This window comes from Virgisporangium ochraceum (genome assembly GCF_016863655.1).
GTDB classification, from domain to species: Bacteria; Actinomycetota; Actinomycetes; order Mycobacteriales; family Micromonosporaceae; genus Virgisporangium; species Virgisporangium ochraceum.
Genome location: NZ_BOPH01000143.1, coordinates 57,672 through 109,236, shown reverse-complemented (window position 1 = coordinate 109,236; position 51,565 = coordinate 57,672). Strand labels below are relative to the sequence as shown.

Annotated in this window: 49 protein-coding genes, 17 tRNA genes and 1 pseudogene (1 of these 67 running past the window's edge); 49 read left to right on the top strand and 18 right to left on the bottom strand. The window is 73.1% G+C overall.

Features of this window, described 5'->3' with window-relative positions:
* Positions 1-238 precede the first annotated feature (238 nt).
* Positions 239-1,396 carry an MFS transporter gene (locus Voc01_RS48635; protein ID WP_203934594.1) on the bottom strand — a complete coding sequence of 386 codons (1,158 nt, stop codon included), beginning with the start codon at positions 1,394-1,396 and terminating at the stop codon, positions 239-241.
* Between the two features lie 216 nt (positions 1,397-1,612).
* On the opposite strand from Voc01_RS48635, the gene Voc01_RS48630 reads away from it, so the two are divergent.
* A complete protein-coding gene (locus tag Voc01_RS48630) occupies positions 1,613-2,242 on the top strand; it encodes a LysE family translocator (protein ID WP_203934593.1) in 630 nt (209 codons plus the stop codon).
* A gap of 4 nt (positions 2,243-2,246) precedes the next feature.
* Here Voc01_RS48630 and Voc01_RS48625 read toward each other — a convergent pair whose 3' ends face one another.
* Together Voc01_RS48625 and Voc01_RS48620 are read right to left on the bottom strand one after the other, a co-directional pair.
* Positions 2,247-2,696, bottom strand: a complete 450-nt coding sequence (locus Voc01_RS48625) for a VOC family protein (protein WP_203934592.1) — start codon at positions 2,694-2,696, stop codon at positions 2,247-2,249.
* Positions 2,697-2,726: 30 nt separating this feature from the next.
* A complete protein-coding gene (locus Voc01_RS48620; RefSeq protein ID WP_203934591.1) occupies positions 2,727-3,887 on the bottom strand; it encodes an ROK family protein in 1,161 nt (386 codons plus the stop codon).
* 80 nt (positions 3,888-3,967) lie between these two features.
* Between Voc01_RS48620 and Voc01_RS48615 the strand changes: the two genes are divergently transcribed.
* Genes Voc01_RS48615 through Voc01_RS48580 form a run of 8 tightly spaced genes read left to right on the top strand, consistent with a single transcriptional unit; the run spans position 3,968 to position 11,195 of the window.
* Positions 3,968-5,293, top strand: a complete 1,326-nt coding sequence (locus Voc01_RS48615; protein ID WP_203934590.1) for an ABC transporter substrate-binding protein — start codon at positions 3,968-3,970, stop codon at positions 5,291-5,293.
* The gene (locus tag Voc01_RS48610) at positions 5,294-6,139 is read left to right on the top strand and encodes a carbohydrate ABC transporter permease (protein ID WP_203934589.1); all 846 of its coding nucleotides are present in this window, start codon (positions 5,294-5,296) and stop codon (positions 6,137-6,139) included.
* A complete protein-coding gene (locus Voc01_RS48605) occupies positions 6,136-6,954 on the top strand; it encodes a carbohydrate ABC transporter permease (protein WP_239161038.1) in 819 nt (272 codons plus the stop codon). Before Voc01_RS48610 ends, Voc01_RS48605 begins: the two co-directional genes overlap by 4 nt.
* Positions 6,955-6,967: 13 nt before the next feature.
* The gene (locus Voc01_RS48600) at positions 6,968-8,035 is read left to right on the top strand and encodes an ABC transporter ATP-binding protein (protein WP_203934588.1); all 1,068 of its coding nucleotides are present in this window, start codon (positions 6,968-6,970) and stop codon (positions 8,033-8,035) included.
* Positions 8,036-8,045: 10 nt separating this feature from the next.
* On the top strand, positions 8,046-9,383 hold the full coding sequence (ggh, locus tag Voc01_RS48595; protein ID WP_239161037.1) for a glucosylglycerate hydrolase: 1,338 nt from the start codon (positions 8,046-8,048) through the stop codon (positions 9,381-9,383).
* A 26-nt stretch (positions 9,384-9,409) separates the two neighbouring features.
* On the top strand, positions 9,410-9,568 hold the full coding sequence (locus tag Voc01_RS48590; RefSeq protein ID WP_203934587.1) for an RH3 domain-containing protein: 159 nt from the start codon (positions 9,410-9,412) through the stop codon (positions 9,566-9,568).
* A complete protein-coding gene (locus Voc01_RS48585; protein WP_203934586.1) occupies positions 9,565-9,906 on the top strand; it encodes a VOC family protein in 342 nt (113 codons plus the stop codon). The genes Voc01_RS48590 and Voc01_RS48585 overlap by 4 nt, the downstream gene beginning before the upstream one ends.
* Entirely contained in the window at positions 9,903-11,195 is a 1,293-nt protein-coding gene (locus Voc01_RS48580; protein ID WP_203934585.1) for an MFS transporter, read from the top strand. The genes Voc01_RS48585 and Voc01_RS48580 overlap by 4 nt, the downstream gene beginning before the upstream one ends.
* An 11-nt stretch (positions 11,196-11,206) precedes the next feature.
* Here Voc01_RS48580 and Voc01_RS48575 read toward each other — a convergent pair whose 3' ends face one another.
* The gene (locus Voc01_RS48575; RefSeq protein WP_203934584.1) at positions 11,207-11,797 is read right to left on the bottom strand and encodes a TetR/AcrR family transcriptional regulator; all 591 of its coding nucleotides are present in this window, start codon (positions 11,795-11,797) and stop codon (positions 11,207-11,209) included.
* A 58-nt stretch (positions 11,798-11,855) separates the two neighbouring features.
* Here Voc01_RS48575 and Voc01_RS48570 point away from each other — a divergent pair, with 58 nt between their 5' ends.
* The 27 genes from Voc01_RS48570 (at position 11,856) to Voc01_RS48440 (ending at position 25,320) form a co-directional block, all read left to right on the top strand.
* Positions 11,856-12,971: an FAD-dependent monooxygenase gene (locus Voc01_RS48570; RefSeq protein ID WP_203934583.1), complete on the top strand. Its 1,116-nt coding sequence runs from the start codon at positions 11,856-11,858 to the stop codon at positions 12,969-12,971.
* A gap of 81 nt (positions 12,972-13,052) precedes the next feature.
* The gene (locus Voc01_RS48565; RefSeq protein WP_203934582.1) at positions 13,053-13,628 is read left to right on the top strand and encodes a TerD family protein; all 576 of its coding nucleotides are present in this window, start codon (positions 13,053-13,055) and stop codon (positions 13,626-13,628) included.
* Between the two features lie 114 nt (positions 13,629-13,742).
* Entirely contained in the window at positions 13,743-14,180 is a 438-nt protein-coding gene (locus tag Voc01_RS48560) for a hypothetical protein (RefSeq protein WP_203934581.1), read from the top strand.
* 167 nt (positions 14,181-14,347) lie between these two features.
* Complete coding sequence (locus Voc01_RS48555; RefSeq protein WP_203934580.1) at positions 14,348-15,517, top strand: ABC transporter substrate-binding protein; 1,170 nt, start codon at positions 14,348-14,350, stop codon at positions 15,515-15,517.
* On the top strand, positions 15,514-16,380 hold the full coding sequence (locus tag Voc01_RS48550) for a branched-chain amino acid ABC transporter permease (RefSeq protein ID WP_203934579.1): 867 nt from the start codon (positions 15,514-15,516) through the stop codon (positions 16,378-16,380). Before Voc01_RS48555 ends, Voc01_RS48550 begins: the two co-directional genes overlap by 4 nt.
* Positions 16,380-18,332 carry a branched-chain amino acid ABC transporter ATP-binding protein/permease gene (locus tag Voc01_RS48545; RefSeq protein WP_203934578.1) on the top strand — a complete coding sequence of 651 codons (1,953 nt, stop codon included), beginning with the start codon at positions 16,380-16,382 and terminating at the stop codon, positions 18,330-18,332. Before Voc01_RS48550 ends, Voc01_RS48545 begins: the two co-directional genes overlap by 1 nt.
* Entirely contained in the window at positions 18,332-19,063 is a 732-nt protein-coding gene (locus Voc01_RS48540) for an ABC transporter ATP-binding protein (protein ID WP_203934577.1), read from the top strand. The genes Voc01_RS48545 and Voc01_RS48540 overlap by 1 nt, the downstream gene beginning before the upstream one ends.
* A gap of 135 nt (positions 19,064-19,198) precedes the next feature.
* Complete coding sequence (locus Voc01_RS48535) at positions 19,199-19,387, top strand: hypothetical protein (RefSeq protein ID WP_203934576.1); 189 nt, start codon at positions 19,199-19,201, stop codon at positions 19,385-19,387.
* 106 nt (positions 19,388-19,493) lie between these two features.
* Positions 19,494-19,567: transfer RNA gene (locus Voc01_RS48530), tRNA-Trp, on the top strand.
* A 103-nt stretch (positions 19,568-19,670) separates the two neighbouring features.
* Positions 19,671-19,744 (top strand) — tRNA-Ala (locus Voc01_RS48525).
* A gap of 11 nt (positions 19,745-19,755) precedes the next feature.
* A tRNA-Gly gene (locus Voc01_RS48520) sits at positions 19,756-19,829 on the top strand.
* Positions 19,830-19,875: 46 nt separating this feature from the next.
* Positions 19,876-20,316 carry an HNH endonuclease gene (locus tag Voc01_RS48515; protein ID WP_203934575.1) on the top strand — a complete coding sequence of 147 codons (441 nt, stop codon included), beginning with the start codon at positions 19,876-19,878 and terminating at the stop codon, positions 20,314-20,316.
* A gap of 58 nt (positions 20,317-20,374) precedes the next feature.
* A tRNA-Gln gene (locus Voc01_RS48510) sits at positions 20,375-20,447 on the top strand.
* Positions 20,448-20,460: 13 nt separating this feature from the next.
* A tRNA-Leu gene (locus tag Voc01_RS48505) sits at positions 20,461-20,533 on the top strand.
* Between the two features lie 51 nt (positions 20,534-20,584).
* A tRNA-Asp gene (locus Voc01_RS48500) sits at positions 20,585-20,659 on the top strand.
* A gap of 32 nt (positions 20,660-20,691) precedes the next feature.
* Positions 20,692-20,778, top strand: a tRNA-Ser gene (locus tag Voc01_RS48495).
* 12 nt (positions 20,779-20,790) lie between these two features.
* Positions 20,791-20,864: transfer RNA gene (locus Voc01_RS48490), tRNA-Ile, on the top strand.
* Positions 20,865-20,869: 5 nt separating this feature from the next.
* Positions 20,870-20,941 (top strand) — tRNA-Lys (locus Voc01_RS48485).
* A 134-nt stretch (positions 20,942-21,075) separates the two neighbouring features.
* A tRNA-Val gene (locus Voc01_RS48480) sits at positions 21,076-21,149 on the top strand.
* A 20-nt stretch (positions 21,150-21,169) separates the two neighbouring features.
* Positions 21,170-21,244 (top strand) — tRNA-Glu (locus tag Voc01_RS48475).
* Between the two features lie 10 nt (positions 21,245-21,254).
* A tRNA-Asn gene (locus tag Voc01_RS48470) sits at positions 21,255-21,327 on the top strand.
* A 12-nt stretch (positions 21,328-21,339) separates the two neighbouring features.
* Positions 21,340-21,415 (top strand) — tRNA-His (locus Voc01_RS48465).
* Between the two features lie 93 nt (positions 21,416-21,508).
* Positions 21,509-21,581 (top strand) — tRNA-Cys (locus Voc01_RS48460).
* 59 nt (positions 21,582-21,640) lie between these two features.
* Positions 21,641-22,750: a hypothetical protein gene (locus Voc01_RS48455; protein ID WP_203934574.1), complete on the top strand. Its 1,110-nt coding sequence runs from the start codon at positions 21,641-21,643 to the stop codon at positions 22,748-22,750.
* Between the two features lie 64 nt (positions 22,751-22,814).
* Positions 22,815-23,303: a MarR family winged helix-turn-helix transcriptional regulator gene (locus Voc01_RS48450; RefSeq protein ID WP_203934573.1), complete on the top strand. Its 489-nt coding sequence runs from the start codon at positions 22,815-22,817 to the stop codon at positions 23,301-23,303.
* A 53-nt stretch (positions 23,304-23,356) separates the two neighbouring features.
* Positions 23,357-24,823 (top strand): MFS transporter, encoded by a 1,467-nt coding sequence (locus Voc01_RS48445; RefSeq protein ID WP_203934572.1) that lies wholly within the window; start codon positions 23,357-23,359, stop codon positions 24,821-24,823.
* Complete coding sequence (locus tag Voc01_RS48440; RefSeq protein ID WP_203934571.1) at positions 24,799-25,320, top strand: O-acetyl-ADP-ribose deacetylase; 522 nt, start codon at positions 24,799-24,801, stop codon at positions 25,318-25,320. The genes Voc01_RS48445 and Voc01_RS48440 overlap by 25 nt, the downstream gene beginning before the upstream one ends.
* Here Voc01_RS48440 and Voc01_RS48435 read toward each other — a convergent pair.
* A complete protein-coding gene (locus tag Voc01_RS48435; RefSeq protein WP_203934570.1) occupies positions 25,317-26,885 on the bottom strand; it encodes a cellulose binding domain-containing protein in 1,569 nt (522 codons plus the stop codon). The genes Voc01_RS48440 and Voc01_RS48435 overlap by 4 nt on opposite strands.
* A gap of 132 nt (positions 26,886-27,017) precedes the next feature.
* On the opposite strand from Voc01_RS48435, the gene Voc01_RS48430 reads away from it, so the two are divergent.
* Complete coding sequence (locus Voc01_RS48430; RefSeq protein ID WP_203934569.1) at positions 27,018-27,749, top strand: alpha/beta fold hydrolase; 732 nt, start codon at positions 27,018-27,020, stop codon at positions 27,747-27,749.
* Here Voc01_RS48430 and Voc01_RS48425 read toward each other — a convergent pair.
* On the bottom strand, positions 27,721-28,740 hold the full coding sequence (locus tag Voc01_RS48425; protein ID WP_203934568.1) for an LLM class flavin-dependent oxidoreductase: 1,020 nt from the start codon (positions 28,738-28,740) through the stop codon (positions 27,721-27,723). The two genes, Voc01_RS48430 and Voc01_RS48425, sit on opposite strands and share 29 nt — an antisense overlap.
* Positions 28,741-28,747: 7 nt before the next feature.
* Positions 28,748-29,815 (bottom strand): NAD(P)H-dependent flavin oxidoreductase, encoded by a 1,068-nt coding sequence (locus Voc01_RS48420; protein ID WP_203934567.1) that lies wholly within the window; start codon positions 29,813-29,815, stop codon positions 28,748-28,750.
* 32 nt (positions 29,816-29,847) lie between these two features.
* On the opposite strand from Voc01_RS48420, the gene Voc01_RS48415 reads away from it, so the two are divergent.
* Positions 29,848-31,119: an amidohydrolase family protein gene (locus tag Voc01_RS48415; RefSeq protein ID WP_203934566.1), complete on the top strand. Its 1,272-nt coding sequence runs from the start codon at positions 29,848-29,850 to the stop codon at positions 31,117-31,119.
* Here Voc01_RS48415 and Voc01_RS48410 read toward each other — a convergent pair.
* Positions 31,084-31,689, bottom strand: a complete 606-nt coding sequence (locus Voc01_RS48410; RefSeq protein WP_203934565.1) for a hypothetical protein — start codon at positions 31,687-31,689, stop codon at positions 31,084-31,086. The genes Voc01_RS48415 and Voc01_RS48410 overlap by 36 nt on opposite strands.
* A gap of 312 nt (positions 31,690-32,001) precedes the next feature.
* Here Voc01_RS48410 and Voc01_RS48405 point away from each other — a divergent pair.
* The 3 genes from Voc01_RS48405 to Voc01_RS48395 all read left to right on the top strand — a co-directional run bounded on the left by Voc01_RS48405 (position 32,002) and on the right by Voc01_RS48395 (position 32,274).
* Positions 32,002-32,073: transfer RNA gene (locus Voc01_RS48405), tRNA-Arg, on the top strand.
* A gap of 11 nt (positions 32,074-32,084) precedes the next feature.
* Positions 32,085-32,158: transfer RNA gene (locus Voc01_RS48400), tRNA-Pro, on the top strand.
* Between the two features lie 28 nt (positions 32,159-32,186).
* A tRNA-Ser gene (locus tag Voc01_RS48395) sits at positions 32,187-32,274 on the top strand.
* A gap of 2 nt (positions 32,275-32,276) precedes the next feature.
* Here the strand turns inward: Voc01_RS48395 and Voc01_RS48390 are convergent.
* On the bottom strand, positions 32,277-33,284 hold the full coding sequence (locus tag Voc01_RS48390; protein ID WP_239161035.1) for a 5'-3' exonuclease: 1,008 nt from the start codon (positions 33,282-33,284) through the stop codon (positions 32,277-32,279).
* A gap of 107 nt (positions 33,285-33,391) precedes the next feature.
* Between Voc01_RS48390 and Voc01_RS48385 the strand changes: the two genes are divergently transcribed.
* From Voc01_RS48385 to Voc01_RS53775, 3 genes and pseudogenes are all read left to right on the top strand, one after another.
* Positions 33,392-34,198, top strand: a complete 807-nt coding sequence (locus tag Voc01_RS48385; protein ID WP_203934564.1) for a class I SAM-dependent methyltransferase — start codon at positions 33,392-33,394, stop codon at positions 34,196-34,198.
* 11 nt (positions 34,199-34,209) lie between these two features.
* On the top strand, positions 34,210-36,009 hold the full coding sequence (locus tag Voc01_RS48380) for an AfsR/SARP family transcriptional regulator (RefSeq protein ID WP_203934563.1): 1,800 nt from the start codon (positions 34,210-34,212) through the stop codon (positions 36,007-36,009).
* Between the two features lie 69 nt (positions 36,010-36,078).
* A pseudogene (locus Voc01_RS53775) lies at positions 36,079-36,861 on the top strand (serine/threonine-protein kinase); the annotation flags it as partial.
* Between the two features lie 299 nt (positions 36,862-37,160).
* Here Voc01_RS53775 and Voc01_RS53770 read toward each other — a convergent pair.
* Both Voc01_RS53770 and Voc01_RS48370 read right to left on the bottom strand, forming a co-directional pair.
* Positions 37,161-38,003 carry a TIGR02452 family protein gene (locus Voc01_RS53770; RefSeq protein WP_239161034.1) on the bottom strand — a complete coding sequence of 281 codons (843 nt, stop codon included), beginning with the start codon at positions 38,001-38,003 and terminating at the stop codon, positions 37,161-37,163.
* 312 nt (positions 38,004-38,315) lie between these two features.
* Positions 38,316-38,960, bottom strand: a complete 645-nt coding sequence (locus tag Voc01_RS48370) for an HAD family hydrolase (RefSeq protein WP_203934600.1) — start codon at positions 38,958-38,960, stop codon at positions 38,316-38,318.
* A gap of 85 nt (positions 38,961-39,045) precedes the next feature.
* Here Voc01_RS48370 and Voc01_RS48365 point away from each other — a divergent pair, with 85 nt between their 5' ends.
* Positions 39,046-39,480: a VOC family protein gene (locus tag Voc01_RS48365; RefSeq protein WP_203934562.1), complete on the top strand. Its 435-nt coding sequence runs from the start codon at positions 39,046-39,048 to the stop codon at positions 39,478-39,480.
* Here the strand turns inward: Voc01_RS48365 and Voc01_RS48360 are convergent.
* The 5 genes from Voc01_RS48360 to Voc01_RS48340 are packed head-to-tail and all read right to left on the bottom strand — an operon-like array spanning position 39,443 to position 42,216.
* On the bottom strand, positions 39,443-39,973 hold the full coding sequence (locus Voc01_RS48360; protein WP_203934561.1) for a phage tail protein: 531 nt from the start codon (positions 39,971-39,973) through the stop codon (positions 39,443-39,445). The two genes, Voc01_RS48365 and Voc01_RS48360, sit on opposite strands and share 38 nt — an antisense overlap.
* 3 nt (positions 39,974-39,976) lie before the next feature.
* The gene (locus Voc01_RS48355; protein ID WP_203934560.1) at positions 39,977-40,468 is read right to left on the bottom strand and encodes a phage tail protein; all 492 of its coding nucleotides are present in this window, start codon (positions 40,466-40,468) and stop codon (positions 39,977-39,979) included.
* A 25-nt stretch (positions 40,469-40,493) separates the two neighbouring features.
* Positions 40,494-41,012 (bottom strand): phage tail protein, encoded by a 519-nt coding sequence (locus tag Voc01_RS48350; RefSeq protein WP_203934559.1) that lies wholly within the window; start codon positions 41,010-41,012, stop codon positions 40,494-40,496.
* Positions 41,009-41,854: a GNAT family N-acetyltransferase gene (locus Voc01_RS48345; protein ID WP_203934558.1), complete on the bottom strand. Its 846-nt coding sequence runs from the start codon at positions 41,852-41,854 to the stop codon at positions 41,009-41,011. The genes Voc01_RS48350 and Voc01_RS48345 overlap by 4 nt, the downstream gene beginning before the upstream one ends.
* Positions 41,851-42,216 carry a DUF6916 family protein gene (locus Voc01_RS48340; protein WP_203934557.1) on the bottom strand — a complete coding sequence of 122 codons (366 nt, stop codon included), beginning with the start codon at positions 42,214-42,216 and terminating at the stop codon, positions 41,851-41,853. The genes Voc01_RS48345 and Voc01_RS48340 overlap by 4 nt, the downstream gene beginning before the upstream one ends.
* 120 nt (positions 42,217-42,336) lie before the next feature.
* On the opposite strand from Voc01_RS48340, the gene Voc01_RS48335 reads away from it, so the two are divergent.
* The 4 genes from Voc01_RS48335 to Voc01_RS48320 all read left to right on the top strand — a co-directional run bounded on the left by Voc01_RS48335 (position 42,337) and on the right by Voc01_RS48320 (position 47,846).
* On the top strand, positions 42,337-45,651 hold the full coding sequence (locus Voc01_RS48335) for a fibronectin type III domain-containing protein (protein ID WP_203934556.1): 3,315 nt from the start codon (positions 42,337-42,339) through the stop codon (positions 45,649-45,651).
* Positions 45,652-45,692: 41 nt separating this feature from the next.
* Positions 45,693-45,854: a hypothetical protein gene (locus tag Voc01_RS48330; protein ID WP_203934555.1), complete on the top strand. Its 162-nt coding sequence runs from the start codon at positions 45,693-45,695 to the stop codon at positions 45,852-45,854.
* 254 nt (positions 45,855-46,108) lie between these two features.
* Positions 46,109-46,897, top strand: a complete 789-nt coding sequence (locus tag Voc01_RS48325; RefSeq protein ID WP_239161033.1) for an SAM-dependent methyltransferase — start codon at positions 46,109-46,111, stop codon at positions 46,895-46,897.
* A 76-nt stretch (positions 46,898-46,973) separates the two neighbouring features.
* Entirely contained in the window at positions 46,974-47,846 is an 873-nt protein-coding gene (locus Voc01_RS48320; protein WP_373873971.1) for a Sco1979 family transcriptional regulator, read from the top strand.
* On the opposite strand, the gene Voc01_RS48315 is transcribed toward Voc01_RS48320, so the two are convergent.
* A complete protein-coding gene (locus tag Voc01_RS48315) occupies positions 47,827-49,068 on the bottom strand; it encodes an MFS transporter (protein ID WP_203934552.1) in 1,242 nt (413 codons plus the stop codon). The genes Voc01_RS48320 and Voc01_RS48315 overlap by 20 nt on opposite strands.
* A gap of 72 nt (positions 49,069-49,140) precedes the next feature.
* Positions 49,141-51,565: the 3' portion of an ABC transporter permease gene (locus Voc01_RS48310; protein WP_203934551.1), read on the bottom strand. Its footprint extends 116 nt past the window's final position; 2,425 of the gene's 2,541 nt are visible here — the last part of the coding sequence; its start codon lies beyond the right edge, outside the window; the stop codon is at positions 49,141-49,143.

Sequence of the window (51,565 nt, the reverse complement as noted above, 5' to 3'; positions counted from 1 at the left end):
CCGTCGTGTGCTCGCCGTGGCCTCCTTCTGGCCGTCGCGTCCTCGCCCTGGCCCTCGCCCCTCCTCGCCCCCGGCTCGCATGCGCCCGGGGCGGCGCGATTCGTGGGCAGGGCGCCCATGATCTGCCGCGATCTTGGACGTTTGTGCGTGCCTGGGCGTGTACCGGCGTCCAAGATCGAGGACGCGTTCGTTCGTCGGGGCTCCACGATCAGCGTTCGCGTCCGGCGCGGGTGTGCGGTCAGGCCGGTTCGGGTACCCGGGTCACCAGGATGCGGTAGAGCACCGCGCCCGCCGCGATCGTCAGCGGGGCCAGCGCGAAGCCGACCGCCACCGCCGTGGTCCGGTCGAGGATCGCCCCGTCGACGGCGGCGCCCAGGGCCGCACCGGTGGTGAAGGCCGTGGAGACCCAGGCGAACGCCTCGGCCGCGGTGCCGGCCGGCGCGGTGCGGTCGACGGTGAGGAACGTGCCGGCCAGCAGCGGCGGCAGGCACAGGCCGCTGACCACGGCCAGGGCCAGCATCGGTGCGATCGGCGGCACCAGCAGCAGCGGCACGTAACCGGCGGCGAGGCCCGCGGCGATCCACGGCAGGTAGCGGTCGGGCAGTGTGAGGCGGGTGTTGACCAGGCCGCCGACCAGGGCGCCGGTGGCGTTGGCGGCCAGCAGCCAACCGGTCCAGGAGCGGTCGCCGATCGCCTCGGCGTAGCGGGTCACGGCCACCGGCAGGGTGCCGACGCCGGCACCGACCAGCACCACCGCGGCGAGCAGGATCCGCAGGGGCACCGACCGCAGCGGGCCGGCCCAGTGCCGCTCGGCCTCCTCGCCGCGCCAGCGGCGCACCGCCGGCGTCGTGGTGAACCAGACCGTGCCGGCCAACTGCAGGGCGGCGGTCGTCCACAGGCCGGCCTCGGGACCGCCCACCGCCACCGCGGTCACCGCGACCAGCGGACCGAAAATGAAGATCAGCTCCTGGACCGCGATGTCGAGCGTGTACGCCGTGTGCACCTGCTCCTCGGGTAGCAGGCCGCGCCACAGCACCCGCAGGCCGGCCTCGAACGGGGGAGCGCCGGCCCCGGCCAGCAGCGCGGCGACCACGGCCAGCCCGAGGGGCGGGTCCAGGCCCGCGAGGATGGCGAAGCCGACCGTCGACAGCGCGATCGCCGACCACATGACGGGCGGCTGCCGCCAGCGGTCGGCGACGCGGGCGAGCACCGGCGCACCGGCGGCCAGCCCGACGGTGTAGACACCGACGAGCAGCCCGGCGGCGCCGATCGACCAGGTCTCGCGGGCGAACAGCAGCAACGCGACCGGCGCGGCGCCGAGCGGGACCCGCCCGACGAGGCTCGCGCCCAGCAGGCGCGCCACCTGGGCGGCACGCAGCACGGTGGAGATGGACATGACGGATCGCTCCCACAGCGGACGGGGACAGGGACGGGAAGGGACCCGGCCCTAGGGAGCGAAGTCGCCGCGCTCGTGATCGTTGCCGTACAGCGGCAACGGCGGCGTGATCCACCGCAGGAAGGCGCGCAGCGAGATCACGTACGCACCGTACCGCATCCCGCGCCCTGGGAAACTCCGTCGGGCCGCACCCGTGCCGGCCGGTAGGTTCGCGGCATGGAGCCCGCTCTCGTCGCCGCGTTCGTGGTCGCCGCGTTCCTGCTGAGCGTCGCGCCCGGGCCCGACATGCTGTTCATCGTCGCCAATGCCGCCGCGGGCGGGCGGCGGGCCGGGCTCGTGTCGGCGGTGGGGATGTCGACCGGCCTGGCGGTGCACACCGTCGCCGCCGCGCTCGGGCTCAGCGCGCTCATCGCCGCGGCGCCCGAGGCGCTCGTCGTGGTCCGGGCCGTCGGCGCGGTGTTCCTCGTCTACCTCGCGGTGACCTCGTGGCGCGACAGCACCAGCGGGCACGAGGCCACCCCGGCCAGGAAACGGTCGCTGCGCCGGCTCTACGCGATGGCGACGCTCACGAACCTCGCCAACCCGAAGGTCGTGCTGTTCTACCTCGCGTTCCTGCCGCAGTTCCTCAGCCACGGCCCGCACGCGTGGCCGGTGCCGGCGCAGCTGCTGGCGCTGGGGGCGGTGTTCATCGTGGTGGGGCTGTCGGTCGACGGCACGGTCGGCGTCACCGCCGGCAGCCTTGCCGACAAGGTGCTCGGCCGACGCGCCGTACGCCGTCGGCTCCAACGTGCGTCATCCATGGTTTTCGGCGGCCTGGCCGTGCGACTGGCGCTCGACACGCGATGAGCCCTCACACGACGCAGAACTCGTTGCCTTCGGGGTCGTTCATCAGCACGAAGTAGTGGTCCATCTCGGGCGTGTAGTCGCTGTGCACCGCCGTGGCGCCGGCGGCGACGAGCGCGGCGACCTTCGCGTCGACGCGTTCGCGGCGGGTGGCGGTCGGCACCGCGCGGCCGCCGCCGACGAACAGGTCGAGGTGCAGCCGGTTCTTGACGACCTTGCCCTCGGGCACGGGCTGGAACCAGATGCCCGGCCCCCTACCGGTGGGGTCGACGAGGCGGTCGGAGCAGTCGCCCTCGCCGAGCTCGTCTTCGGGGACGTGGATGCTGAGGTAGAACTCGCGCCAGGTGGCGAACGGCTCGGGCGGCGGCTTCGGGACGTAGCCGAGCGCGGTGGCCCAGAACGCGACCTGGCGGGACGGGTCGGCGCAGTCGATGGTGAGCTGGTAATCGGTGACCATGGCCGCAAGCTACCGGCCCGGTACGACAATTCAGCGGGTCGGCACCCCGAGCGGGCCGGCGTCGAGGGCGAGCGCGGCGTCGATCGCCTCGGCGGCCAGCACCCGTTGCACGATGAGGTTCACCAGGCCCACGGTCGCGGCCCGCTCGCCCAGTGCGCTCGGCACGATCCGCAGCCCGGCGGTGCTGCGCAGCAGCGTGATGTCGCGGACCCGCTCGCCGACGGCGTCGACGACACCCGGTAGCGCGCCGATGATGCCGCCCAGCACGAGCGTGCGCGGGTTGGCCATCGCGATCAGGGCGGCGAGCACTGTGCCGAGGCGCCGTCCGGCCGACGCGAGCGCCCGCGCGACGTCGGGCTCACCGGCCCGCGACGCGATGTCGGTGAGGCTCGACACGCCGAGCTGCGAGATCAGCGCGTGCCCCGACGCGTACGCGGCGAGGCAGCCGCGCCGCCCGCACCGGCACAGCGGCCCGGTGCGGGCCAGCTTGATGTGCCCGATGTCGCCGGCGGTGCCGTCGTCGCCGGTGAGGTTCATGCCGCCGGTGATGAGCCCGGCGCCGATGCCCGTGGCCCACTTGACGCCGAGCACGGTCTCGCCGGGGCACAGGCTCGCCTCGCCGAAGGCGAGGGCCCGCGCGTCGTTCTCGAACACCATCGGCACGTCCCAGTGGGCGCGCAGCAGGTCGGGCAGCGGGTAGCCGTCCCAGCCGGGCAGGATCGTGGTCGGCTTGGGCAGTCCGGTGCCGGGCTCGATGGGACCGGGAAGCCCGACGCCGAGGCCGACCAGGCGTTGGGACGGGCAGGCGCCCAGCACCTCGTGGCCCAGCGTCACCAGGTCGGTGAGCATCGCGTCCGGCGCGGTGTGGCTGACGTCGATGCGGCGCGACACCGAGTGCAGTTCGCCACCGTGCACGCCGGTGAGGCTGACCCGCGCGTGGGTGTGCCCGACATCGAAGGTGAGCACGGTCAGTAGCCGGTCGTCGAAGCTGATGAGCTGCGCCGGCCGGCCGCCGACCGAGGCCGTGCTGCCGGCCTCGCGCACCAGGCCGGCGGCGAAGAGCGGCGAGATGCGCTCGAGCAGCGTCGGCCGGGACATGCCTGTGGCGTCGATCAGCTGCTGGCGGGTCCAGGCGGTGCGGGACCGGATCAGGGCCAGCAGGTGACCGGGCGTCGCCCCGGAAGCATCCATCGACCACCTCTTGACAGATGTGTTTCGACTCTGGGAACTTACGTCATCTGATTTTACAAAAGTCACCCCGGGGAGTGACGATGCCCAGTATCTCTTCCGGACCCATCCTCAGCCGCCGCACCCTGCTCGGAGCCGCCGCGGCGGCGACCCTGACCGCCTGCAGCGGCGTGTCCACCAGCGGCGCCGACGGCGGCGAGGGCGCGGTCAACTTCCTGTCCACCCAGTTCACGCCCGTCGAGGAGCGGCTGCGCTTCGAGACGATCCTCAAGAACCGGGTGAAGGGCGCCGAGGTCGCGTTCAACCCCGTCGACAACGCCAACTTCACCACCACCGTCCAGTCACAGGTCGACGCAAAGAAGGTCGAGATCAGCCTCGTCGGCGGCCTGCACGGCGACCTCGCCCCGCAGGCCGCGCGCCTGGCCGACCTCGACGACGTCGCGGACGCGTTGAAGAGCAGGGGAATCGACGAGGAGCTGCTCGAGCTCGGCAAGCTCGGCGGCTCGACCACCAAGTACATCCCGTGGATGCAGGCCACCTACCTGCTCGCGGTCAACAAGAAGGCGTTGCAGTGGCTGCCCTCCGGCGCGAACCCGGAGACGCTCACCTACGACCAGCTGCTGCAGTGGGCCGTCGCGGGCCGCGCCGGTAACGGGGGCAAGCCGATCTTCGGCCTGCCGGCCGGCCCGAAGGGCCTGTACCACCGCTTCTTCCAGGGTTACCTGCTGCCGAGCTTCACCGGCGCGCAGGTCACCCGGTTCCGCAGCGCCGACGCGGTGACCGGGTGGAACTGGATGAAGGAGCTGTGGGCCAACACCAACACCGCCTCCACCAACTACGACTTCATGCAGGAGCCGCTGGAGCGCGGCGAGGTCCTCATCGCCTGGGACCACGTCGCCCGGCTGGTCAACGCGCCGAAGGCCAAGCCGGACGACTGGCTGATGGTGCCGGCGCCACGCGGTCCCAAGGGGCTGGGCTACATGCTCGTCGTCGCCGGGCTCGGCATCCCGAACGGCGCGCCCGAGGCGGGTAAGGCCAAGGACGTCATCAAGGCCCTCGCCGAGGGTGACACGCAGGTGGAGGTGCTGCGGCAGAACGCGTTCTTCCCGGTGGTCGACGCGTCGCTGCCGTCGGACCTGCCCGGCGGCGTCGGCCTCGAGGCCCCGGCGGTGAAGAAGCAACAGGACGCCGACAGCGCGATCGTGTCGCTGCCGCCCGTCGGTCTCGGTGCGAAGGACGGCGAGGTCTCGCAGATCTTCAAGAACACGTTCAAGGAGATCTGCATCGACAGGAAGCCGGTGCAGCAGGTGCTCGACACGCAGGCCGGCCTGCTCGACGGCATCCTCGCCCAGCTGCGGGTGCCGTGCTGGAAGCCCGACCCGGCGGGTTCCGTCTGCAAGGTCGGATAGATGAGGCGCGGGAGGCTGTCGCCGGCGCTGCTGCTGATCGCCCCGTCGCTGGTCTTCATGACCCTGCTGTTCGCCTGGCCGATGCTCGTCGGCATCGGTCAGGCGTTCAGCGGTGGTGACGGGCCGACGCTGGAGTACCTGCGCCGCATGGTCGACGACCCCTACTTCTGGCCGGCCGTGCGCAACACGTTCCTGCTGATCGTGGTGCTGATCCCGCTGCAGTTCGCGCTCGCGCTCGGGATGGCGCTGCTGCTGCGCACGAAGCCGCGGTTCCAGGGCTTCTACTTCTACATCTGGGTCATCCCGCTGGCGATCAGCGACCTCGCCGCCGGCCTGGTGTGGCTGTCGATCTTCACCGACCGGGGCTACCTCAACTCGGTGCTCGAACTCGTCGGCATCGGCGGCTACTCGTGGCTGTCGTACGAGAACCCGACGACCATGTACCTGGCGGTGCTCGTCGCCGAGCTGTGGCGGGCCACGTCGCTGGTGTTCGTCATCCTCGTCGCGGGTCTGCAGGGCATCCCGAAGGACTACGACGAGGCGGCCGAGGTGTTCGGCGCCAGCTACTGGAAGCGCCTGCGGTACGTGATCCTGCCGCAGCTGCGTCCGAGCATCCAGGTCGCGGTGATCCTGCGGACGATCCTGGCGCTGCAGACGTTCGCGGTGGCGCAGGCCCTCGCCGGACGCGAGTTCCCGCTGCTCGTCGGCGAGACCTACCAGTGGTACACCGCGCTGCAGAACCCGAACGTGGCCGCGGCGATCGCGCTCGTCGTGCTGGCGATCTCGATGGCGACGTCGGTGGCCTACCTGCGGATGCTGCGCGACAAGCCGGGGGTTGCCGGATGACGCAACACAGCATGGGGCGCAACCGGGTCTGGGTGCAGGTCGCCTGCGTCGCGGTGACGCTGTTCATGGGCGTGCCCATCTACCTCATCACGCTGGCCGCGTTGTCGAGCCGCGAGTCGCTCAACGAGTTCCCGCTGTCGCTGCTGCCGACCGACGTGTCGACCGAGACGCTCACGACGTTCCTCAACTCGACGGGCGTCTACGGCGGCTTCCTCAACTCGCTCAACGTCGGCCTGTCGACGCTGGCGCTGTCGCTGCTGATCGGCGTGCCGGCCGGCTACGCGCTGGCCCGCTACGTCTTCGGCGGCCGCGGCTCCTACCAGCTGTTCCTGCTGCTGACACGCGCGCTGCCCATCGTGGTGCTGTCGGTGCCACTGGCCCGGGTGTTCCTCAGCTCCGGCCTGTACGACACGACGTACGCGGTGACGCTGCTGCACACCGCGCTGGCGCTGCCCACCACCGTGCTCATCACCGCCGCCATCTTCGTGGCGGTACCGCGCGACCACGAGGAGGCGGCGCAGATCTTCGGCGCCTCGCCGCTGCGGGCGTTCGTCCAGGTGACGATGCCGCAGGCGTTGCCCGGCATCGCGGCCGCGGCGATGTTCACCTTCGTCATGTCGTGGAACGAGGTGCTGGGCGCGGCGATCCTCACGCTCAACCAGCGCACGCTGCCCGCCCAGGTGCTCTCCACGCTCGGCGACTCGCCGTTGGCGTTCCGGTACGCCGGAGGCTTCGCGCTGGTGCTGCCGGCGCTGCTGTTCGTCGCGGTCATGCGCCGCTACCTGCTGAACATGTGGGGCACCACGCTCCGCTAGCGAAGGACCGTGAATGGCAGAGATCGAGATCAGGGACCTCGTCAAGACCTACGCGGGGGCGAGCTACCGCGCGACCGACGCGGTGTCGCTCACCGTCGCCGACGGCGAGTTCGTGGTGCTGGTCGGCCCCAGCGGGTGCGGCAAGACCACGCTGCTGCGGATGGTGGCGGGGCTGGAACAGCCCGACAGCGGCAGCATCGCGATCGGCGGGAAGGACGTGACCGGCCTGCCGGCCCGTCACCGCAACGTGTCGATGGTGTTCCAGTCCTACGCGATCTTCCCGCACATGAAGGTGCGCACGAACATCGGCTTCGGGCTGGCGATGCGCAACACCCCGAAGGCCGAGATCGCGGAGCGGGTCGCGCGCGCCGCCGAGGTCCTCGAGCTGACCGACTACCTCGACCGCTACCCGGCGCAGCTGTCCGGCGGCCAGCGCCAGCGCGTCGCGGTGGCGCGGGCCATCGTGGTCGACGCCGAGGTGCTGCTGATGGACGAACCACTGTCCAATTTGGACGCGCTGCTGCGCCTGCAGTTCCGGGCCGAGCTCAAGCGCATCGTGGCGCGGCTGGGCACCACCACCGTGTACGTGACGCACGACCAGGCCGAGGCGATGTCGCTGGGGGACCGGGTCGCGGTGATGCGCTCCGGGCGCATCGCGCAGATCGGCCCGCCGGTCGACGTGTACGACCGGCCGAGCGAGCGGTTCGTCGGCGGGTTCCTCGGCGCGCCGCCGATGAACTTCCTGCCCGCGACCGTCGCCGACGACGGCACGCTCGCGATCGGCGCGCAGACGCTGCCCGCGTCGGACCACGTGGCGTCGTTCGCCGGCAGGGACATCCTGCTCGGGGTGCGGGCGGAGAACATCACCGTCGGCGGCGAGGGCCGCCTCGCCGCGACCGTCGACGTCGTCGAGCCGACCGGCGCCGCGGTGCTGCTGACCGTGCGGGTCGACGGGCACGAGCTGAAGGTGCAGGCGCCCGCGACGTTCCGCACCGAGCCCGACAGCGTGGTACGGCTGGACTGTCCACCGGAGAGCCTGCGGTACTACGACCCCGAAACCGGAACGGCCCTGCTGAAATGACACTGGTGAAGTGACGGTCGTGGAGACCGGGACCGCACCGCCCGCGTTGGCCGCGAACGCCGCGTACATCCTGCGCGGCAACGACATCGGCACGTTGACCACCGCCGCTCCCCGGCTGTACCCGCACCTGTGGAGCTGGGACGCGGCTTTCGTCGCGATCGGGCTGGCGACGGTGTCGGTGCCGCGGGCCGTCGCCGAGCTGACCACGCTCCTCGGCGCCCAGTGGGCCAGCGGGATGCTGCCGCACATCGTGTTCGGGCCCGACGAGGGCTACTTCCCGGGCCCGGACGTGTGGGGCGCGACGGCGCCGTCGGGTGCGCGCACGTCCGGGATCTGCCAGCCGCCGGTCCACGCGATCGCGGTCCGCCGGGTCCTGGACGCCGGACGCCGCAACGGCGGCGCGGACCGCGACCTGGCCGAACGCTTCGCCGCCGACACGTTCGACCGGTGGCTCGCCTGGCACCGCTGGCTCGCCACCGCCCGCGACCCCGACGGGCGCGGCCTGCTGGAGATCCACCACGGCTGGGAGTCCGGGATGGACAACTCGCCGCGGTGGGACCTCGCGTACGCCGGCGTGCGGCCCGGCCTCGACCTGCTCACCGGCCGGGAACGGCGCGACCTGCAGCACGTCACGGACGCGCGGCAGCGCCCGACCGACGGGGAGTACCGCCGCTACCTGTGGCTCGTGCACCAGATGAAGGAGGCCCGCTACGACGACGTGGCCGTGCGGGAGACTGTCGACTTCCGGATGACCGACGTGTTCATGTCGGCCGTCGCGGCGCTGGCCAGCGACGTGCTCGCCGAGCTCGGCGACGAGTTCGGACGCCGCTCCGAGGCCGACGAGCTGCGGACGCTCGCCGACCGGTTCCGCGCCGGGGTGCTGTCGACCGTGTCGCCGTCGACGGGACTGGCGCGCGACGTCGACCTGCGCACCGGCGCCGTCGTCGACGTGCCGACGATCGGCGGGTTCGCGCCGCTGCTCAGCGGGGGTGACGCCGCCCTCGTGCGCCGGCAGCTCGACCTGTTCACCGGGCCGCACTGGTGCGGCCACCCGGACCTGCGGTACGCCCTGCCGCCGTCGACCGCGCCCGGCTACGCGGGCTACTCGCCCCGCACGTACTGGCGCGGACCGCAGTGGCCGTTCATGAACTGGCTCCTCTACTGGACCCTGTACCGCGCGGGGCACCGGGACGAGGCGTTGTCGCTGCGCTCGGAGGGCCTGCGCCAGCTGGGCGACCTCGCGTTCGGCGAGTACTACGAGCCGCACACGGGTGAGGCGCTGGGCAGCGCGCACCAGAGCTGGACCGCGGCCGTGGCCCTCGACTGGCTGATCGTGCCACCTCGCTAGATTGCTAGCATGCTAGCATTGCCGGCGTGGCCGTCCCGCCGAAGCAGCAGTTCAACGTCTACCTGCCCGCCGACCTGATCCGGCGGGTGAAGCACGCGTCGGTCGACGCCAACGAGTCGCTGTCGGCGTTCGTGGAGCGGGCCCTCGAGGCGTACCTGCGGGCCGACCGGGACGAGCGGTCATGAGGGTCGTGCCGATCCGCTACAGCGCCGACGTGGAGGCCTCGGTGCGGTTCTACCGGGCGCTCGGCCTCGAGGTCGGCGCGCGGTCGCGGCCCGGCGCCTGGGTCGAGCTACCGGCTGCCGGTGGGACGCTCGCGATCCACGGCGACGACGACGGCGGCCGGTGCGAGCTCGCCTTCGAGGCCGACGAGCCGCTCGCCGACGTCGCCGACCGGCTGCGCCGGGCCGGCTTCGACCCCGGTCCGGTGATGGACGAGAACCACGGCGAGTCCCTGCGCGTGCGCGACCCCGACGGCGCCTGGGTGCAGGTCAACCGGTTCGACCGGGAGCTGTATACATGACCACCGCGACGCGGCCGCCCGGCGCTCTCGCGCTGGCTGTCGGGATCGTCGCCCTGGAGTTCGCCGCGGCCGTCACCACGTTCGTGGCCTCGACCCTGCTACCCGTGATCGCCCGCGACCTCGACGCCCGCGGCGACCTCGGGCTGCTGCTGGCCGGCTCGACCCTGGGCCTGTTCGTCGCGCTGCCGCTGGCCGGCCGCGTGGTGCGGCGGCTGGGCGGGCGGCGCACCCTGACCGTCGGGCTGGCCGGCTACCTCGGCGGGCTCGCGGTCACCGCCACCGCCGCGCACGCCTGGGTGTTCGCGCTGGGCCAGTTCTGCGGCGGCGCCGCCGGCGGCCTGCTGGCCGTCTTCGGGTTCAGCTCCGCGATCCGCAACTTCGACGACGCGCTGCGGATGCGGGTGGTGGCGGCGTCGTCGGCGATGTGGATCGTGCCGGCGCTGGTCGGACCCGCGGCGACGCTCGGGCTGGAGCACCTCGTCGGCTGGCGGTGGACCCTGCTCGCACCGGTGCCGATCGTGCTCGCCGGCCGGCTGCTCGTGGTGCGGGCGGCCCGTCCCGACGGGCGGGAGCGCGGCGGCGACCGGCCGCTCGGCCTGCTGGTGCCGCTGGGCGTCGCGGCGCTGGTGCTGGGCCGCTGGTGGCCGCTGCAGGTCGCCGGCGCCGCGGTCGCGCTGGTCGGGGTCGCCGCGATCCTGCCCCGCGGCACCCCGGTGCTGCGGCGCGGCACCCCCGCCGCCCTCGGCGCGCTGCTGCTGTTCGGCGTCGGCTACTTCGGCGCCGACAGCCTCATCACGCTGCTGCTCACCGACGGGTACCGCACCAGCCTCGCCCGCGCCGCGGTCGTGCTCGGCGCCGCGCCGCTGGCGTGGGCCCTGACCAGCCTCGTCGTGCCGCGCCTCACCTCGCGGACCCGCTACCTGCCGCCGCTGGGCCTGACCCTGACCGCGGTCGGCGTCGCCACCATGGCGGCGACGCTGGTGCTGTCGCGGTCGTTCGGGGTCGCGCTGGTCGCGTGGACGGCCACGGGCATCGGCGTCGGGCTGGCCTACCCCGGTCTCTACATCCGCGCGACGACCGCGGGCGCCACCGGCCTCACCGCCACGCAGCTGGCGACGGCGGCGATCACCGCCGAGACGTTCGGCAGCCTGCTCGGACGCGCCGCCGGCGGTGCGATCGGCTCGCTGGGCGCGCCGCGCGGGCTGGTGGTGTCGTACGGGGTGTTCGCCGTCGTGCTGGCGGCCGCCGCGGTGGCCGCGACCCGCTCGCGCGCGCCGGAGCGGCCGTGACCCGCTCGCGCTCAGCCGGGGAACGCTGACCGCACGATCGCCTCGGCCAGCCCTCGCACCGCCGCGGGCGTCACCTCGCCCGGGGGCGCGCTCACCAGGGTGAACAACGCGCCGCCGTACAGGGCGACCATCGTGGCCACCCCCGCGGGCGGGATGCCGAGGTCGAGGTCGGCGTGGTGGCGCCGGGTGAACGCGACCGTCGCGTCGGACAGGGCCTCCAGCGCGGCCGCGAGCGCGGGACGGCGCAGGCTCTCCAGCCGCAGCTCGAAGATCGCCAGGTACCTGGCGCGGTAGGTGGTGGCCGCCGCCAGCAGGGAGCCGGCGATGAGATCGACCGCCGTCGCGGCGCCGGCGGTGTCGTCGCGTGCCGCCGTGTGGCCGGCGGCCGCGTTCATGTCGGCGTGGTGCAGCGCGATGATCCGTTCCGCTGTCGCCACGAGAAGGGCCTCGCGGCTGCGGAAGTAGTTCGACGCGGTGCCCGCGGGCAGGTCGGCCCGGCGCTCCACCGAGCGGTGCGTCACGCCGTGCACCCCGGACTCGGCGAGCAGGGCGATCGCGGCGTCGGTGAGCTGGGCCCGGCGCAGATCGTTGGGTGGCGGCACCAGTGCATTCTATGCCAGTATCCGTAGTACAACGTACGTAGTGAACGGAGAGCGGGACATGGACGTGATCGTCGTCGGGGCGGGTGTCGGCGGGCTCGCGTTGGCGAACGGGCTGGTCTCCGCCGGTCACCGCGTCCGGATCCTGGAACGGGCCGACGGGCCGCGCGACGGCGGCGCGGCCGTCACCCTCTTCAGCAACGGCAAGGCCGCCGCCGCCGGACTGGGCGCGCCCCTCGACGGCCTCGGCGGCCGCATCGACGAGCTGGAGATCCGCGGCGCCGACGACCGCCGCTACGGCCGCACCGACCTGCGCCTCATGGCCCGCCGCACGGGTTTCGCCGTGGAGACGGTCCCGCGCGCGGCGCTGCTGCGCCGCCTGTCCGAGGGGGTGCCGGTGGTCTACGGCGCCGTCGTGGTCGGGGCCGTCGCCGAGGGCGCGGTGGTCACCGCCGACGGCGTCGAGCATCGGGCCGACGTAGTGGTCGGCGCCGACGGGTACCGCTCGGCCGTGCGTCGTTCGGTGCTGCGGGACCGGGACGCGCGGCGCAACGGCTGGTCGAGCTGGCAGGGTCTCACCCCGGTCCTCCCGGAGCTGGCGGGTGGGACCCACGCCCGCTGCTACGTGGGCCCGGCCGGCCTGTGCGGGCTGATGCCGGCCGGCGGCGGCCTCCTGCAGTGGTGGTTCGACACGCAGGGCTCCCCGGGCTCGGTGCCGCCGCTGGACTGGTTGCGCGACCGCTTCGCCGCGTACCCGGCTCCGGTGACCGGGCTGCTCGCCACCGTCGCGGCCGCGGAGCTCCAGGAGTATCCGCACGTGCTGCACGACGTCCCCGACCGGTGGGGCGCCGGTGCGGTGACCCTGCTCGGTGACGCCGCGCACGCGTTCCCACCCTCGCAGGCGCAGGGCGCCAACCAGGCGCTCGAGGACGCGTGGCTGCTCGCGCGGGCGCTCGACGGCGCGGGTCCGGTGGAGGCGCTGCTGCGTCGCTACGAGAAGGTGCGGGCGCGCCGGGTGCGGCGGGTGTCGCGGCTCGCCGCGACGGAGGTCACCAACAAGGTGCCGAACACCGTCGGCCGGCTTGCTGGGAGAGTTCTCAGCCCCGCGATGGCCGGACGCGCCCATCTCGCCCTGATCCGACGTTTCAGCAGCGTGCTGAACACCGACCGGATATGACTTTGCCAGGGTGTGTTCGAAAGCGCGTGTTACTGTCGCGACCTTGGGCACCGCAGCTCAGGACCTACAGGAGGAAACCGAATGGGAGTCAGTCTCAGCAAGGGCGGCAACGTCAGCCTCACCAAGGCTGCGCCGAACCTCGCCGCCGTCAACGTCGGGCTCGGCTGGGACGTCCGCACCACCACCGGCGCCGACTTCGACCTCGACGCCAGCGCTTTGATCTGCGGCCCGGAGGGCAAGGTTCTCTCGGACTCGCACTTCGTGTTCTTCAACAACCTCAAGTCGCCCGACGGCACCGTCGAGCACACCGGCGACAACCTCACCGGTGAGGGCGAGGGCGACGACGAGCTGATCAAGGTCAACGTCGCCGGCGTCGGCGCCGACGTCGACAAGATCGCGTTCATCGTGTCCATCCACGACGCCGACGCCCGCAACCAGTCCTTCGGGCAGGTGAGCAACGCCTTCATCCGCGTGGTCGACCAGGCCGACAACAACGAGCTCGCCCGCTACGACCTGAGCGAGGACTACTCGACCGAGACCGCGCTGGTCTTCGGCGAGCTGTACCGCAACGGCGCCGAGTGGAAGTTCCGCGCCGTCGGCCAGGGCTACGCCTCCGGCCTGGCGGGCATCGCCCGCGACTTCGGTGTGAACGTCTAAGGCTTCAACCCTTTCGCTGTACGACGGCCGGTCCAGCCTCGCGCTGGCCGGCCGTCGTGCGTGCGGCCTTTTCCGGGGACGTATGCGCGGATCCTTCGGTATGGTGCGGGGTTCATGGGGTACTTCTGCGACTACTTCCGCGCGCCCGACACGGCCGCCGCACTCGAGGCCGCGGCGCTGACGGCCCGCGGGACCTCGCCGGCCGACGCGATCGAGGCCAAGGGCCTCGATCCCGCGGTCATCTTCGGCCAGCTGGTCGCGTTCGTGCGCGGCGTCGAGTGGACGCCCGACATCCCGGACCTCGACTTCGTCTCCTCCGACGGCGACGGGACGCCCGGCACCACCGTGCGTATCGACGACGTGTCCCGCGACGCGCTGGCCGACCTCGATCCCGCCCGCGTCGGCGAGGTCGCCGGGCTGTGGGCCGGCATCGAGGAGCTCGACGGCGACCTCGAGCCCGACGAGCTCGCCCCGCTGGTCGTCGAGTTCTCCGCGCTCGCCCGCCGGGCCCGCACCGCGGGCGACCACCTCTACTGCTGGATCAGCATCTGAGTCGGCTCCGGGTCCGCCCCGGGTCCGGCGCTGAGTCACGCCCCCATGACGAAACGGTGACGGGGCCTTGTCGGGTGTGTTGACCACGGGTTAGCGTGCGGCTCTCTATATGAATCGATATTTCGATATGGGAATCGAAGTGTCGGTCCTGAGCCGGAGGTCGGGCGATGGGTCAGTTCCGCAAGCTCGGCGTCGTCGCGACGGTCATGGCTCTCCTGGTCGCCGCCGGTGCCTGTGCCGAGGAGAACAACGGGGGTGGTACCGACACCGGCGGGCCGATCCGGATCGGCGCGATCCTCGACATCACCGGCGCGGGCGCGAGCCTCGGCGTACCCGAACGCAAGACGCTGGAGCTGCTCACCAGGAAGGCCAACGACTCCGGCGGCATCGGCGGCCGGAAGATCGAGCTCACCGTCGAGGACAACCAGTCCACTGAGGACGGTGCGGCGAAGGCGATGAACGAGATGGTGTCGAAGAACGTCGACATCGTCCTCGGCGCCAGCCGCACCGGCACGAGCCTCGCGATGCGCGCGATCGCCGAGTCGGCCAAGGTGCCGATGATCTCGCTGGCCGCCAACGTGAAGATCGTCGACGGGTCGACGTGGGTGTTCAAGACCGCCCAGAACGACCGGGCCGTGCTGGAGAACGTCGTCGACTACGCGAAGTCGAAGAACTGGAAGAAGATCGGGATCGCGCGCGACTCGTCGGCGTTCGGTGAGGGCGTGCCCGAGATGCTCGCCGAGCTCGGCAAGGCCGACGGCATCACGGTCGTCGCCACCGAGAAGTTCGCCCCCGACGCCACCGAGTTCACCGCGCAGATGCTGAACCTGCGCAACGCCCGCGCCGACATGAACCTCATCTGGGGCATCCCGCCGGCGGCGGCCCTGGCCCAGAAGTCCTACAAGCAGCTGGGCATCACCGCGCCGGTCATGCAGAGCCACGGCATCGGTAACCAGGTGTTCCTCGACACCGCCGGGCCCGCCGCCGACGGACTGGTCGCGCCGGTCGGCCGGCTCGTCGTCGCCGACCAGCTTCCGGCGAACGACCCGCAGAAGCAGGTCCTCACGACGTTCGTCAGCGACTACAGGGCCGCCTACAACGAGAACCCGTCGACGTTCGCCGGCCACGCGTGGGACGCCTTCCAGCTCGCCGTCGACGCGTTCAAGGCCGTCGGCACCGACAAGCAGAAGGTGCGCGACAAGCTGGAGCAGGTCTCCGGCTTCGTCGGGATCACCGGCGTGTACCGGATGAGCGCGAAGGACCATTCGGGGCTGGGCAAGGACGCGCTGGTGATGGTCACCGTGCAGGGCTCGAAGTGGGCGCTCGCGCCTCAATGACCGACCTGCTGCAACTGCTCCTCGCCGGCGTCTCCGTCGGCGCCGTGTACGCGCTCGTCGCCATGGGGTTCACCGTCATCTTCGCGGTGAGCGAGATCATCAACCTGACGCAGGGCGAGTTCGCCGCGCTGGCCGGCCTGATCGCGATCAGCGCGACCGCCGCGGGACTGCCGATGCCGCTCGCCCTGCTCATCGCGATCGTCACCGTCGTCGCGACGGCGCTGCTGATCCGGCTGGTGATCGCGCCGGTGAAGCGGATGACCACGCTGCTGTCGATCATCCTGACGCTCGGCCTGTCGACCGCGTTGAAGGCGGCGATGCTGCTGGTCTGGGGCCCCGAGGGCCGCGGCCTGGATCCGTTGCCCGGCCCCAACTACGTCGCCTGGGGCGTCTCGGTCCCGTCGCAGTACCTGTGGATCATCGGGGTCACCGCGGTCGTGTCGGTCGCGGTCGCGTGGTTCTACGAGCGGACCCTCACCGGCAAGGCCCTGCGCGCCTGCGCCGAACAGCCGACCGCGGCCCGGCTGGTGGGCATCTCGGTGGGTGGGGCCACGCTGCTGTCGTTCGGGATCGCCGGGTTCCTCGGCGCGGTCGCCGGGGTGCTCGCGTCGCCGGTGTACTTCAGCGCGTGGGACTCGGGTCTCGCGTTGGGCCTCAAGGGTTTCGTCGCCGCCACGCTCGGCGGGCTGACCTCGATCCGGGGTGCCATCGCCGGCGGGCTGGTCCTCGGTGTGCTGGAGTCGCTCGTCGCCGGGTACATCGACTCCGGGTTCCGTGACGCGGTGGCGTTCGTGGTGCTGATCGTCGTGCTCGTCGCGCGTCCCGACGGGATCTTCCGCCCGCACAGCGTGGCGAGGGTCTGATGCGGGGTCCACTGTGGAGCTTCGGCCTGTTCGCCGTGTTCCTGGCCGTGTTCCCGCTCGTCGCGCCCGACCCGGTGGTCAACGTCGGCGTGTACGCGCTCATCTACTCGCTGGCGGCGATCGGGCTGTCGCTGCTGATGGGACTCGCCGGGCAGGTCAATCTCGGCCAGGCCGCGTTCTTCGCCGTCGGCGCCTACACGCAGGCCGTGCTCGTGACCCGCTACGAGGTGCCGATGGTGCCCGCGTCGGTCGGTGCGGTCGGCATGGCGATGCTCGTCGGCCTGCTGGTGGGCCTGCCGCTGCTGCGCCTGCGCGGGCACTACCTGGCCCTGGCGACCCTGGGCCTGGGCATCATCGTGACGGTCGCCGCCACCGAGTCGGAGTACCTGGGCGCGACGTCGGGCATCTACGGCGTGCCGAAGCCGGAGTTCGGCGGCCGCCGCTACGACAGCGCCGCCGAGTACTTCTGGCTTCTCGCCCCGGTGGTGCTGGTCGCCCTGCTGCTGGCCCGCAACATCGTCGTCGGACGCATCGGCCGCGCCCTCGGCGCCATCAACGACTCCGAGGTGGCCGCCGAGTGCCTCGGCGCCGACACGTACCGCCTGCGGCTGCAGGTGTTCGTGCTCTCCGCCGGGTACGCGGGCCTGGCCGGCGTGGCCTACGTCCACTGGATCACCGTGGTGAACCCGGGCGCGGCCAACTTCCCCCTGTCGGTGGAGTTCCTGCTGATGGCCGTGCTGGGCGGCACCGGCAGCGTGTGGGGCGCCGTGCTGGGCGCCTTCACCGTCGAGTTCCTCGACGAGGGCCTGCGCGACCTGATCCCGCAGATCGTCCCCGACGCGGTGGGGGAGGTGCAGCTCATCGGGTTCGGCATCGTGTTGACCGTGGTGATCCTGTTCCTGCCGGGCGGCATCTACGGCCTGTTCCGCCGCGTGTCCGCGCGTGTCTCGGCGCGCCTTTCCGCGCGCGCCTCCGCTCCGGCCTCCGACCGCCCACCGGGCCGCCCGGCCCCCGGGGACGGCACTGACCGGGGCGCCGCGGCTGGCTCCGACACGCGGAGCTCCGACACGCCGGCCGGTGGGTCCACAGTGGACACAGCGGACCTGCCGCCGCTGCTGACCCGTGACGGCCGGCCGGCACCCGGGGAGGTGCTGCTCGAGGTCGACCACCTCGTGCGGCGCTTCGGTGGGGTCACGGCCGTGGACGACGTGTCGTTCGAGGTGCGTGCAGGGGAGATCTTCGGGTTGATCGGGCCGAACGGGGCCGGGAAGACGACGTGCTTCAACATCGTCAGTGGGGTGCTCGCCCCGTCGTCCGGGAGCGTGCGGCTGCACGGCGCGCGCATCGACGGACGCAAGCCGCACGTGTTCGCGCGTGCCCGTGCGACGCGCACCTTCCAGAACCTGCAGATCTTCCGGTCCACGACCGTGCGCGGCAACGTGGCCGTCGGCCGGCACCTGCGCGGGACGGCAGGCCTGGCCCGCGGCGCGATGGTGCTGCCGGCGCGGGCGGAGGAGCGCGCGATTCACCGGTCGACCGACGACTTCCTCTCTCTCGTGGGGCTTTCCGGGGTTGCCGACAGGCCCGCGGCCGACCTGCCGTTCGGGCAGCAGCGGCTGCTGGAGATCGCCCGCGCGCTCGCGCTGGAACCCGACCTCCTGCTGCTCGACGAGCCGCTGGCCGGCCTCTCCGGCGGCGAACGGCTGGACCTGGCCCGCCTGCTGCGACGGCTGCGCGCCGGCGGCATGGCGATCGTGCTCGTGGAGCACGACGTGGAGGCCGTGCTCGCCCTGGCCGACCGCGTCGCCGTGCTGGACGACGGCCGCCTCATCGCCCTCGCCGGGCCGGCCGAGGTGCGCCACGACCCCGCCGTCGTGGCCGCGTACCTGGGCATCGAGGAGGAGCAGGCGGCGGCGGACCCGATCGCGCGTTCCGTGGTGCAGGGGGAGTAATGCTTCACGTGGAGAGCCTGCACGCCGGGTACGACAATTTGCGGGTCCTGCACGGGATCGACCTCGACGTGCCCGCGGGTGACCTGCTCGCGGTCATCGGCGCGAACGGCGCCGGCAAGACCACCGTGCTGCGCGCGGTGTCGGGCCTCATCCGGCCGTCGTCGGGCCGGGTGACCGTGGACGGACGTGCGGTCACCGGCCTGCGGGCGGAGAAGGTGGCCGCGGCCGGGCTGGCGCACGTCCCCGAGAACCGCCTGGTGTTCCCGAGCCTGACGGTCGCCGACAACCTCGCCCTCGGCGGCTGGACGCGGCGTTCCTCGCGCCTCACCGACGACCGCGACCGGGTGCTGGACCTGTTCCCGCGCCTGCGTTCCCGGCTGGCGCAGCCGGCCGGGACGCTGTCGGGCGGCGAGCAGCAGATGGTGGTGATCGGCCGCGGCCTGATGGCCGGACCGAAGGTGCTGGTGCTCGACGAGCCCAGCGTCGGCCTGGCGCCCCGCCTCGTCGCCGAGATCTTCGCCGCGCTCGCGCGGCTGCGTGACGAGGCGGGCCTCGCGATCCTGCTGGTGGAGCAGAACGCGCGGGCCGCGTTCCGGGTGGCCGACCGGGTGGCGGTGATGGACCGCGGCCGCATCGCCACGAAGGGAACTCCGGCCGAGCTCGCGGGCGACGACCGCGTGCAGCGGGCATATCTCGGCGGCGGCTACTCCGAATCCTCCACTGTGGACTGACGGGCGCATTCATCGCGATTTCGTGCCATCGATCAAAAAGGCTTGCCTTGAGTGTGGGTGGCGCCCTACCTTAGAACGGCACCAAGCGAGACGAAGAGATTCAGGCGAGAACTTCTGTAGAGAATGGAGTTGGCTATGTTCGGGCATCGCGCCTCGACCGAACCGCAGCGGCTATGGCCGTGCGGCGACGTCGCCTGGGCGAATGCCGGTCCGGCCGCCATCACCATCGAACTGGACGGCCTCGCACTGAACGGCCTCGCACTGAACGGCATCGACCTCAACAGCAGTGGCAAGTACCTCGGCACGGGCCGGAGGTGCCCGTAGACGCATACCAGCGCTCTACGCACCGCCCGCCCCGCACAGGGACCGGGCGGTTTTTCTTTGCACGTGAACGGCCCTACGAACAGCCATCTGAACAGCACGCATACATACGGGTGTAGCTCAACTCGGTAGAGCAGCGGCCTCCAAAGCCGTCGGTTGTGGGTTCAATTCCTGCCGCCCGTGCGATTCATCCTGCTCAAATGCAGGAATTGATAATTGACAACTCCACAGTGGATGGTCTTTCAGAATTCTTTGCGGGCCCCGGAATACCAGCCGGGGCTCCGATGGGCTTGTGGCGCAGCCTGGTAGCGCACCGGTTCGGCAGACCGGGGGTCGACGGTTCGAATCCGTCCAGGTCCACGCAGTTCCATGCGGTTGTAGCTCAGTTGGCCAGAGCGTGACGTTGCCATCGTCGAGGTCCCGGGTTCGAGTCCCGGCTGCCGCTCCTGAAGTCCAGTCCCACCGATCACACGACGTGGAAGGAGGATCCGGTGGACGTGCTCGTTCTCAACGCCGACCTCGGCCCACTGCACCGGGTCAGTGTCCGCCACGCCGTGCGGATGCTGGTACGGCGGGTCGCCGAGATTCACGAGTCGAAGCCCGACCGGCTCATCGGCGTCTACCCGGTGCCGACGGTCGTCCGGCTGGTGTCGTACGTCGTCACGCGCTGGCGGCACAGCCGCGGCCCGGCGTGGTCGCGGGCCGGTGTCCTGGTCCGTGACCGGCGCACGTGCGCCTACTGCGGCCGGGCGGCATCGACGATCGACCACGTGCTACCGCGCTCGCGCGGTGGCGCCAACAGCTGGCTCAACACGGTGGCCGCCTGCGGCGGCTGCAACCAGCGCAAGGGTGACCGGACTCCGTCCGAGGCACGCATGCCCCTGCGGACCGTTCCGACGGTCCCCACCTGGGTGGCGATGTACCTGCGCTGAGGTCCGGCCGGCGGGTTCCACGGGGGGACCTGCCGGCCGGGCGGCCAGACACAGTCATTGCGAGCTGGTGCAACTGGCGGCACGTCCGGCTCTGAACCGGAAGGTTGGAGGTTCGAGTCCTCCGCTCGCAGCGTGGCAAGGCAAGCCCGGGTGGCCCAACGGCAGAGGCGCACCGCTCAGAACGGTGAGGTTGCGCGTTCGAATCGCGCTCCGGGTACGTACGACGGCCGCGGCGCAGGTTGCGGCCGGAGCAAGCCCTGTTGGCCCAGCCCTGTTAGCTCAGTGGGAGAGCAAGCGCCTGTCGAGCGCGAGGTCGCCGGTTCAATCCCGGTACGGGGCGCCAACTCCTGCCCGTCGGGGGGCGGGCAGGAGCGGGGAGGTTTGGCCGAGTGGTAAGGCAGCGGACTGCTAATCCGTAACAGGAGACATCTTCTGTCGGGAGTTCGAATCTCCCAGCCTCCGCAACAGGATCCACCCGTCGTGGCCCGAGTGGTAAGGGCGCCGTGCTGATGACACGGAAGCAGCAGGTTCGACTCCTGCCGACGGGACTCATGCGCCGCTAGCTCAACGGCAGAGCGACTGCCTCTTAAGCAGTGGGTTCGGGGTTCAAGTCCCCGGCGGCGTACTCGCCCTCCGACGGAACCGTCCGTGGAGGGCCGAAGCGGGATGCTTGTAACGGTAACTGGCCGGTCTCATAAGCCGCGCGGCTGTGGGTTCGACTCCCTCTCCCGCCACGACAGCAGAAGCACGACAGCAGGGGTTCCGGTAGCTCAGCCTGGTAGAGCGCCGCTCCGACACAGCGGAGGCCGCGCGTTCGAACCGCGCCCGGAGCACGCACGCACCAGCACCACCCGGCGCGGTGGACGAATAGGAAGAGTCACCTGGCTTTCACCCAGGAACGTTGCGGGTTCGAGGCCCGTCCGCGCTACGCACGTCATTCCGGTGTCGCCCAATTGGCAGGGCACGCGGCTGTTAACCGCGCAGGTCCCGGTTCGAGCCCGGGCACCGGAGCGTCAGTACATGGTGTCCGTGGCCCAACTGGTAGGGCGCCGGTTTGTGATGCCGGAAGGTGCCGGTTCGAGTCCGGTCGGACACCCCACGCGCGTCGTGGACGTCGGCACGTCCAGCGGCCTGTAAAGCCGTCGCCCCCGGGCACACCTGGATCGACACCAGGGACGCGCACGCGTGTCACAGCCGTATGCCCGAGTGGTCAAGGGCTCCGCCTGCAAAGCGGATGGCTGTCGGTTCGATTCCGACTACGGCTTCTGGCGCCCGGAACCGCCGCCGGCGCGGACCATCCACTGTGGAGTTGCCCGGTAGGCTGATGCGCGTCATGGTCCTGGGTGTGCGGTGGCGACGCGACGGGTGGCTGGTCGGCTCGCTCGTGCTCGCCGTGCTGATCGTGGTCGTCGCCGCGAGGTACCCGTCGCGCGACGGCGAACAGGTGGCCACGCCGCCCGACTCCGTACCGTCGGTCGCCCCCCTGCCCGACGGCGTCCTCAGCCGGGCCGAGCTCGTGTACGCGTGCGTGCAGGGCTGCCGCCCCGTGGTCCTGTTCCTCGACGGCCGCGAGTTCGAGGTACCCACCGACGCTTCCTCGACGCGTGAGGTCACGCTGTCGCCGGACGGGCGTTGGCTCGGCTACCCGCTGGGAACCGGCTTCGTCGTCCGCGACCTCCTCGGCCACGCCGAGCACCGCAGCGGCAGCGACGCGGTGGACCGCCGCCTGCAGGCCTGGGCCTGGACGCCGGACTCGTCGCAGCTGCTGCTCGCCGAGGTCCGCGACGGGCGGCCGGAGGCGTTCGTCCTGCTCCGCGTCGGCGGCCCGCCCGATGGCGCCGCATGGCCCGGTACCGGGCCGCCCGGCGGCGGATCGACCGGCGCACCCGCCAACGGCGGCCCGGACGTCGGGGGCGGGACGACCGAGGTCGCCGCCTGGCCCGGTCACGACATCGTCGGCGTGCGGTCGCCCGCGGAGCTGCTGACGATCCGCCCCGACCTCCCGTCCGGGACCCGGGTCGAGGCGGGCCTGTCGAACCCGGCGGGCACGATCGAGCGGTGGTTCACCGTCGAGGCCGCGGCCCACCTGCGCCCGGGGGAGCGGATCGAACCGACGAGCCTGCGCTTCAGCGGCTCCGGCTACGACATCGTGGTGCTGGACGCGTCGAACGGGCCGGTCGCCGTCCTGCGGTTCCCGGGACCTGACAGCAGCTCCGGGGCCGGCTCGCCGGGTGGCGTCAGCCGGTTCGACCTCGCCGGGCCCGGCACGGGACGCTGGTCCGTGCTCGGCGTCGGTGCCGACGGCCGGGCCTTCGTCCGCAACGGACCGGGCGGCACCGAGGTGTGGTACCTGGTCGGCGACGGCTCGCTGCGTCCCGGCCGCGCCCTGGCCGGTGACGCGGTCGTCGTCACCCCGGGCACGGCCCGCAACTGACGGCCGTCCCGCGCGGCCGCGCCACCACCTGACCGATCGTCTACCACGGAACTATTCTCGGACCATGACCGCCATGGCCCCGTCCCGCGAAGAGCCCGACCTGTCGTACCTGTTCGACCGCGCCAGCCACGTCCTGCGCACCCGGATGGCCGCGGCGCTGGCCGAGCTCGGGTTGACCGCGCGCATGCACTGCGTGCTCGTCCACGCGCTGGAGGAGGAGCGCACGCAGATCCAGCTCGCGGAGCTCGGCGACATGGACAAGACCACGATGGTCGTCACCGTCGACGCGTTGGAGAAGGCCGGCCTCGCCGAGCGGCGCCCGTCGTCGCAGGACCGGAGGGCGCGCATCATCGCCGTGACCCCCGAGGGGGCGAAGATGGCCCGCCGCAGCCAGGCGATCGTCGACCGCGTTCACCACGACGCGCTGGACGACCTGCCCGCCCCCGACCGCGCGACGCTCGTCCGCCTCATGACCGCCCTGGTCACGGGGCCGCTGGCCGAAGCCGTCGAGCAGCCCCAGGGCGGCGCCCGGAGAGCCCGCCAGTCCGGCTGAGACGCGTCACTGGCGGATAGTCTGCAACGAAACTATCTGCTAGTGTCCCGCTCATGACGACAAGACAGGGTCGGACAGCGCTCGCGGTCCTTGCCTCGGCCACCCTCATGATCATTCTGGACGGCAGCATCGTCACCGTCGCGATGCCGGCCATCCAGGCCGACCTCGGCTTCTCCGACGCCGGGCTGAGCTGGGTGGTCAACGCCTACCTGGTCGCGTTCGGCAGCCTGCTGCTGCTCGCCGGCCGCCTCGGTGACCTGCTCGGCCGCCGCACCCTCTTCCTCGCCGGCACCGCCGTGTTCACCGCCGCGAGCGCGCTGGCGGGCGTCGCCACGTCCGGCCCGGTCCTGCTCGCCGCCCGGTTCCTGCAGGGCGTCGGCAGCGCGATGGCCGTCGCCGTCAGCCTCGGGATCCTGGTCATGATGTTCACCGAACCGGGGGAGCGGGGCCGCGCGATCGCGGTGTTCAGCTTCACCGGCGCGGCCGGCGCGTCGATCGGCCAGGTGCTCGGCGGCGTGCTCACCGACGCCCTGAGCTGGCACTGGATCTTCGTCATCAACGTGCCGATCGGCCTCGCCGTGCTCGCCGCCGCGACCAGGGTCCTGCCGGACGACCCCGGCCTCGGCCTGCGCGCCGGCGCCGACGTCATCGGCGCGGCGCTCGTCACCGCCGGCCTCGTCGTGGGCCTCGTCGGCGTCGTCGGCGGCAACACCTGGGCCCTGGCCGGCTCGGTCGCCCTGATAGCGGCCTTCGTCGCCCGCCAGGCCACGGCGAAAACCCCGTTGGTCCCCTTGCGGATCTTCCGGTCGCGCACCGTCTCCGGCGCCAACGTCGTGCAGATCCTCATGGTCGCCGCCTGCTTCGCGTTCCAGATCCTGCTCGCCCTGTACCTGCAGAAGGTCCAGCACTACGGCGCCGCCGGCACCGGCCTCGCCATGCTGCCGGCCGCCGTCGTCATCGGCGCCGTGTCGCTCGGCATGTCGGCGCGCCTGATCGCCCGGTTCGGCGAGCGTCCGGTCCTCGTCACCGGCCTCGCCCTGCTGCTCCTGCTGTTCCTGGCCCTCAGCCGCCTGCCGGTCGACGCGTCCTACCCGAGGCACCTGCTCCCGGTCCTGCTGCTCACGTCCGGCTTCGGCCTGGCGCTGCCGGCGCTCACCGCGCTCGGCATGTCGGGCGCGCGCCCCGACGACGCCGGCCTCGCGTCCGGACTCTTCAACACCACCCAGCAGCTCGGCATGGCCCTCGGCGCCGCCACCCTCGCCACGCTCGCCGCCGCCCGCACCGACAGCGTCGCGAGCGGCGCCGACAGCGCGGGCAGCGTCGTGAACAGCGCCGCCGCGCTCACCGCCGGCTACCGGCTCGCGTTCACGGTGGCCGCCGGGCTCGTCGTGGTCGCGCTGGTCGTGGCCGTCACCGTCCTGCGTCCCCGGATCGGGGGAGACGGGCACCGCACACGCCGGGTACGGGCAGCTGACGCGCACAAGCCGAGGGAAGAATGGGCGGGGTGCGCATCACGCTGAGGACCGGTGACATCACCACCGAGCACGTCGACGCCATCGTCAACGCCGCCAACTCGTCGCTGCTCGGCGGTGGCGGCGTCGACGGGGCGATCCACCGCCGCGGTGGCCCGGAGATCCTGGCCGAGTGCCAGGCGCTGCGGGCCAGCCGCTACGGCCGGGGCCTCCCCACCGGCCGGGCGGTCGCCACCACCGCCGGCCGGCTGCCCGCCCGCTGGGTCATCCACACGGTCGGTCCCGTGTGGAGTGCGGAGGAGGACCGCTCGGCCCTCCTCCGCGACTGCTACACCAACTCGCTCGCCGTCGCCGCCGACCTGGGCGCCACCACGGTGGCGTTCCCGCTGATCTCCTCGGGCATCTACCGCTGGCCCCGGGAGGACGCCGTGAGGCAGGCCGTCGCCGGCATCCGGGCCGCTCCACCGTCCACAGTGGACGAGGTGCGGCTGGTGCTGTTCGACGAGGAGACCCGCGACGTCGCCGAGCGTGTACTCACGGGCTAGAAGCCCGCCGTGATGCGGGTGAACTCCAGGTCGCCCTGGACGATGCCGCTGCAGTCGGCCTGCACGTTGGCGGCGTTGCCCGGGCACGACCGGTCGCGGTTGACCGACCAGTACGCCAGCCGCGCCAGCCCCCGGGCCTTGGCCCAGTCACGGATGGCGGTCCACTGCGCCGGGGTGGTGACCTCACGCTGGTCGCTGAGGCCGTTCATCCCGGACAGGCCCATGTGCTGGTAGGCCTGCGCGTCGGACCAGCCGAACTGCGCCTTCAGCGCGTTCTTCAGGCCCTCGGCGGCGTTGATCGTGTCGGTCTGCATGTTCGACCCACCGAAGTCGAACGGCATGATCGTGAACACGTCGATGTTCGAGTTCAGCTCGCGTGCCCGGCGGATGAGCTCGGTGCCGTTCCAGTTCGGGCCGGTGGTCGAGGTGCCGAACGTGACGATCGTCTGGAGCCCCGGGTTGTTCTGCTTGACGATGCGCAGCGCGGTGAGGATGCGGTCGCGCACCGTCGCGTTCTCGAACTCGTCGGAGTTCTCGATGTCGATGTCGATCGCCTTCAGGTTGTAGGCGTTGATCACCTGCTGGTAGGCACCGGCGAGCGCCTCCGGCGTGGCGCAGTTCGGGCCGAGCTTGTTGCCGCTCCACCCGCCGAACGACGGCACCACGTCGCCGCCGGCCGCCCGGATCGCGTTGATCGTCTGCTGGTCGACGCCGCCGAGCAGCGGACGCTGGCTGTCCCACGCCGGCACGCAGCCGCCGCCGGACAGCACGAACGCCAACGTGAACCACTTGACGCCGGTGGTGCTCATGACCTGCGTCGCGCTCTGCGGGTTGCCCCAGCCCAGGTACAGGTAGGGCGCACCCTTGCCGCCGGTGGGCTGCGGGCAGCCCGTGGTGGTACCGCTGGCCTCGCCGCTGCGCGGCGACTCGCCGTTGCCGTTGTAGGCGGCGACGGTGTAGGTCCTCGAGGTGCAGGTGCCCAGCCCGGAGATCGTGGCGCTGGTGCCGGTGACGGTGGCGCGCACCGTGCCGCCCTCGTAGACCCGGTACCCGGTGACCGTTCCCGACGACGCGTTCCACGCCAACGAGATCGACGAGTTGTTCGTGCCGGTGACCCGGACGTTCCCCGGCGTGCCGGGCGCGCCCGGGTTGCTGGGACCGCCGGAGCACGAGCCGCCGTTCAGGGTGCAGTTCGACGGGTCGCCGGAGCCGGTGCCGATGAAGCCGAAGCTCACCGACGCGCCACCGGCGATCGTCCCGTTCCAGCCGACGTTGGTGAACGTGAACCGCTGCCCGCTCTGCGTGCGGTTCGCGTCCCATGAAGAACTGATGCCGGTGCCGGCCGGCAGGTCGAACGCGACCGACCAGCCGTTCACCGCGGCGCCGGGCCCGTTGGTGATGGTGACCCGGGCCTCGAAGCCGGTGCTCCACGAGGACGTCTTCACGATGGTGGCGGTCGGGTTCGCCGCGTAGGCGGGTGCGCTCGTCGCGACGACACCGACGACCGCCCCGAGGATCGCGACGGCGGCACCGGACAGCAGTCGGCGCCGGATGGCAGGAGTCATGGGCGTACCTCCCCAGAGGAGTGGTGGAACCAGGTACGCGACCCCGCCCGGTCGTGCGGATACACGGTAGTCGATGACACTGCGTATGGTCTAGACCGGCCTAGACGGGATCTCGCCCGGAAGGCTGGCGGCGTGGGCGAATACGTACAGCTCGGTGACGTCCGTACCTACTACGAGGTCGACGGGGCGGGTGACCCGCTCGTGCTCCTGCACCCCGGCGGCTGCGACTCCCGCACGGTCGAGGCCGTCGTGCCCGGTCTCGCGGCCCGCTTCCGCGTGTACCGGCCCGACCGGCGCGGCCACGGCCGCACCCCCGACGTCCCCGGCCCCATCACCTACGAGCTGATGGCCCGCGACACGATCGCGTTCCTGGAGACCGTCGTCGGGGGACCGGCGCACCTCGTCGGCCACAGCGACGGCGCGCCGACCGCGCTGACCGCCGCGATCCTGCGCCCCGACCTCGTCAGCGGGCTGGTGCTGGCGGCCGGCGTGTTCCACCACACCGGCTGGGCGCCGGGGGCGATCGACCTGCCGCCCGACGTCGTCGAGTGGTTCACCGGCTACCACGGCGACGTCTCCCCGGACGGCCCGGACCGGTTCCCGGCCCTGTACGCGAAGCTGCACCGGATGCAGTCCGAGGAGCCGACGTTCGCGGAGAAGGACCTCGCCGGCTACCCCGGCCCGACCCTGGTGATGGTCGGCGACGACGAGGACGAGATCCCGATCGAACACACGCTCGCGATGCGCGGCGCGCTTCCCCGGTCGCAGCTCGCGGTCGTGCCCGGCACCGGGCACGGCCTCATCAGCGACAAGCCCGACCTGTGCGCCTACCTGATCACGGACTTTCTCGGGTCACCAGCTTAGGAGCGACCTGCTCGGCGATCAGCTCGAAGGAGCGGATCCGGTCCTCGACGTCGAACACGAGCGTCGTCAGCATCAGCTCGTCGGCCTTCGTGCGGCGCAGCAACGCGTTCAGCTGCTCGGTGACCGTCTCGGGCGACCCGAGCGCCTGACCCTCGCGGCGCGCCCTGATGAACTCCAGCTCCAGCGGCGAGAACGGGTACGCCGCCGCGTCCGCCGGCGACGGCATGCGGCCCGGCCGGCCCTGGCGCAACCGCAGGAACGACAGGCCCGACGGCAGGCTCAGGTACTCGGCCCGCTCGTCGGTGTCGGCGCAGACGGCGCTGACCGCCACCATGGCGTACGGCTCGGCGAGCCACTTCGACGGGCGGAACTCCGCCCGGTACAGGTCCAGCGCCAGGTCGGTGTTGGCCGCGCTGAAGTGGTGGGCGAACGAGAACGGCAGCCCGAGCCGGCCGGCCAGCCGCGCGGAGAAGTCGCTGGACCCGAGCAGCCACACCGCTGGCGCGTCCCCGCGTCCCGGAACGGCCGTGACTCGCGGTTGCCCCGAGCCGGCCTCGAAGTAGCCGATGAGCCGGGCCAGCTCCTGCGGGAAGTCCTCGGCCGACAGCCCCTCGACGCTGCGCCGCAGCGCCAGCGCGGTGATCTGGTCGGTGCCCGGCGCCCGTCCGATGCCCAGGTCGATGCGGTCGGGGTGCAGCGCGACCAGCGTGCCGAACTGCTCGGCCACCACGAGCGGCGCGTGGTTGGGCAGCATCACCCCGCCGGAGCCCAGCCGGATGGTGCTGGTCTGCGCGGCCAGGTGCGCGAGCAGTACCGCCGGCGCCGAGCTGGCGATCCCGGGCATGTTGTGGTGCTCGGCCACCCACAGCCGGTGGTACCCGAGCTCCTCGACCCGCTTCGCGAGCGCGGTGGTGTGGGCGAGGGCGGTGCCGTTGTCGCTACCCTCGGCCACCGGCGCGAGGTCGAGAACGGACAGGGGAACGGACGTCACCTTGGCCCTAACCGCGAAGCAGCGCCTGGGCTTCCCGGACCAGCCGTGTGAGGTACTCCACTGCCGTGGTCTCGCGGGTGAGCGGAGCGGCCTGGCCGCTCCACAGGTTGAGGTGGTCGGGGTCGTCGCGGTCGGCGGCGGCGCGCCGGATCGGCATCATCAGGGCGTTCTGGACCGGGTACGCCGGCACCTCGCGCTCCGCGCCGGCCAGGTCGCGGGTGACGCGGTTGGCGATGCCGCGCGCCAGCCGGCCGGAGAACACCCTCGTCAGGACGGTGCGGCGCGCGTCGGTGCTGTTGAGCGCGCGCCGGTGCGGCTTGCTGGCGTTGGAGTCCACCGTGTTGAGGAACCCGGTGCCGATCTGCACGCCGTGCGCGCCCAGGGCGAACGCCGCCGCGACGCCGCGCCCGTCGGCGATCCCGCCGGCCGCGACCACCGGCACGTCGACGGCGTCGACGACCTGCGGCACCAACGAGAACGTCCCGACGAGCGACTCCTCCACGGGACGCAGGAACGCGCCCCGGTGACCGCCCGCGTCACTGCCCGAGGCGACCACGACATCGAGCCCCGCGGCGGCCAGCGCCTCGGCCTCCTCGACCGTGCTGGCGGTCCCGACGGTCCGGATCCCCTTGCGCCGCGCGGTGTCCAGCGCCGCGGCCGGCGGCACGCCCATGACGAAGCTCAGCACCGGCGGCGCCGCGTCGAGCGCCGCCGCGAGCTGGTCGTCGAAGCTCTGCACCGTGACGCCCGAGGGCGGCGCGGACCCGGTGCGCTCGTACAACGGCCGCAGCCGCTCGACGTGCGGCGCCAGGTCGACGTCGGTGACCTCGGACGGCTGCGGCACCCACAGGTTCACGGCGAACGGCCGGTCGGTGGCCGCGCGCAACGCGGTCACCAGGTCGGTGATCTCGTCGGGACGCAGCGCGTGCGCGCCGAACGAGCCGAGACCGCCGGCGTTCGACACCGCCGTGGCGAGCGCGACCGACGACGCGCCGCCGCCGAACGGGCCCTGCACCACCGGATGCTCGATCCCGAGCAGCGAGACGAGTCGATCGGTGGGCCACGTCGTCGTCATGCGCCCACCGTACGCCCGCTAGGGTGCTGGGCGTGCTGAAGCTGATCCGGGCCGCGACCGTCCTCACCGGACGGTCGGGTGAGTCCATCCGCGACGGTGAGGTGCTCGTCGACGGCGCGCGCATCGCCGGTGTCGGAGAGCGCGGCAGCCTGCCCGTTCCACCGCAGGCGCTCGTGCTGGAGCTGCCCGGTCGCACCGTGCTGCCCGGGCTCGTCGACGCGCACGTGCACCTCGGCTTCGACGACCGCGTCGACCCGGTCACCGGGCAGACCGCCGAGTCCGACCCGCGGCTGCTGCTGCGCATGGCGGAGAACGCGCGCAAGCTCGTCTCCGCGGGGGTCACCCTGGCGCGGGACCTCGGCGGCCGCAACTTCCTCGACGTGGCCCTGCGCGACTCGATCGCCGCTGGCCTCACGGTCGGGCCGAACCTGCTCGTCGCGACCCGCCCGATCACCCCGACCGGCGGCCACTGCTGGTACATGGGCGGCGAGGCCGACGACGTGGCCGGGGTCCGCCGGGTCGCGCGGGAGAACCTGCGCGCCGGCGCCGACGTGCTGAAGGTGATGGCCTCCGGCGGTCAGATGACCGCCGTCGCGCCGCCGGCGTGGCGCGCCCAGTTCGACGTGACCGAGCTGCGCGCGATCGTCGAGGAGGCGGAGCTGCGCGGCAAGGGGGTGGCCGCGCACGCCCACGCGCCGGAGTCGATCCGCGACGTGCTCGACGCGGGCGTCACCACCATCGAGCACTGCACGTTCCTGACACCCACCGGCTACGCCTACGACCCGGCGCTGGTCGACCGCATCGCCGCCGCGGGCGTGTACGTGTGCCCGACGGTGCACGGCCAGTTCCAGGCGATCCGCGAACGGCTCGGCGCCGCACCGCTGGACGACTGGCTGCAGATGCTCGTGAAGATGCGCGACGCCGGCGTGAAGCTGGTCGCCGGCGACGACTGCGGGTTCCACCTCGGCGACCTCGACAAGGCCGCCGACGACTACGTCGGTGGCCTGGAGGTGTTCGAGCTGGCCGGGTTCAGCCTCGCCGAGATCGTCGAACTCGCCACGGTGACCGCCGCGGCGGCGTGCGGCGTCGGCGACGTCACCGGCAGCCTCGACGTCGGCAAGCGGGCCGACCTCATCGCCGTGCACGGCGACCCGCTGGTCGACCTGGCCGCGCTGCGCGAGGTCGACCTCGTGCTCGTCGCCGGGCGGGCGGTCACCCAGTCCGGTGTGGACACCGTGGCCGGCTCCAGCGGCGGCGGACCCGACTCGCTACGGTCCGACCCCGGTGGCGGGCCGGGGCGCTGACAGCAGCGCCCGGAACTCGCCCTCCAACCGCTCGCCCGCCCCGTCGCGGGCCTCGTAGGCGACCGGCCGGCCGTCGACCAGCACGGTCACGGTCACCCGGCGGCCGGTGCGGTCCACCGACACCGGTTCCAGGTCGCAGACGGGAATCAACCGGTCGAGGTTCAGCGGCCCCGTCGGCTCCTTCTTCCACCACCGCCGCGCCCGCCGGCGCACGCCGGGGAACAGGAGCAGCGGCGAGAACAGCACCGCGCCGAGGAACATCACCAGCAGCACGGCGTGCCCCACCACCTCGACCACGACGCGCGTGAGCACCACGAGCGCGAACGGAGCCGCGACCAGGCCCAGCATCGCCGCGATCTCGAACTGGTCGTTCTCGGCCTGGTGGGCGGCGAACCCACCGGCGACAACCGCCACCGCAAGCGACACGGCGCAGGCCGCGTCGCCGAGTGCCACGTCGAGAAACCGTCCCCAGGCACCCTGCGGACGCGGCACGGCGCGGAACCCCGCGTCGGTGAACCGCAGTGTCACCGGGCCACCCGGCCTGGCGCGAACCCCCGTAACGTCACCCATGGATGTGACGGTAGCGGGTGGCACGAAATGGGTTGTGCCCGCTCGCGTGGCGCCCGTACTCTCGTAGAGACAGCAGCTACACGGCAGGGGAGTTCTACGATGAACCGGCGCTCACGATCCGCACGACGGGTTTCCCCGTCGGTGTCGGTGTCGGTGCGTTCGCGCCGACCGTCCTGCCGGTGGCGACCGTAAGCGTGTAGCCAGCACGCCTACGCCGCCCACCCGCTTCCAGGGTCCGGGCGGCTTTCTCTTTCACCCGCACGCTCTTTCACCCGCACGTCGACCGTCCTGTGTGGACGGTGGTGGTCGCACGCCTACGTGGTCCAAAGGAGAAGACACGGGTCTACGAAACCCGGGATCGAGGTTCAATTCCTCGCGTGGGCACGCAGTTGCAACGGGTTGTGGCGCAGCTTGGTAGCGCGCTGCTTTCGGGAAGCAGAGGCCGTCGGTTCGAATCCGGCCAACCCGACTGTGCTCCAGAGCTGTGCAAGAAGAAGGGAGAGGCCAGCCGACAGTCGGCGCCGGCCGCGGTCTCGAAAACCGTTGGGGGTAACACCCGTAGGAGTTCGACCCTCCTCCTCTCCGCATCAGAACAGGGCCAGCTGCCCCTCGCCGGGCGCGCGCCGCGACTGGGGCGTGCGCGCGCCCTCGCGGGGCCGCACGAACGGCACCGCCTCCTCGGGCACCGGTGGACTCCCACCCGTCAGCGCCCACAGCGACGGACCCAGGATGATGCCCCGCCGCGCCAGCGCCCGGCGCATCGTCAGGTAGTCCAGGGGCAGGCGCCCCTCGTCCAGCGACGGGAGCGGCAGGTCCGAGCGCATGCGCATCAGGCGGCGGTTGCGGTCCACCGCCTCCCGGGTCCCGTCGGCCGCGAGGCTGCGGGCGGCGGCCTCGCCGACGGCGGCGCGCAGGTCGTCGTGGCGGCCCTCGTCGACGGCCTTGAGCGCCGCGTCGACGCTGCCGAACGCGGCCAGCAGCCGTGCCGCGGTGGTGGACCCGAACCCGCGCACCCCGGGCAGGTTGTCCGACGGGTCGCCGCGCAGCGCGGCGAGGTCCGGGTACTGCCACGCCTCGACGCCGGCGACCTCGGGCATCGACACGGCCGTCACCAGCGTCGCGTTCTCCAGGCCGCCGTTGCGCACCCGCAGCACCGAGGTGGTGGCGTCGACCAGCGCGAACGAGTCGCGGTCGCTGGTGACCACGACGCAGTCCCACGAACTGGCGCGGGCCAGCGCGACGGAGCTGGCGAGCACGTCGTCGGCCTCGTAGCCGGGGGGACACACCACCTGGAAGGCGGCGGCGCGCAGCACGTCGGGCGCGGCCAGCAGCTGCGAGGTGAGGTCGGCCGCCTTGTCGGGACGGTGCGCCTTGTACCCGGGGTAGTCGGCCTTGCGCGCGGAGCTGTCCGGGCAGTCGAAGCCGACGATCACCGCGTCGGGACGCAGCTGGGCCGCGGCCCGCGCGATGTAACCGACCAGCCCCTTGATCGCCCACACGGGGCTGCCCCAGTCGTCGACGTGCCGGCCCGTCGCCGCCGCGTGGTAGGCGCGGTGCATGAGGCTGTTGCCGTCGAACGCGACAAGCAGAGGCACCGACCCACCATAGACGTGACGGGCAGCCGACACCCGGCTCACACGCCCCCTCACACGGTCGGCCCCGAACCTTGATCTCGAAAGCAACGAGATCAAGGAGCACGACAGTGACAGACTTCGAGGCCATCAAGAAGAACCAGCGGGCCGCATGGGAGACCGGGGACTACCCCCGCGTGGGCAACACCCTGCAGATCATCGCCGAGCTGCTGGTCGAGGCCGCGGACGTGCGGGCCGGCCAGCGGGTGCTCGACGTGGCCTGCGGCCAGGGCAACGCCGCGATGGCCGCCGCCCGCCGGTTCGCCGTGGCCACCGGCGTCGACTACGCCCGCAACCTGCTGGAGCAGGGACGCGAGCGGGCGAAGGCCGAGCACCTCGACGTCACCTTCACCGAGGGCGACGCCGAGAACCTGCCGGCACCCGACGCCGCGTTCGACCTGACCTGCAGCACCGTCGGCGTGATGTTCGCGCCGGACCACCAGAAGGCCGCCGACGAGCTCGTGCGCGTCACGAAGCCCGGAGGAAAGATTGCGATCGCCAACTGGACCCCGAGCGGCATGGTCGGGCAGATGTTCAAGACCGTCGGCGGCTGGGCGCCGCCGCCCGCGGGCGTGCGTCCGGGCGTGCTGTGGGGGACCCCGGGTCACCTGACCGAGCTGTTCGGTGACCGCGTCGAGTGGACCAGCCTCACGGTGCGTACGTACGCGTTCCGCTACCTGTCGCCGGAGCACTTCTCGGAGTGGTTCCGGGACTTCTACGGTCCGATCACGAAGCTGTCGGGCACGCTCAGCGACGACGACCTGAAGAAGTTCGCCGCCGAGCTCGCCGACGTGCCGCGCAAGTTCAACGTCGCCGACGACGACACCCTGGTCGCGCCGAGCGAGTACCTGGAAGCCGTCGGCGTCCGGCGCGCATAATCCGCGTCAGGATGTCTCAGTTCACAGCCACGATCAGGCTCCTCGGACCGCCGGCCGTCGAACGCGACGGCCGGCCGGTCCCGGCGCCCCGCGGACGCAAGGCGTGGGCGCTCCTGTGCTACCTGCTGCTCGCCGACCGGCCGCCGAGCCGCCGCCAGCTCGCCGAGCTGCTGTTCGCCGACGCCGCCGACCCGCTCGGCGCGCTGCGGTGGTCGCTGGCCGAGCTGCGCCGCGTCGTGGGTCCGGATCTGTTCACGGGTGACCCCGTCGACCGGACCCTGCCGGAGGGCTACACCGTCGACGTCCGGTCAGACGATCTGCTCGCTCTCGACGGTGAGCTGCTCGACGGCATCCACGTCGCCGGCGCGGCCGCGTTCGAGGCGTGGCTGCTGGTCGAGCGGCACCGGGTCGCCGCCGCGATCGAGGCCCGGCTGCGGGCCGCCGCGGTCGCGGCACTCGCCGCCGGCCGGCCCGGCGACGCCGTGCCGTACGCCGCCCGCGCGGTCGCCCGCAACCCGCTGGAGGAGGGCAACCACGAGCTGCTGGTCCGCGGCCTGGCGATGACCGGCGACCGGTCCGCCGCCGAGCGGCAGGTCGCCGCGTGCACCGACCTGCTGCGCCGGGAGCTGGGCACCGAGCCGTCCCCGGCACTGCGGGAGGCGGCGGCGACCAGCTCGGCGTCCGCCAGCACCCTGCCGCTGCGCGGACGCGCGGCGGCGCTGAGCCAGCTCGACGCCGGCCGCGCCGCGATCGCCGCCGGCGCCGTCGACGCGGGCCTGGAGTGCCTGCGCCGGGCCGTCTCCGAAGCCGCCTCGTTCGGTGACGCGGCACTGCGCGGCCGGGCACTCGCGGCGCTCGGCGGCGCGCTCGTACACGCCGTCCGCGGCCGCGACGAGGAGGGCGCGGTCGTGCTGCACGAGGCGATCGCGCAGGCCGACCGGGCCGGTGACCGCGCCACGGCGGTGACCGCGTACCGCGAGCTGGGCTTCGTCGAGGTGCAGGCGGGCCGGCGGACCACCGCCGAGAGCTGGCTGGCCAGGGCCGCCGAGCACGCCGAGACCGACGAGGAGCTGGCCGCGATCCTCGGCGTGCGGGGGATGAACGCCTCCGACGCCGGCGACTATGCCGCGGCGTTCGAGCACCTCGACGGGTCGGTGACCCGCGCCGCCCGGTGCGGCGACCACCGCCAGCACGCCTGGTCGCTGTCGATCCTCGGCCGGGCGCACCTGCTGCGCGGCGAGGAGGCCTCGGCCCGGCACGCCGTCGACGAGTCGCTGCGGCTGACCCAGGACCAGCGGTGGATCGCGTTCCAACCGTGGCCGCAGGCCCTGCGGGCCGAGCTCGACCTCGCGGCCGGCGACCTCGCCACCGCCGCCGACGGGCTGGAGCACGCCTGGGTGCTGGCCTGCCAGCTCGGCGACCCGTGCTGGGAGGGCATGGCCGCCCGCGGCCTCGGGCTGCTCAACGCGCGCCGGGGTGAGGTGGCCGAGGCCGGCCGGTGGCACGACACCGCCGCGAGCCGCTGCTCCCGGGTCACCGACCGGTACCAGTGGGTGCACGGGCACGTCCTCGACACCGCCGTCGGCGCGGCCCTCGACCGCGACGAGCCCGACCGGGCCGCCACGATGCTCGGCGCGCTCGGCGCGCTCGCCGCCCGGTGCGACCTCCGCGAGCTGGTCGTGCGCGCGCATGTCCACCGGCACCGCCTCGGCGACCCCGCCGCGCTGTCGGCGGCCCGACTCCTCGCGGCCGACATTGACAATCCCGCACTGGTACCGTTGCTGTCCGTGTCCTCCGACCGGTCGGAATGAGTCGACTTTCCGATATTTAGTCGGGTTTCGTCTTGATATGCCGTCGCCGGTAGGGGAAGGATCTCTCCCGTGGGGGAGGCGCGAGTCCTCGGTGGCCGCTACCGGCTGGTCGAGCCGCTCGGCAGCGGCGGCATGTCGGTGGTCTGGAAGGGCTACGACGAGGTGCTGGGCCGGGCGGTGGCGGTCAAGGTGCTGCATCCCGGGCACGCCGTCGACCCCGACGCCCGCGACCGCATCCGGGCCGAGGCCCAGCGCGCGGCGAGACTCGCCCACCCGTACATCACCGCCGTCCACGACTTCGGCGAGTCCGGCAGCGGCGTCCCGTACGTCGTCATGGAACTGGTGACCGGGCCGACGCTCGCCGACCGCATCGACGCCGGCCCGGTTCCGGCCGCCGACACGCTGCGCATCTGTGCGCAGATCGCGGCCGCGCTCACCGCGGCACACGCCCGCGGCGTGGTGCACCGCGACATCAAGCCGGTGAACGTGATGCTGCCCGCCTCCGGGGTCAAGGTGCTCGACTTCGGCATCTCGGCCGTGGCGGGCGAGCACGAGCCGGCCCCCGACGGCCGGTCGGTGTGGGGGACGCCCGCCTACCTGGCCCCCGAACGCATCGACGGCGGAGCGGTGACCCCGGCGTCCGACGTGTACGCGCTCGGGCTGCTGCTGTACCGGCTGCTCGCGGGCGCGCCGCCGTGGCACACGGAGTCCATCGCCGACCTGTTCGACGCGCACCGGTTCGTCGCGCCGGCGCCGCTGCCGGCCGACCTGCCCGGCGTGCCCGACGCCGTGCGCAGGCTCTGCCTGGCCTGCCTGGCGAAGGACCCGCGTGACCGGCCGGCCACCGCCGAGGTGGCGAAGGTCCTGGCGACGGCCGCGGGTCGGCCACCCGCTCCGGCCCGTGCCCCGGCCGGCCCGCGCGCCGCGGTCGCACCCGCGGCCGTCCCGCGCGCCACGGACGGGGTCGCGCAGGCCGGGCGGCCCACCGGGGCGGAGCCGCGGACCGCGGTGCGCGCTGTGCCGGTCCCCTCGGGTCTGACCGCACGGCGGACCCGGCGCGGGCGGGCGCCGGCCGGGCTGGCGACGGCCGTGGCCGCGACGCTGGCGCTCGGGTTCCTGTCCGCAGCGGCACCGGCGCCGCCGCCGGCCGGTCAGTCGTCGTCGGGGGACACGACCCAGTCGTCGAGCACACTGCCCGACGACGACGCGAAGGCCGACTCGAACGCCCGGTACACCGGCGTACCCGACCTGTCGTCGCGGATCGCGAAGATCACCCGGTCGAACTGACCGACCTCCCGCAGCGCGTCGGCGAACGCCGACGCCACGGTGGCCGGGTCGTTGCGGAACACGCCGCACCCCCAGGCGCCCAGCACCAGCGTCCGGTGCCCGTGCGCCGCGGCGACCCGCAGCACCCGTCGCGCCCGGCGGGCCAGCACCGCCGGCACGTCACCGGCGTCGCCGGGCCGGTTGCGGGCGATCGCCCCGAGGTTCGGCGCGGCGGCGGTGAGGAACGCCACGCGGTACGGCTCCTCGAGAAGCGCACCCTTGTCGTCGCGGAACACCGGCACCGCGGGGGAGTAGATCACCCGGTCGCTGTAGCGCAGGTCGCGCTGCTCGCGGTGGTAGGCGTAGAAGTCGGACGCGCTGAGCAGGCACGGGTACAGCGCCGACGAGCGGGCGAGGTCCTCCTCCTGCGCCTTCGCGCCACCGAGGAAACCGCCGCCGGGGTTCTTCGCCGAGGCGAACACCAGCGCGGCCGGGTTCTCGTCGGCGACCCGCCGCGCGGCCACGAGGGTCGACTCGTAGGTGACCTCGACGTCGGTCCTCTCCGCCGGCCGGCCGGCGGGAAGCGCCTCGTCGGGCAGGTGCAGCCGGGTACCGGCGACCGCGGCCGCGACGTCGATGGTCACGGCCCGCCCGGACGGCGCCCGGTACGCCTGCGCCTCGGCAATGGCGACCGTGGCGCGGGCGACCTCCCGGAGCCGACCACTCATGCGCAGGACGGTACGAGGCACCGGCCCCGATGATCAACCGTATTCGCGCCGCCGGAGAGCCCGTGCGGGCCCGCGCGACATCGCCGGCCTCGACGGCGCGAAGGAGTTCGTCTTGCGGGGCTCTCCACGCTCACACTCCAGCCGACCGGGCACGTACGAACATCATCTTGCCAAAATGATGTTCGTACGCGCCCGGTCGGCTGTGGCGGAGCCAGCGGGGCGCAGACCCTGCGGCAGCGTCCCAGGTGTTGGCCGACGGGTCGGCGCCGGCCAGCAGCCGGCGGGCCCGCGACATCGCCGGTCACGCGGGACTCACGCCGCCCGTGCGGCGACGAGGTCGCGGAGGCTGCCGACGCTGAGGTCGGCGAGGCTGTCGACCAGGTGCACGCCGGACAGGTGACCGAGCCCGACCTCGCACGGCACCCCCACCACGACGCACCCCGCCGCGAGGGCACTGGCGATGCCGTTGGGGGAGTCCTCGACGGCCACGCACCGGGCCGGGTCGGCGCGCAGCAGCTCGGCGGCGGTGCGGTACGGCGCCGGGTGGGGCTTGGTCTCGTCGAGGTCGTCGCCGGCGACGACGGCGTCGAAGTTGTGCGGGCCGAGCGTGATCAGCGCGACCTCCACCAGGTGCCGGCGGGTCGCGGTCACCAGCGCGGTCGGTATGCCGGCCGAGCGCACAGCGGCGAGCAGCTCGGGGGCGCCCGGCCGCCAGATAAGCCCGTCGGCGAACATCACCGACACGCGCTCCTCCAGGTAGCGCACGCTCTCGGCCTCGTCGGCGTCGACGCCGAGGTCGTCGTGCAGGATCCGCATCGACTGGCCCATGCTGGTGCCGACCATCGCGTGCCGCGCGGTGTCGGACAGCCGCCCGCCGAGGTGCGCGGCCAGCTGGTCGAGGCCGACCGACCACACCTTCTCGCTGTCGACCAGCGTGCCGTCCATGTCGAAGAGGATCCCGTCCACGGCCGCCACGCTAACCGGAGACCGCCGGCCGACCGGTGTCGACGCCGGATTCCGTGACCGGGCTAACGTCTGCGGCATGAACCTGGATCTTGTATCCATCATCGTCGACGACTACGACGACGCGGTCGCGTTCTTCACCGGCGTCCTGGGGTTCGACCTCGTCGAGGACTCGCCGTCGACGACCAACGACGGCCGGCCGAAGCGGTGGGTGGTCGTCCGCCCGCCCGGCGGCCGCACGGGGCTCCTGCTGGCACAGGCCGACGGCGACGAGCAGCGGGCCGCCGTCGGCCGCCAGTTCGCCGGCCGGGTCGGGCTGTTCCTGCGGGTCGACGACTTCGACGCGGCGTACGGGCGGATGACCGCCGCCGGGGTCGAGTTCGTCACCGCGCCGCGGTCGGAGCCGTACGGCCGCGTCGCGGTCTTCGTCGACATCGCCGGCAACAGGTGGGACCTGCTGGGACCGCCCGGGCAGCTCAGTCCCGCGGCGGGAACAGGCCCTGCAGAGCGATGACGAACGTGACCGTCAGGTACGGCGGCAGGTTGGGGTGCGGCTGGCCGTTCCCGGCCGGGGTCAGCGCGTCGGGTGCCATGAGCGTCGCGTCCGGCGCGGCGGCGTAGGTCGTGTCGCGCACCCGGCCGAGCATCGCCCGGGCCCAGGTGGCGTCGGCCGGGCTGTTGGTGGTGCCGCGCACGTCGGCGCCCATCGCGACGTGCGTGTGCGCCGGCAGGTGGGCCGACGTCAGCGTGACCGTCGCGGCGCCGCCCCTCGCCCCGATCTCGTAGCCGGTCAGCCCGGGACCCTGCTGGAACCCGATCGGGCCGGCGCCCCGCAGGTCGGGCAGGCCGAACGTGCTGATGCCGTTGCCGCCGTAGTACGTGCCGAGCAGCGAGAACAGCGCCGTGTTCTGGGCGATCGGCAGCAGCTGGCCGTTGCACAGCGCCCAGTGGTTCGGGGCGTAGTCGAAGGCGTTCAGGCGGATCTCGCCCAGGAAGGGCTCGGACATCGGTCAGCTCCGTGACGGGTAGATCCCGACCAGCGCGATCAGGAACGAGACGACGAGGAACGGCGGGAGGTTGTCGTGCGGCTGGCCGCCGCCGGCGGTCGACACGCAGCCCGACGCGAGCACCGCGCCCGCCGTGGACCCGAAGCCGCGCGGCGCCGGTGCCCACACCGCGTTCGCGGGCCCGGTGACCGCGCCGGACGCGGCCGCCCGCACCTGGTGGGTGTGCGCGGGCAGCTCGGTGGCGGTGAGGGTGTGCGTCTCGGTGCCGCCGGCCTGCCCGGCGACGAACGAGGGCCCCGCGTGCACCGGCCGGCGCCCGCGCAGGTCGGGCAGGCCGAACGTGGACTGGCCGTCGCCGCCGTAGATCGTCCCGAGCACCGAGAACAGCGCCTCGTTCCCGGAGATCGGCAGCAGCTGGCCGTCGCACCGCGCCCAGCCGTCGGGCACCCGGGAGAACCCGACCATCCGGATCTCACCGATGTACGGATCGCTCATCGCCACGTTCCTGCTCTCGGGGTGCTCAGCTGGTGGTCGGGAAGATCCCGGACAACGCGATCACGAAGTTCAGCGCCAGGTACGGCGAGCGGTTCTCGTGCGGCTGCCCGCTGCCGGCCGGGACGACCGCGGCCTGGTTCATCGGGACCCGGGCGACCGGCCCGCCCACGTACGGCGTGTCCGACCACGGCGCCCAGTACGCGCCCGACGGGCTGTCCAGGGTCCCGTCGACGGTCGACGCGCGGGCCTGGTGGGTGTGCGTCGGCAGTTCGGTGCCGATGAGCGTGACCGCCTCGACGCCGCCCTGCTCGCCGAGGGTCCGCGGGGTCAGGCCCGCGCCGGTGCCCTGGTGCACCGGTGCCCGCCCGCGCAGGTCGGGCAGCCCGAACGTGGTGGTGCCGTTGCCGCCGTAGGTGACCCCGAGCAGCGCGAACAGCGCGGTGTTCTGCTGGATGTTCATGAGCTGCCCGTGGCAGAACGCCCACTGGGACGGCGCGAAGTTCCAGCCGACGATGCGGATCTCGCCGATGAACGGTTCGCTCACGGCGACCCGGCCTCCGGCGCGAGCGTGGCAGGCTCGCCCACGATCGTGCCGGCCCCGCGCACGAACGTGGCGGTGAGCACGAGCCCGTCGCCGGTGTGCGCGGTCGGCACCACGAACACGTCGACCGCGCCGACGGCCGGGTGCTCGACGCGGTACGTGCCCTGGCCGAGCGCCGCGTCGGCGGGCACCAGGAAGTGGACCCCGTACCGCTCGTACGGCCCCTGTACGAGCGGTACGGAGCAGTCGACCACCAGCGCCGGCAGGCCGGCGAGCCGCCCCGGGGTGCCGGCGGCGGCGGTCCACTCCGCCGGTCCGGGCGGCATCCACCGCAGGGCGAGGCGCTGCTGGTCGTCGTGTGCGTCGGCGGCCGGCACCGGGCGGAAGCCGAGCCGCTCGTACAGGTGCCGGGCGCGGCTGGTCCGCAGCACCCGCAGCCGCACCGGCACGCCCCGGGCGGCGGCGTCGGCCTGCAGGTCGCGCAGCAGCCGCCCGCCGGTGCCGGCGCCGCGGTGCGCGGTCAGCAGGGCGAGGTCGATGACGGTGACCGCGCCGGCGCCGCGGTCGACCCACAGCCGGCCGGCCGGAACCCCGTCTACGACGACGATCGCGTCGACCGAGGCGGGGTACGCGGCGCGCAGGTGGCGGCGCTGGGCGTCGAACTGGATGGTGAGGAACGCGTGCACCTCGGCCGGCGGCCAGCCGAACGCGGCGACCTCCTCGGCGCGGGCCTGCGCGTACACGGCCCGCAGGAACGGTTCGTCGGCATCGGTCGCCGCGCGCAGGTCCAGCAGCGCCGTCGCGCCGGTCGCGGGCGTCGGGACCGGTGGGTGGACCGCGGTCACGCCCGGCTCCGGTTGACGACGGCCTCGACCCGGTCCGGGGCGGGACCGGTCGGGGTGAGGAACAGGTCCACGGGTGCCAGGTCGGGGTGACCCACGCGGTAGATGCCCTCGGGCACCCGGTCGGACGTGGCGAACCGCAGCGAGAACACGTCGTCGGACCCGGGCGCCGCGACGAGGGTCACCTCGTACCGCCCAGCGGAGCCGGACAGCGTGAGGGCGGCACCGACCAGCGGCGCGAACGCGGACCGGCGCAGCGGGTTCACGGCGGCGCCGGCCGGACCGGCGACGCCGAGGACCGCGCCCAGGGCCACTCCGGCGCCCAGACCGGCACCCGTGGCAAGCGTCTGTCGACGGGACACCATGCGCGCAACCCCCCGAAACGGTGCCGCTCTCGGCAATTACCAATTGTGAGCACGTTAGCACCGAAAGTAGTCAAGATCGGTTAGATTCGGGCGGCCGAGCGGGGGGAGCCGGGGTTGTCCATGGGTAGGAACACCGTCACGGCGCGGGTGCTGCGCTCCGGCGCCGCGACCGTGCTCGCCGCCCTCACGGGTCCCGCGTTCGCGGTCCTGGCCGTCGCCACGCCCGCGCGGGCCGCCGCTCACGCGGTCACCACGACCGCCGACACCGACGACCTCGGCGCCTGCGCGAACGGCGCGATCACCGCCGGCGCCGGCGCCGACAACCAGCTCTCGCTGCGCGAGGCGGTCTGCCGGGCCCGCAACGCCGGCACCGGGACGGTCTCCGTGCCGGCCGGCACCTACACGCTCACCCAGGGCGCGCTCGCCATCCGGGGCGGCAACGGCACGGTCGACCTCACCATCGGCGGCGCCGGACCCGCCGCGACCGTCATCGACGGCAATGCCACCGACCGCGTGATCGACGTCGACCCGACCGGGGCCGGCGACGTCCACCTGGCGCTGACCGGCGTGACCGTCCGCAACGGCCGTCCCTCCGACGGGTACGGCGGCGGCGGGATCCTCGCCGGAGCGCCGACCGCACCGGTCGGGAACACCGTGGCGCTGTCGGACTGCCGGATCACCGGCAACGTCAACGACGCCGCCACCGTCCGCACGAACGCACCGGGCGGCGGCGTGGCCATGGCCGGCGGCGACCTGTCCATCACCGGGTGCGTGATCAGCGGCAACACGTCGGGCAGCAGCGCCGGCGGCGGCGTCTGGTTCTCCGCCCAAAGGGCCACCGACGACCTGCTCGTCGACGGGACCACCTTCCACGCCAACACCATGGCCAACACCAGCGGACCGGGCACGACCTTCAACGGCGGCGCCGCCCTCGCCCTGCGCGCCGACGCGGCCGGCGGGTCGATGGTCGTGACCGGCTCCCGGTTCACCGACAACGCCGCCACCGGCAGCGGCACCCACGCCGACGCGCGCGGCGGCGCGGTGTACGTGCACTCCGGCTCACCGACGTTCGACCGCACCGTGTTCACCGGCAACACCGCGACCGGCACCGGCGGCGCCGAGGGCCGGGGCGGCGCCCTCTACGCCGCGGACACGACGACGCTGTCCCTCAGCCGGGTCGTCGGCAACACCTCCAGCCACGGCGGCGCCGTCCACCGCGACGGCGGCACGCTGACCGCCGCCCGCACCTGGTGGGGCTGCAACGGCGGGCCGGGCACCACCGGCTGCGACGGCGTCACCGGCACCGCCGTGGTCGAGCCGTACCTGCGGCTGGGTGTCACCGTCGAGCCGGCGTCGGTCGCCACCGGCGCCACCGCCACCGCGACCGCCGGGTTCCGCAAGGACTCCGCGGGCGCGGACGTCGACGACCCCCTCGGGCCGCTCGCCGGGCTGCCGGTCACCTGGACCGCCACCGGCGGCACGCTGACCGGCCAGCAGGCCACCATCCAGCAGGGCCGGGCGACCGCCACGTACACCGGGTCGGCCACCGGCGCCGGGTCGGTGCGCGCCGTCGTCGACGGGCAGCAGGCCGACGGCGCGGTGACCGTCACCGCGCCACCCGTCGCGCCGGACGCGCCGACGATCGGCACGGCGAGCGTCACCGGCCCGGGCACCCTCACCGTCACCTGGACCGCGCCCGCCGGACCGGTCGACGCGTACCGCGTGTGGGTCGCGAGCGGCGGACCGTACGCCGCGGTATCCGCCGGCACCTGCGCCGGCCCGCCCGCGGCTTCGCCGTGCACGGTCACCGGGCTGACCCCGGGCACGCCGTACACGGTCACCGTCTCCGGCGTCACCGGGGGACTGGAGGGACCGCGGTCCGGGCCGACGGCCGCCGTCACCGCGGTCGACGTCCCGGCCGCGCCGGGCACGCCGACCGTCGCCGTCGCCGGCGACCGGTCGCTGCGGGTCGACTGGACCGGGCCGACCCCGACCGCCGACCGGCCGGTGACCGGCCACCGCGTCGAGTCCTCCGCCGACGGGGCGCCGTACGCCGCCGTCCAGGGCTGCACCGCCAGCGGCTGCGTCGTCGGCGGGCTCACCGCCGGCGTGCCGTACCGGTTCCGCGTCACCGCGGTCAACGCCGCCGGAGACGGACCGGCGTCGGACGCGTCGGCCCCGGTACAGGCCGTCGCCGCGCCGGACGCGCCGACGATCGGCACGGCGAGCGTCACCGGCCCGGCCACCCTCACCGTCACCTGGACCGCGCCGGCCGGCCCCGTCGACGCGTACCGCGTGTACGCCGCCAGCGGGGGGCCGTACGCCGCCGTATCCGCCGGCACCTGCGCCGGTCCGACCGCGTCGACACCGTGCACGGTCACCGGGCTCACGCCGGGCGTCGCGTACACGTTCCAGGTCTCCGCGGTCCGCTCCGGGCTGGAAGGCGTGCGCTCGGGCGGGTCCACCGCCGTGACGGCACTGGCGGCGGCGACCGCGCCGACCGCGACCACCGCGACCCCGACGGACGGCGGCGCGACCATCGCGTGGACGCCGCCGCAACCGACCGACGGCGTCACCGGCTACACCGCGACCGCCCAGCCCGGCGGGCACAGCTGCGACACCACCGGAACCACCTGCGCGATCGCCGGCCTCACCAACGGCACGGACTACCTCGTGTCGGTGGTCGCGCACTCGCCCGCGGGCGACTCGACGGCCGGCGCGTCGGCGTCGGTGCGGCCCGGCGTCGCGCCGGGCGCGCCGACCGCGGTACAGGCCGTCGCGGGCGTCGCGTCGATCACCGTGTCGTGGACCGCGCCCGCGCAGCCCGGCACCGGCGTCGCCGGCTACCTGGTGACCGCGACGCCGGGCCCGGCCACGTGCGAGACCACCGGCGCCACGACGTGCGTGCTCGGCGCCGAGGCAGGAAAGGACTACACGGTGACCGTGGTCGCCCGCGGCACCCACGGCGGCACCTCGCCGCAGAGCCAGCCGTCGCAGGCCGTGCGCCCGGCGACGCCCGAGCCACCCGCGACACCCCCGGCCACGACTCTGACCCTGACCGCCGACGCGGACAACCGCGTCGCACCAGGCCAACGCCTGCTGGTGACCGGAACGGGGTTCGCACCCTTCTCCACCGTGACGGTGACCGTCTACTCCGAGCCGGTGGTGCTGGCGACCGCGACCGCCGACGGGAACGGGTCGTTCCAGGTGTCCGTGGAGGTGCCCGACGACCTGCCGGCGGGACGGCACGCGTTCGTCGCGCTGGGCGTCGACCCGCAGGGCCAGCCGCACGCCCTACGCCTGGACCTGACGGTGCCCGCCGCTCCCGCCGGCGACGACTCCCTGCCGGTGACGGGCGTGGGCATGATCCTCATGGTGGTGACCGGCCTGTCCCTGCTCGCGGGCGGCGCCGTCCTGCGCCGGCTGAGGGCCTGACCGACGGCACCCGCCCGCTGATCCTCGGCATCCCGGCGTTCATGGTGTCGCTCGCGCTGGTGGTCGACGGCCGCCGGCGGGTCGCGGTCGGGCACAACCCGTCCACGCGGGAGACGTACCGGGCCACGCTCGGCGGCGGCGCGTTCCGCGACGGAACGGTCACGACCGCCGGGGCGCCGCGCAGCGCTACGACCGGCCGGTGAACGGGTGCCTGCTGTCGAACGGGATCCTCCACGACCACCTCGCCCAGGCGTGGCAACGGGAGTACCGCCCGCGGCCGTGACCCGCGCCGCCGGTGGCGGCCGGACACCGGGGACCGGAGATCGACCGGTTCGGTGGAGCGGGCCGCGAACCGTAGGACGCGTGGTGGCCGCACGCCTGAGCCGGCGAGCCATCACGACGGTCTATGCTGAGCGCGATCAATTGCTTCGTTGCACCCGAACCGAAGGACGCGTCCGTGGCGAACGACGAGCAGGTCGACCCCAAGCTCGACACCGCGGTGCCGCACACCGCGCGCATCTGGAACTACATCCTGGGCGGCAAGGACAACTTCGCCGCCGACCGCGCGGTCGGCGACCAGGTCCTGGCCACCCAACCCGAGCTTGCCGAGAACGCCCGCCTGACCCGCAAGTTCCTCATCCGGGCGGTGCGCTACCTCGCCGGTGAGGCGGGGGTACGGCAGTTCCTCGACATCGGCACCGGTCTGCCGACGGCGAACAACACCCACGAGGTGGCCCAGTCGGTCGCACCCGACAGCCGCATCGTGTACGTCGACAACGACCCGCTGGTGCTCGCCCACGCCCGGGCACTGCTCACCAGCAGCCCCGAGGGCGTCACCGACTACCTCGACGCCGACATGTACGACACCGACCTGGTGCTGCGCGAGGCCGCCCGCACGCTCGACTTCTCGAAGCCGGTCGCCGTGCTGTTCATGGGCGTCCTCGGCCACATCGAAGACGACGGCGTGGCGCAGGGCATCGTGAAGAAGGTCCTCGACGCCGTCCCCTCGGGCAGCTACTTCGCCATGTGCGACAGCACCGACCGCACGCCCGAGGTGGTCGAGTCGGCCCGGGTCTGGAACGAGTCGGCGGCGCTGAAGTACCACCTGCGCAGCGAGGAGCGCATGCGTGCGTTCTTCGACGGGCTGGAGCTGGTCGAACCCGGTCTCGTGTCGGTGACCCGGTGGCGGCCGGACACCGACGCGCAGGAGATCGACCAGTTCGGGGCGGTGGGGCGCAAGCCCTAGCGTCGAGTCGTCGGTCGCGCGCACGGGGGTCCGCGCCACATTTCGTCATCTGCGGGCTGGCGGTATCGGAGGCACCTTGACCACGGCTCCCAATGGCGGCGGTCCTACCGTGCGCCGGATGCAGCTCGGTGCGCGCCTGCGCACCCTCCGGGAGTCCCGGGGGATCACCCGCGAGGCCGCCGGCTACGCCATCCGCGGTTCCGAGTCGAAGATCAGCCGGATGGAGCTCGGCCGCGTCGGGTTCAAGGAACGCGACGTCACCGACCTGCTCGGGCTCTACGGCGTCGACGACGTCCGCGAGCTCGACCGGATGATGACCCTGCTCCGGGAGGCGAACGCGCCCGGCTGGTGGCAGCCGTACAGCGAACTGCTCGCCCCCTGGTTCCAGACCTATCTGGGACTGGAGGAGGCGTCGACGCTCATCCGCACCTACGAGGTGCAGTTCGTCCCCGGGCTGCTGCAGACCGAGGCATACGCCCGCGCGGTCATCATGCTCGGCCACGGCCAGGCCGACGTCAGCGAGCTCGACCGCCGGGTGGCGCTGCGGATGACCCGCCGCAGCCTGCTCGACCGCCCCAACGGGCCGAGGCTGTGGGCGGTGATCGACGAGGCGGTGCTGCGCCGGCCGATCGGCGGACGGGCGGTGCTGCGCCAGCAGGTGGCGCACCTGCTCGACCGCTGTGAGCACCCGAGCGTGCGGCTGCAGGTGATCCCGTTCCTCAGCGGTGGCCACGCGGCCGCCGGCGGCGCGTTCACGATCCTGCGCTTCCCGTCCGAGGAGCTCACCGACACCGTCTACATCGAGCAGCTCACCAGCGCCCTGTACCTGGAGAAGCCCGACGACGTCGACCGGTACACCGGCGCGATCTCGAAGCTGTTCATCGAGGCCGACCCGCCGTCGCGCACGCCCGACATCCTGCGCGGGGTGCTCAGGGACCTCGAGGACTGACCCGCAGGGCGAGCAGTCCGACGGCACCGGTGACCACCGGGTTCAGGCCCACGAGCAGGAACAGCACGGGCAGCGGCCAGTCGGCGAGGAGCCCGACCACCGCGGTACCGGTCGCCGCGGCCGTCACCTTCAGCCCGGCGGCGATCGTGAACACCTGCGCCCGCACCCCCTCGGGCGACAGGACGCTGCGGGCCGTGAACAGCGCGCCGATCAGCGGACCGGAGAACAACCCGGAGACCACCAGCGCGCCCGCCAGCACCGGCAGCGCGGTCGTGAACGCGCCGACGAGCAGCGGGAGACCGGCGCCGCACATGGCGACCATGAGCACCGACGGGGCCCGCGCGGCCGGTGCGGGCCGGGCCGTCCACAGCAGCGAGCCGACCAGGCCGCCGGCCGCGACCGCCGCGAGCATGAGCCCCGCCGCGGCCGCGTCACCGGCGGCCTCGGCGGCGAACGCGACCACGACGGGCACGGCACCGGGCCCGAGCTGCCCGACCGTGCTGGCGACGACCACGATCAGCAGCGTGCGGTCGGCGACGATCGCCCGGATGCCGGCGCCGTAGCCAGGGCGCGGGCCGCGGCCGTGCACCGTCGCGGTGGGCGCGCCGCGGCCGGGCGGCGTGGCGGTGGGCGCGCCGCGTCCGCGCAACGTCTCTACGGGCGCGCCGCGCCCGGGCAGCGTCGCGGCGAGCGTGCCGCCCGCCGCGGCCAGTCCCGCCATCAGCAGACACGCCGCCGCCGGGCCGACGGCACCGCCCACGACGCCGGCCAGCGCCGGCCCGACGATCCCGGCGACGTTGTACGTCAACCCGTCGACCCCGAACGCCCGCGGCAGCCGCTCCGCGCTCGTGAGCCGGGCGACCTGGCTGCTGAGCGCGCCGGTCAGCGCCGGCCCGCACGCCCCGCCCGCGAGGAGGACCAGCACCGGCACCGCCAGCGGCAGCCGGCCCAGCGTGCCCGCGGTGACGGCGAGCGCGGCCCCGAACCCGAGCGCCAGCACACCGATGAGCACCGGTGGCCGCCGCGACCGGTCGGTCATCGCGCCGACCACCGGCGCCGCGACGACGTGCGGCACCATCAGGCAGGCGACCAGCAGGCCGGTCGGACCGCCGGCACCGATCCGGTCGAACGCCAGCAGGATCAGCGCGATCCGCGCACCCTCGTCGGCCATCCGGACCGTGACGGCGGCGCCGGTGTACAGCGCCAGTCGCGGAGCGGCCACGCGTCATCCTAAGGATCACGGGGAACGCCCGCACCCGGGGGAGCGGGTGCGGGCGTCGTCCGTGGGGTGCGGTTACTCGTAGGCGATCGCGGTCAGGACGTTGGTGCGCGCGGCCCGGATGGCCGGTGCCACCGCCGCGATCACGCCGATCACCGCGCCCAGCGCCAGGTAGATGCCCATCGCCGACCAGGGCAGCGCGAACTCGCGGATGCCGTCGCCCTCCAGGGCCTTGACCACGGCGGCGCCGAGACCGGTGCCGACCGCGACCCCGAGCAGCGCCCCGAACACCGAGATCACCACGGCTTCGACGGTGACCATGCGCATGGTCTGCGCGCGGCCGAGGCCGATCGCCCGCAGCAGCCCCAGTTCCCGGGTGCGTTCCAGGACCGACAGGGCCAGCGTGTTGACGATGCCGAGCACCGCGATGAGCACCGCCAGCGCCAGCAGGATCTGCACCATCAGCAGCACCGTGTCGAACTGCGCGACCTGGCCGTCGACGAACTCCTCGGTGCTGGCGACGCTGACCTCCGGACTGTCGGCCAGCAGCGCGTCGACCTGCTTGCGCACGTCGGCGACCGGGGTGCCGTCGGCGACGGTCAGGTAGGCCATCGACGGCTGGGGGATCCGCATGTCGGGGATCACTGACGGGGACAGGACGTAGCCGCGGAAGATGTCGCTCTTGGCGTAGATGCCCACGATCGTCAGCGTGTGCTCGCCGCCGCGGGCGAACTGCGCCTTGACCGTCGAGCCGACCGTGAGGTTCTGCTCCTTCGCGTTCTCCTCGTCGATGACCGCCTGCTCCGGGCCGAGCCTGCCGAGGCTTCCGGCCGCCGGCTTGAGGCCGACCATGGTGGCCATCGCGGCCAGGTCGGTCACCGCGACGACGCCCCGGTCGTTGCCGTTGACCTGTGCGGCGTCCCAGTACTCCGCCGACACCGACGAGACGCCGGGGATCGCGCCGATCCTGTCGACCACGGCCGGGTCGAACGTCGGCGGCCGCTCGTTCATCTGGTCGCCGGAGATGAACAGGTCGGCCTTGACCTGCGTCTGGGCGAAGCCGTGCAGGCTCTTGTCGGCGCTGGCCAGGATCGTGTTGACGCCGGTGATCAGCGCGATGCCGACCATCAGCGCGGCCGCGGTGATCGCGGTGCGCCGCGGGTTGCGGCCGGAGTTGAGGCGACCCAGCTTGCCCGGCACCGACCACGAGAACAGCCGCCCGATGAGGCCGACCACGGGCCGGGCCAGCAGCGGGGTCAGCAGCGCCACGCCGATGAAGCTGATCAGCACGCCGCCGAGGATGAACCACAGCTCGCCGTTGTCGAGGCCGAGCCCGAGCAGCGTGCCGCCGACGGCGCCGACGACCGCGCCGGTGACGGTGAGCCTGGTCAGCGGTCGGTCCGGCGTCGCCGCTTCCTGCATCGCCGCCACCGGAGCGATCCGGGACGCGCGCAGCGCCGGCAGGAGCGCCGCCACGAGCGTCACCAGCATGCCGACGACGAACGACGAGATGACCGCCGCGGCCGGGACCCCGACGCTGGCGATGCGCAGCGAGTCGCTGCCGAACGAGCCGAACAGCTTCGCCAGGCCCGCGCCGACCCCGATGCCGGCGAGCAGGCCGAGGGCCGACGCCAGCACGCCGATCACCAGCGCCTCGACCATCACCGACGTGATCATCTGCTTGCGGCTGGCGCCGATGGCCCGCATCAGGGCCAGCTCGCGGGTCCGCTGCGCCACGATGATCGAGAACGTGTTGAGGATCAGGAAGATCCCGACGAACAGCGCCACGCCGGCGAAGCCGAGCAGGATGTTGTTGAAGAAGCCGAGGCCCTCGTCGAACTCCTTGGTCTGCGCGGCGGCGAGCTCCTTGCCGGTCTTCACCTCGAGGCCGTCGCCGATCACCTTCGCCACGTTGTCGCGCACCTGCTCGACGCCCGTGCCGGGGGAGGCCTTCACGTCGATGTTGCTGAACACGCCCGGCTTGCCGAGCATCAGCTCCGACGCGACCGACTCGTGGAAGTAGATCTGCAGCACGCCGCCGAGGCTGTCACGCCCGCCGGAGTACTCGGCGATGCCGACGATCGTGAACGTCTTCTTCGGCTGCAGGGTCAGCACCGACGCCTGCTGGCCGACCTTGTAGCCGGTCTCCTGCGCCAGGGTGCCGTTGATGACGATCTCGTCGGCGTTCTGCGGCGCGCGTCCCTCGCGCAGCGACACCAACGGGTCGCCGTCGATCCAGTTGTTGCCCAGCCGCGGCGGGCCCCACGTCGTGACGACCTTGCCGTTGGGACCGATCATGCGCGCGCCGTCGGAGCTGACGACCCCGGTCGCCTTCGCGACGCCGGGCACCTGGGCGACCTTCGCGACCACGTCGGGCGCGATGCCGTCACCGGCGGTGTCCTCGCCGTCGTAGGCCTCGCCCAGCTTGGACTTCTGGTTCACCTGCACGTCGGTGGTGGAGTACACCGTCGCGAAGAGGTTGTCGAAGGACCGTTGCAGG

What these genes read in the sequence shown, in the direction of transcription:
- Voc01_RS48630 (WP_203934593.1), top strand. Translation starts at nt 1,613, where the DNA reads ATGGAGCCCGCTCTCGTCGCCGCGTTCGTGGTCGCCGCGTTCCTGCTG.
- Voc01_RS48330 (WP_203934555.1), top strand. Translation starts at nt 45,693, where the DNA reads ATGGTGTCGCTCGCGCTGGTGGTCGACGGCCGCCGGCGGGTCGCGGTC.
- Voc01_RS48600 (WP_203934588.1), top strand. Translation starts at nt 6,968, where the DNA reads ATGGCAGAGATCGAGATCAGGGACCTCGTCAAGACCTACGCGGGGGCG.
- Voc01_RS48610 (WP_203934589.1), top strand. Translation starts at nt 5,294, where the DNA reads ATGAGGCGCGGGAGGCTGTCGCCGGCGCTGCTGCTGATCGCCCCGTCG.
- Voc01_RS48615 (WP_203934590.1), top strand. Translation starts at nt 3,968, where the DNA reads ATGCCCAGTATCTCTTCCGGACCCATCCTCAGCCGCCGCACCCTGCTC.
- Voc01_RS48560 (WP_203934581.1), top strand. Translation starts at nt 13,743, where the DNA reads ATGGGGTACTTCTGCGACTACTTCCGCGCGCCCGACACGGCCGCCGCA.
- Voc01_RS48440 (WP_203934571.1), top strand. Translation starts at nt 24,799, where the DNA reads ATGGGCGGGGTGCGCATCACGCTGAGGACCGGTGACATCACCACCGAG.
- Voc01_RS48625 (WP_203934592.1), bottom strand. Translation starts at nt 2,696, where the DNA reads ATGGTCACCGATTACCAGCTCACCATCGACTGCGCCGACCCGTCCCGC.
- Voc01_RS48565 (WP_203934582.1), top strand. Translation starts at nt 13,053, where the DNA reads ATGGGAGTCAGTCTCAGCAAGGGCGGCAACGTCAGCCTCACCAAGGCT.
- Voc01_RS48380 (WP_203934563.1), top strand. Translation starts at nt 34,210, where the DNA reads ATGTCTCAGTTCACAGCCACGATCAGGCTCCTCGGACCGCCGGCCGTC.
- Voc01_RS48365 (WP_203934562.1), top strand. Translation starts at nt 39,046, where the DNA reads ATGAACCTGGATCTTGTATCCATCATCGTCGACGACTACGACGACGCG.
- Voc01_RS48450 (WP_203934573.1), top strand. Translation starts at nt 22,815, where the DNA reads ATGACCGCCATGGCCCCGTCCCGCGAAGAGCCCGACCTGTCGTACCTG.
- Voc01_RS48355 (WP_203934560.1), bottom strand. Translation starts at nt 40,468, where the DNA reads ATGAGCGATCCGTACATCGGTGAGATCCGGATGGTCGGGTTCTCCCGG.
- Voc01_RS48580 (WP_203934585.1), top strand. Translation starts at nt 9,903, where the DNA reads ATGACCACCGCGACGCGGCCGCCCGGCGCTCTCGCGCTGGCTGTCGGG.
- Voc01_RS48535 (WP_203934576.1), top strand. Translation starts at nt 19,199, where the DNA reads ATGTTCGGGCATCGCGCCTCGACCGAACCGCAGCGGCTATGGCCGTGC.
- Voc01_RS48340 (WP_203934557.1), bottom strand. Translation starts at nt 42,216, where the DNA reads ATGGTGTCCCGTCGACAGACGCTTGCCACGGGTGCCGGTCTGGGCGCC.
- Voc01_RS48445 (WP_203934572.1), top strand. Translation starts at nt 23,357, where the DNA reads ATGACGACAAGACAGGGTCGGACAGCGCTCGCGGTCCTTGCCTCGGCC.
- Voc01_RS48420 (WP_203934567.1), bottom strand. Translation starts at nt 29,815, where the DNA reads ATGACGACGACGTGGCCCACCGATCGACTCGTCTCGCTGCTCGGGATC.
- Voc01_RS48360 (WP_203934561.1), bottom strand. Translation starts at nt 39,973, where the DNA reads ATGTCCGAGCCCTTCCTGGGCGAGATCCGCCTGAACGCCTTCGACTAC.
- Voc01_RS48410 (WP_203934565.1), bottom strand. Translation starts at nt 31,689, where the DNA reads ATGGGTGACGTTACGGGGGTTCGCGCCAGGCCGGGTGGCCCGGTGACA.
- Voc01_RS48455 (WP_203934574.1), top strand. Translation starts at nt 21,641, where the DNA reads ATGCGCGTCATGGTCCTGGGTGTGCGGTGGCGACGCGACGGGTGGCTG.
- Voc01_RS48435 (WP_203934570.1), bottom strand. Translation starts at nt 26,885, where the DNA reads ATGACTCCTGCCATCCGGCGCCGACTGCTGTCCGGTGCCGCCGTCGCG.
- Voc01_RS48635 (WP_203934594.1), bottom strand. Translation starts at nt 1,396, where the DNA reads ATGTCCATCTCCACCGTGCTGCGTGCCGCCCAGGTGGCGCGCCTGCTG.
- Voc01_RS48335 (WP_203934556.1), top strand. Translation starts at nt 42,337, where the DNA reads ATGGGTAGGAACACCGTCACGGCGCGGGTGCTGCGCTCCGGCGCCGCG.
- Voc01_RS48605 (WP_239161038.1), top strand. Translation starts at nt 6,136, where the DNA reads ATGACGCAACACAGCATGGGGCGCAACCGGGTCTGGGTGCAGGTCGCC.
- Voc01_RS48570 (WP_203934583.1), top strand. Translation starts at nt 11,856, where the DNA reads ATGGACGTGATCGTCGTCGGGGCGGGTGTCGGCGGGCTCGCGTTGGCG.
- Voc01_RS53770 (WP_239161034.1), bottom strand. Translation starts at nt 38,003, where the DNA reads ATGAGTGGTCGGCTCCGGGAGGTCGCCCGCGCCACGGTCGCCATTGCC.
- Voc01_RS48620 (WP_203934591.1), bottom strand. Translation starts at nt 3,887, where the DNA reads ATGGATGCTTCCGGGGCGACGCCCGGTCACCTGCTGGCCCTGATCCGG.
- Voc01_RS48555 (WP_203934580.1), top strand. Translation starts at nt 14,348, where the DNA reads ATGGGTCAGTTCCGCAAGCTCGGCGTCGTCGCGACGGTCATGGCTCTC.
- Voc01_RS48550 (WP_203934579.1), top strand. Translation starts at nt 15,514, where the DNA reads ATGACCGACCTGCTGCAACTGCTCCTCGCCGGCGTCTCCGTCGGCGCC.
- Voc01_RS48585 (WP_203934586.1), top strand. Translation starts at nt 9,565, where the DNA reads ATGAGGGTCGTGCCGATCCGCTACAGCGCCGACGTGGAGGCCTCGGTG.
- Voc01_RS48540 (WP_203934577.1), top strand. Translation starts at nt 18,332, where the DNA reads ATGCTTCACGTGGAGAGCCTGCACGCCGGGTACGACAATTTGCGGGTC.
- Voc01_RS48545 (WP_203934578.1), top strand. Translation starts at nt 16,380, where the DNA reads ATGCGGGGTCCACTGTGGAGCTTCGGCCTGTTCGCCGTGTTCCTGGCC.